This is a genomic window from Luedemannella helvata (genome assembly GCF_039528415.1).
GTDB lineage: Bacteria > Actinomycetota > Actinomycetes > Mycobacteriales > Micromonosporaceae > Luedemannella > Luedemannella helvata.
Window position 1 is genome coordinate 4,525 of sequence record NZ_BAAALS010000025.1, and the last position, 55,370, is coordinate 59,894.

Below are 55,370 nucleotides of genomic sequence, written 5' to 3' on the forward strand. Positions count from 1 at the left end.
GGGCATGCGCCGTAACGCACAGCGGCGGGTGGGCATGCGCCGTAACGCACAGCGGCGGGTGGGCATGCGCCGTAACGCACAGCGGCCGCCGCCCCGTCGGGCAGCGGCCGCTGTACTGCTACCGATGACTCAGGAGTCGCCGCCGGTTTCGCCCACCGGGGCGGCCGTCACGTCGTCGATCGCGTACTTGCGGAAGGCGTCCGACGGCGCGGACGCCGGCACCTCGCCGCGCCGCGCGAGTTCGCGCAGCGTGGCCACCACGATGGTCTCCGCGTCCACGTGGAAGTGGCGGCGCAGCGCGTGGCGGGTGTCGGACAGGCCGAAGCCGTCCGTGCCGAGCGACACGTAGTCGCCGGGCACCCAGCGCGAGATGAGGTCCGGGACGGCCCGCATGAAGTCGCTGACGGCGACGACCGGGCCCTCCGTGCCGCCCAGCGCCTGTGTCACGTACGGCTGGCGCGGCTCCGCGTCGGGGTGCATGAGGTTCCACTCCTCGACCTCGACGGCGTCGCGGCGAAGCTCCGTCCAGGAGGTGGCGGACCAGACGTCGGCGGCCACGCCCCAGTCGGTGGCGAGCAGGTCCTGCGCCTTGAGCGCCCACTGCATGCCCGTGCCGGCGGCGAGGATCTGCGCCCGGGGCACACCGGCGTGAGCGGCGGACGGCTCGATCGCCGGCGCCGGAGCGTACCGGTAAAGGCCCTTCAACAAACCCTGCACGTCCACGTTCTCCGGCTCGACCGGCTGGTGGATCGGCTCGTTGTAGACGGTCAGGTAGTAGAAGATGTTCTCCGGGTTCTCGCCGAACATGCGCCTGAGCGCGTCCTCGACGATGTGCGAGATCTCGAAGCCGAACGCCGGGTCGTACGCGACGACGGCCGGGTTCGTAGCCGCGATGAGCAGCGAGTGCCCGTCCTCGTGCTGCAGGCCCTCGCCGTTGAGCGTGGTGCGCCCGGCGGTGGCGCCCAGCAGGAAGCCGCGCGCCATCTGGTCGGCGGCGGCCCACAGCGCGTCCGCGGTGCGCTGGAAGCCGAACATCGAGTAGAAGATGTAGACCGGGATCATCGGCTCGCCGTGCGTGGCGTAGCTGGAGCCCACCGCGGTGAACGACGCGACCGAGCCGGCCTCGTCGATGCCCTCGTGCAGGATCTGGCCGGTCGTCGCCTCCCGGTAGGACAGGAACAGCTCCCGGTCGACCGGCGTGTAGTTCTGCCCGTGCGGCGAGTAGATCTTCGCGGTCGGGAACAGCGAGTCCATGCCGAAGGTGCGGGCCTCGTCCGGGATGATCGGCACCCAACGCTTGCCGATCTCCTTGTCCTTCATGAGGTCCTTGAGCAGGCGCACGAACGCCATCGTCGTGGCGACCTTCTGCTTGCCGGAGCCCTTCTTGAGCTCGGCGTAGGCCTTGTGCTCGGGAAGGTTCAGCGGGATCGTCGTCGTGCGCCGCGACGGGATCGACCCGCCGAGCGACGCGCGCCGCTCCTTCAGGTACGCCATCTCCTCGTCGGACGGCTTGAGGTACGGCGGCTGGTAGGGGTCGGCCTCGAGTACCTCGTCGGGTACGTCCAGGTAGAGCCGGTCGCGGAACGACTTGAGGTCGGCCAGCGTCAGCTTCTTCATCTGGTGGGTCGCGTTGCGGCCCTCGAAGCTGGAGCCGAGCGTCCAGCCCTTGATGGTCTTGGCGAGGATGACGGTCGGCTGGCCGGTGTGCTCCGTGGCCGCCTTGTACGCCGCGTACAGCTTGCGGTAGTCGTGGCCGCCGCGCTTGAGGCCCCAGATCTCGTCGTCGGTCATGTGCTCGACGAGCTTGCGGGTGCGCTGGTCGCGGCCGAAGAAGTGCTCCCGCACGTACGCGCCGGACTCGGCCTTGTACGTCTGGTAGTCACCGTCGGGCGTGGTGTTCATGAGGTTGACCAGCGCGCCGTCGGTGTCGGCGGCGAGCAGCGGGTCCCACTCGCGGCCCCAGACAACCTTGATCACGTTCCAGCCGGCGCCGCGGAAGAAGGCCTCCAGCTCCTGGATGACCTTGCCGTTGCCGCGTACCGGACCGTCGAGGCGCTGCAGGTTGCAGTTGATCACGAAGGTGAGGTTGTCCAGCTCCTCGCGGGCTGCCAGGCTCAGGCCGGCGATCGACTCCGGCTCGTCCATCTCGCCGTCGCCGAGGAACGCCCACACGTGCTGCTGGCTGGTGTCCTTGATGCCCCGGTGGTGCAGGTAGCGGTTGAACCGGGCCTGGTAGACGGCGTTGATGCCGCCGAGGCCCATGGAGACCGTCGGGAACTCCCAGAAGTCCGGCATGAGCCGCGGGTGCGGGTACGACGGCAGGCCGCCCCCCAGGCCGGCGTGCGACAGCTCCTGGCGGAACCCGTCGAGCTGATGGTCGGACAGGCGGCCCTCCACGAACGCTCGCGCGTACATGCCGGGGGACGCGTGCCCCTGGAAGAAGACGTGGTCGCCGCCGCCCGGGTGGTCCTTGCCCCGGAAGAAGTGGTTGAAGCCCACCTCGTAGAGGCTCGCCGAGCTGGCGAAGGTGGAAATGTGCCCGCCCACGCCGATGCCCGGCCGCTGCGCGCGGTGCACCATCATGGCGGCGTTCCACCGGATGTAGGCGCGGATGCGCCGCTCCACGTTCTCGTCGCCGGGGAACCAGGGTTCGCGCTCCGGCGGGATCGTGTTGATGTAGTCGGTGGTGGTGAGCGGCGGCACGCCAACCTGGCGCTCGCGGGCGCGTTCCAGCAGGCGCAGCATGATGTACCGGGCGCGTTTCGCCCCAGCCGCGTCGATCACGCCGTCGAGCGAATCGATCCACTCCGAGGTCTCCTCGGGATCGATGTCCGGCAGCTGGCTCGGCAGGCCATCGCTGATCACCGGTCGCTTGCGTTCGGTGGCCACAGGCGTTCCTTCGTCGTATGTCCCCGCCGGTTCGTGGCCGACGGTGGGCGTGGTGTGGGGAGGACCCTCTACTGCCATCCTGCCCCCTCGACGTATCCATCGTCACGCCGACGGGCCCGCAACGCGACGACGAACACATGTACCGTTCGGTAACTTAAAACCAGGTCCGCGACATTGCGGCCCGTGGCAGACTCCCGGTCCGTGGAGATGACAATTCTGACGGTACGCACGGGAAGCGCGCCCTGCGTGGTCGACCTCACGGCCGAAGTGGCCGGGTTTGTCCGAGATCTCGGCGACGGTCTGGTCAACGTCTTCGTCCCGCACGCCACGGCCGGCGTGGCCATCCTGGAAACCGGCGCCGGCTCGGACGACGACCTGCTCACCGCCATCGATGACCTGCTGCCGACCGACAACCGCTGGCGCCACCGGCACGGCTCCCCGGGGCACGGCCGCGACCACGTCCTGCCGGCGTTCATCCCGCCCCACGCGACCCTGCCCGTTATCGGCGGCCGCATCGCGCTGGGCACGTGGCAGTCGATCTGCCTCGTCGACCCCAACGGCGACAACCCCACCCGCCAGGTCCGGCTCTCCTTCGTCGCCGGCTGACGCACTTGCCATATGCGTACTTTTGGCTAGGGAGCCAAGACGCAGAGTGGCATCCGGGTGCCCTCGTCGGTCATTCTGGGGTGTGACCACCCCCCAGGAGCTCGACGAGCATTTCCGTGCCTCCGTGAGCGCGCTCGCCGCCCCGTCCGCCAGCGCCGACCCCGCCGCGCCCGTCCGGCCGGACGCCGCGCTCACCGGTACGGCCGCTCTGGAGCTGTTCGACGCTCAGCTGGCCAGCCGGCACCTCGACCTGGCCGCCCGCTGGCTGCGCAGTTTCAACGAGGGGTTCTACACGATCGGTTCGTCCGGTCACGAGGGCAACGCGGCCGTCGCGGCGGCCGTGGCCCCGACCGACCCGGCGCTGCTGCACTACCGCTCGGGCGCGTTCTACTGCGCCCGCGCGGCCCAGGTGCCGGGCGGCCCGGACCCGGTCCGCGACGTGCTGCGCGGCATCGTCGCGTCGGCCGCCGAGCCGATCGCGGGCGGCCGGCACAAGGTCTTCGGCCACCCCGACCTGGCGGTCATCCCGACCACCTCGACGGTCGCGTCCCACCTGCCGCGCGCGATCGGCCTGGCCTACGCGATCGAGCAGCGCGACCTGCGCCACGCGCGCCGGCCGGGCGTCGGCCCGATCCCGCCGGGCGCCGCGACCCAGCGGGTGACCGCGGCGGCCGGGTACCCCGACGACGCCATCGTGGTCTGCTCCTTCGGCGACGCGTCGATCAACCACGCGAGCGCCCAGGCCGCGTTCAACACCGCGGGCTGGTCCACCCACTCGGACCACCGCCTGCCGGTGTTGTTCGTCTGCGAGGACAACGGGCTCGGCATCAGCGTCCGCTCGCCGGCGGGCTGGGTCGAGGCGGTCCTGCGCAGCCGTCCCGGCATCCGATACTTCGGCGCGGACGGTTGCGACGTGGTCGCCGCCCACGAGGTGGCCGTCGAGGCGGCCGCGTGGGTGCGCGCCGAGCGCAAGCCGGCCCTCCTGCACCTGTCGGTGGTCCGGCTCATGGGGCACGCGGGCGCCGACGCTGAGGTCGCGTACCGCCCGGCCGCCGAGATCGCGGCCGACCTCGACCGCGACCCGCTCGTGGCGACCGCCTCCCTGCTCGTGCACGCCGGGGTGATCAGCGCGGCCGACGTGCTCGCCCGCTACGACGAGGTCGGCTGGCGGGTGCGCCGGGTCGCCGAGGAGGTCATCGCCGAGCCGAAGCTGGCCACCGCCGCGGAGGTGGTGGCGCCGCTCGCGCCCCGCAAGCCCGTACGGGTGGCCCGCGCGGTCGGCGACGCGGCGGCCGCCGCGACCGGCCCGGCGCTCGGTGCCCGGTCGGCGGCGTTCGGCGGCAAGCTGCCCGAGGACGGCGGCCCGCTGACGCTCGCGCAGACCATCAACGCGGCGCTGACGGACGCCCTCGTGGCCAACCCGGGCGCGGTGCTCTTCGGTGAGGACGTGGCCGCCAAGGGCGGCGTCTACGGCGTGACGAAGGGCCTGCGGGGCCGGTTCGGCACCGGCCGGGTCTTCGACACGCTCCTCGACGAGACGTCGATCCTGGGCCTCGCACTCGGCGCGGGCAGCGGCGGGCTGCTGCCCGTACCGGAGATCCAGTACCTGGCCTACCTGCACAACGCCGAGGACCAGCTGCGCGGCGAGGCCGCCACGATGCAGTTCTTCTCCCAGGGGGCCTACAAGAACCCCATGGTCGTACGGGTCGCCGGGCTCGCCTACCAGCAGGGTTTCGGCGGGCACTTCCACAACGACAACTCCGTGGCCGTGCTGCGCGACATCCCGGGCCTCGTCGTCGGCGTGCCGGCCAGCGCGGCCGAGGCCGCCCCCATGCTGCGTACCTGCTTCGCGGCGGCCGAATCGGAGGGCGCCGTGTGCGTCCTCGTGGAGCCGATCGCGCTCTACCACACCCGCGACCTGTACGCCGAGGGCGACAACGCCTGGCTGCACCCGTACGCCCCGCCGGCCGACTGGGCGCGCGACCACGCCCCGATCGGCCGCGCCCGGGTGTACCACGCGGGTGAACACCTCACGATCCTCACCTTCGGCAACGGCGTACGGATGTCGCTGCGCGCGGCCGCCCGCCTGGCCGCCGAGGGCGTCGGCGTACGCGTCGTCGACCTGCGCTGGCTGTCCCCGCTGCCCGTGGCCGACATCGTCCGCGAGTCCCGCGCCACCGGCCGGGTCCTCATCGTCGACGAGACCCGCCGCAGCGGCGGCGTCGGCGAGGGCGTCCTCGCGGCGCTCGTCGACGCCGGCTACCAGGGCTCGGCGCGCCGCGTGTCGGCGGTCGACTCGTTTATTCCATTGGGCGCGGCGGCCCACCATCTGCTGGTCTCCGAGGAGGCCGTCATGGCGGGCGCCCGTGACCTGCTGCAACGCTGAGCGCCACCCGGGTGGTTTCCGCATGCCCCGAGGGACGTACCCCGTCCGAAGGCCGTATCTTCACAAGTAATCGGTGTGCCACTTGCGCACGGCGCCCCGGTTGTGTGGACTACCCGCAATGGTGCGGGCGCATCTAGCGTCAGTGAGGACGAGGAGGCATCGACGGTGAGCGCGACCGCGGGTCAGGCCGACGGCGTCAAGAGCCTGCCGGATCGGCTCGGCATCGAGTCGGGCATGGTCGTTATGGAGATCGGCTACGACGACGACGTTGACGAGGATCTTCGTGACGCCCTGATGGACCGGGTCGGCGACCTGGTCGACGAGGACACCGACGAGGTGGTCGACGCGGTGCTGCTGTGGTGGCGCGACGGCGACGGCGACCTGGTCGACATGCTGGTCGACGCCCTGACCCCGCTGGCGGACAGCGGCGTCGTGTGGCTGCTGACCCCCAAGGCGGGCCGGACCGGCCACGTCGAGCCGAGCGAGATCACCGAGTCGGCGCCGACCGCAGGCCTGCAGCAGACCTCCACGCTGAGCGTCGGCCGCGACTGGAGCGGCGCTCGCCTCGTCACCCCGAGGGGCGCCAAGCAGCGCCGCTAACCCCTCCGGGTCCCCGAGAACCCCTTCCGTGCGATGCTCGCAGACGAGCTGATCTCACGGAGGTGTTCGCATGCCGCTCGAGGTGGGGGCCGAAGCGCCCGATTTCGTCCTCAAAGACCAGAACAACCAGGAAGTACGCCTGTCAGACCTGCGCGGCAAGAACGTCCTGCTGGTGTTCTACCCGCTGGCTTTCACCGGAACGTGCCAGGGCGAGCTGTGCTCGGTCCGGGACAACGTCGGCGACTTCGCCAACGAGACGACCCAGGTGCTCACGGTGAGCGTCGACTCCCCGTACGCCCACAAGGTCTGGGCCGACCAACAGGGGTACGACTTCCCCCTGTTGTCCGACTTCTGGCCGCACGGCGGCGTGGCGCGCGAGTACGGCGTGTTCAACGAGGACCGCGGCTTCGCCAACCGGGGCACGTTCATCATCGACCGCGGAGGCATCATCCGCTTCGCCGAGATGAACCTCCCCGGCGAAGCCCGCGACCAGGACGCCTGGCGCAAGACCCTGGCGGACCTCGCCTAGCTTCGGGAAACGGCGGGGATGGACGGTACGGCGGCCATCCCCGCCGTATCCGCGGGCATGAAGACCGCGATCCGCAGCGGCGAACGCCCACCCAGCGGCCCTCCCGGTCTCCGGACCGCCATCCCGCCCGTGCGGCTATTGATTTCCGGCCGGCGAGCGCCGCACGGTACTCTGTCGACTCGAACGCCCGTCGGGCGTGTCGGGCGCGTAGCTCAGCGGGAGAGCATCCGCCTTACAAGCGGAGGGTCGCAGGTTCGAACCCTGCCGCGCCCACCAGCGTGAGAACCCGCAGAAACACCCCTGACCAGCTGGAATGCCGGCCAGGGGTGTTCGCGTTTTCTAGATCAAATCACCTTTCATGATCGAGATGTAGCAACGCGTGTGGCAGCGACCCCCTACGACAGCCGCTCGTCGAGCTTTCGGAGGGCGGCTCGCTTCTCGTCCAGGGAGGCGTGCGCGTAGATCTTCATCGTCACGCCGATGTCCGAGTGGCCGACGATGTCCCGCACGATGTGCGGCGGCACGCCCAGGTCGAGCAGCAGGGTCACGCAACTGTGCCGGAGGTCGTGGAACCGGGTGGCCTCGGCGCCGATCGCCACGCGTAGCGGGTACCAGCTCCGGCGGAGGTTGCCCGGCTCGACCGGTGTGCCAACGGCGGTGGTGAACACGTGGCCGGTGTCTTGCCACTTCTCGCCAGCGGCGTTCGCCTCGGCTCGCTGCCGCTCCTGGTGTGCCTTGAGCGTGGCCACGCACAGACCGATCAGCGGCACCGTGCGGCTGGACGCGCGGCTCTTTGGCGACCCGGCCTGAAGCTCACCACCGATCCGCTGGAGTGTCCGACTGATCGTGAGCGCTTCGACCTCGAAGTTGATGTCCTCCCACCTGAGGCCGAGCAGCTCGCCGCGCCGCAGGCCGAGGTAGAGCGCCAGGACGTAGAGCGCGGAAAGCCGGTCGTCATGTGCTGCCTTGAGCAGGAGTCGGGCCTGGTCAACCGTGAGGCCACGGTTCACCTCGTAGGTGGGGGAGGTGACCCGTACGAGCTTGGCGACGTTTCGCTGTAGCAGCTCCTCCCGCACGGCGGCCTGCAAGGCGTTGCGCAGCACGGAGTGGACCTGCTGGACCAGTCGTCGGGACGGGACCGACTTGCAGCACTGGCCGACCGCACAGCAGCGCCGCTGGTCGGCCGCCCGCCGCGCGTCCGTCTTGTGCTGGCAGCACAGGCAGGCGTTCTCCAGGCGCTTGATGAAGGTGCGTACGTCGACGGCTGTGAGGCGGTTGAGCCGCTTCTTGCCCAGCGCGGGCACGAGGTGGACGCGCACCACCACCTCGTAGGCCTGGGCGGTCCTCGGCTTGCGGGACGGCTTGACGATGTTCTCGATCCAGTAGTCCAGGAACCGCTCGACGGTCCAGACGGTCGCCTCGGCTGGGATGCCCTGGTGCGAGCGGGCCTGCATGGCGATCAGCTTCTCGTTCGCCTCGGCCTCGGACTTGCCGAAGACGGGCCGGCGCTTCATGGTGCCGTCGGCTTGGAGGACGTAGGCGGCCCCCACCCACCGTGGCGCCGCTCGTGACGCCGCGAAGCTCGCTGACTGGCCGAGCTACCTAAGTTCGATCGACGTCGACTTCCGGCTGGCAGAGCCTTATGTCTTGATCGACAATTGCGCCTCAGGACTTCCGCTCCAGCGGCAGGCGCGGGACCTAATCGCGTCGATCGTGAGACGGGAACCCGCGTGAGGCGCGCTGTCGCCCTCTACGGTCCACCGGCCAGCGGCAAGGACACCGTGACGGCCGAGTTGCTCAAGCTGGACGATCGATTCGTGCTGTACCAGCGGTTGAAGGTCGGCGCGGGGCGGTCGGCGGGCTATCGGCTCGTATCGCCTGAGCGGTTCCGTGAGCTGGAAGAGGCCGGCGAGATCCTGTACCGCAACGAGCGATATGGCAACGTCTACGGCATCGACCGCCAGACGCTCGACGCGCTTACTGTCGCAGGTTGTATTCCCGTGGTTCACATCGGTCAAGCCGCTGGTTTGGCCGCCATGGATGGATTCCCAGCGAGGTGGCTCCGCGTGCTGCTGTGGTGTGAACGAGTCACCACAGAGCGACGCTCAGCAGCCCGAGGGGACGGCGACACGGCCATGAGGCTTGCTGTCTGGGAAGAAACGAAACAGGATCTAGATTTACACCCTGACATCCTATTTGACGTAAAAATACAGACCGATCAAGTAGCTGCGATTGACGCAGCGCAGACGATCCACCACGCAGCGGCTGGTGCAACCTCAGGGGACTTCAAATTTGGAACAAAAGGCTGAGTGACGAAGGTTTGCGCGGTGGCCCTGATCAGGCGATGATACGCAACATGCCCGCATGGCTAACAAGCATCCTTGTCGCGATTGCGACGACGCTTGCCACACAACTGCTTGTCGGCCCTCGCTTGGAAGCACGAAATCGCCGAATACAAGCTGCCCATCAGATCCGGGACAAGTTTCTTGACAATCTGTTACTGGTCATGACAGCTGGGGAGCAAGTTCGGGTACTCGACTTGCCGGGATCAGCGGCTTCGCCCGCCCAGCACATGCGTGCGGTACTCGGTTCTGAAAAGAAGCGTTGGCTTGGAAACCTAGACGATGCGACTCAAGTTCTTGTGGATATCGCCCCGCAGCTTGCCCTGACCTACCCAGGCATTCGACTTCCGGCTAGGATGGCACGACAGTACGGATCCTCATTTAACGCCAACCCGTCATTGGGCAGTACGGCAATTGAGTATGCCGTTGCCGTACGACTCGTGTGGTTAAGCAATCTTCCTTTAGCGCGCCGACTGGAATTGGTTACGGCGTTGAGCGGCACGATAAAGGAGATACTTTACGCGCGTCCGTCCAGGCGCGCGTTTCGGTTTGTTTCAAATTTGGCGGAAGTCAATCATTTGATTGCCGAGGCGATCGAATCGGTGGCTAAATCTGACTCGGTCGCTGGAGAGGACGGAGATTGACCATCGCGCGACCTCAGCACGAAGAGGATCTGCCGTTCTATTCTCGGTTTGGGCCGTGTCTAGTCGCCCTCGAAACAGCGGACGTGGCTGGAAACATTGCCATCGGAACAGCATTCCATTTGGGAGATGGGATACTGGTTACCGCTCGGCACGTTGTTGAAAATCGAACGATCACTGCGGCCGTGTCACACCGTTACGCCAAGCTCTCGTTAGAGTCTATTGAGGTAATCCTCAGTGGCGCACCGGATATCGATCTAGCGTTGCTGAAGACTGATTTCTCACTCGAACACTACATGAGCGATCGGTTAACAATTCATTTAGGTGTAAACACAGTCGCACGCAAGATTGATCACATTGAAATTGGCGGCCACCTCGACGATTGGATTAACGACAGCCTCGTCTTGATGCCAGTTGTGTTAATGGGGTTTCCCCCTATTCCCACATCAAGCGAACCGGTCTTGGTTGCCGCAAGGGGAGAAGTTAACGCGATAATTGATTCGTATCTCGGGCCACAGCATCCGCTATTTGTAATATCACCAATATCCAGGGGCGGATTTAGTGGCGGCCCCGTGCTGACGGATAGCGGCTGGCTTCTGGGCGTGATGGTACAGTCGCTTGTAACCGATCACGCGCCGCCTGAACTTGGCTTCGGTGTCGCGCTGACCATAGAACCGTTGCTTAGTTTGCTGCACGCCAATGACCTCTACCCGGGCTCGAATGCCGAGCTGATGAGGGAGCTTGGATTCGGTCCGGAGGAGTACGAAGCGCCGTCTTGACCCTGGCTGGCGGTTATCGCATGCCATGGTCGATGTACGGCGATTTCCTTGCCAAGCCGCTTGTCAAGCATCCAAGCCACGCGAAAATCCGTTGCGTTTCCCGGTTGGGGTCATTAGCGTCTGTTCGACGCGGGTGGCGGTTAGGCCCGTTTGGGGCCAGCGTCTCTCATAGCTGGGCTATCGCCAAGAAGTCATTTAAGAGGTGTCGGCAATGCCCGATCAGCACATATACGTCGTCGTGTTCAGGTGCATATCCTCCGCAAGATTTCTTCCGGAGCAAGGGCAAGAGTTCTTTTTTGACGTACCGGACTGTGATGATCGAGTCCGATTCCGTATGTCAACAAACTGGGTTAATACTGGGCACGGAGCGCCTACGCCGCGTGAGCTGATCATTGAGGCGCGAGGTCCAGCGCCTTCTATTGAGTTCGCCATGGCGAAAGGCACCGCGATTGCGCGATTCTTGGCGAGTGTCCTAGCATTCGTTGCTAACGTCCCTGTTGGACAGCCAGAGGTTCATGTCGCTTTCGATATCACAGAGGGCCTGGAGAACCGCGAATTCGTAGAAGTATTTTTGGCAGACCAGCATGGTTTACCAACCGAAGGCCGCCGGGTCGACCCAGGCGAGTATCGGGCGGTGTTCGTTGGAGCAAACGCTGTGTTGAGTTCGCGTCTCCCTCGGGCGCTTCAGCAATATGATATCGCCCTTCGGTATTGGTATTACGGAGGCGAGTGGCTTTCGCTTGCTCACCTGTACATGGCAGTAGAGACGCTTGGGCCCGCGATAATTGCACGACATTGCTCGGATAAAGGATTCGATCAATTCCAGTTGGCCGAGAGCGTGGGCATCGACGTAAAAAAGAAGGACTGGAAACGCGAGCTAAGTTACTGGTCTCGGAGAAGTGGCATATTCGACGATGACAACGAAACGTACGGTGCTGCCCGTCATGCCAGCGACGGAATCGAGCATGGGATTTACGAGCTGACGGAGGTTCACGCCAACGCTCTTGCGGCTGCTGACAAGACGTGGGGTTACGTTCGACGAGCGCTGCTATGGTTGTGCAACGTAAGCGAGGATGACTACCCCCAACTTTACTCACGGCTACCACGCGATGTTCGTTCGTTTCGAAAGATTGTGCGTGGCCTGTTTGTCGGTGATGGCTCGAACCCTGCGCCTGCTGGTGCTGACTATCCCTACCTTGAGTGGACGTCATCAATCAAGACAGCAACGCGGGATTCGGACGACTTTAGGTACAGTTTCGTAGAGAATTTTAAAGTTCACTGCTCAACGCGGTATGCTTTCCGGGGAACCGGTCTGGAAATTCGCGGGCGGAATGAGCCCGGCTCGGAGCCGATCCGGCTCGACCCCGTTATTGAAATTAACGTTGGCCCGGCGGCCAGATCGAAAAAGGATGAGCTTCTTTCGTTATTGAAAGACGTGGGTGATTTTGCAAGTCAGGCTGCTGAACCGTCTAGGTCGTTGGGTATGAAGTCGTCAAGGATGCATGTTTTCGACGTCTTCACCAATCAAGTTGCCTTGACTGAAGCCATCGCTGCGCTTCTGATGGTCGGTCGCGTGGCGGAGGCGATGATGCTGACCCACAAGACCCTAATCGGAACGTGCCGCTTGGAATTGATGGGGGTAGACGTTACCCGCACGGACGTTATGGCGATCGATCTTCGGATAGCATCGCTTGAGCGCCAGAAGCTGGTATTCGACGATGACCGGATCACTTCGGCGCTCGACGTTGAGATACAGCGTCTTCGGTCCGTGGCTGCGACACTTCCGCCTTTGGTAAGTGGCGGGCCGGCGTGCGTGGAAGAAACCGAGTATTACAACGGCCACAAAGTTGACATCCTCTTCGCAGGCGAGGTGGGCCAAGGCGAAGACCTCGCCGCGAGATTGAGGTTAGTGCCTGACGAAGCGTTCGGTCGTGTCGTGAGAACGATTGTGGAAGACGAAGATAATATGACGGCGATTGCGTGTTCCGCCGCCACTGCCTTGCTCAGCTCGACAAAGTTCTTCACGGCAGCCATGGAATGGCCATTCGATGTAGAGGTTGTTTCACGCCTCGAAGCGAGGATCGCCGCACTCGGAGATGCCGCCGCTGCGGCAGAGGCAGAGGGACCGGCTCCTGCGGCCGAGCCAGGCGTCCTGGCCGGAGAAGGCGGCGCGGAAGAGTGAACAGGGGGCCGGTACGGGGCGCACCAGCAGCAGTGTCCTTCGGTGCACTGGTAGCAGCGCGTGTAGCAACGGCGTCGTACGACGCCGGGCACCGGTAGCCGGTGGTGCGCCACACCGCAGTGCGTAGGGCTGGCGTGTTGGCGGTGGGCCGCACCTTACAAGCGGAGGGTCGCAGGTTCGAACCCTGCCGCGCCCACCAAAGAACGTGACCAAGCCCTCGACCTGCGGGTTTGCGGCTCGTACGGCGGCCTGGACGCCATTTGCATAGATATATGGCTATAGAACCTGGTCGAGCGCCTAGTAGCCAAGGTCAAATGTGGCGCTGGCTGGCACCAAAGGCTGAGTCGTGCCGCGGATCGATTCGGCGATGATCTCCGTGCGGAGATGAAGCCGCCGAACTCCGAACTCGGTCAGCCACAGCGGCCGCGGTCGCGCGGCGCGGGAGACCGACCGCCGAAGACGACAACCGGCTTGTTGGGGAGGGGCGGGAAGTTGTTGGCGGTCGGGGTCGGGTTGACCTTCGAGTTGGTTGAGGCCTGACGATGGTCAGGTGACTGACCCGGACCGGATGTCGATCGGCGCGTTCGCCAGGCTCGTCGGGCTGACCGCGAGCGCTTTGCGGTTCTACGACGACGTAGGTCTGCTCCACCCCGACGAGGTCGATCCACTGACGGGCTATCGGCTCTACGCCGAATCGCAGGTGACGCGTGCCGTCCAGTTGCGCGAGTTACGCACGATCGGGATGCCGCTGCTCACCATCGGGAAGTTCTTCACCGCGGACGCTGAGGAGGCAGCGCGGCTGATCGATGAGCACGTCATCAACGTGACCGCACAGGCCTCTGATGTTCAACGGGCGGCGGCGGAGCTCAAAGCATCCCTCGGCCGGGAGCCTCGCCTCACGATCTGCGGGCTTGCAGGCCCAGTCCTCGCAGCCGCCGTCGACCAGGTTCTGGCCACCACAGTCTTCGACCCCGACATACCGGTCCTGAGCGGTGTGCGTCTGGAAGCGGACTCCGAATCCGTGGCGTTGACTGCGACCGACCGGTACCGACTCGCTACGCGAACCCTGGTCCCGATCGATCCCTCCGCCGGGACCTGGGCCGGCACCATCGCCGGTGACGACATGCGGGCCCTCACCTACCGGGTGCGACGCAGCCCCACCGTAACGATCGAGGCGGGCGAGCGGACCCTGGGCGTGCGACTGGCGAACGGCACCGTGATCCACTGCCGTCTGCTGACTGAGGTGTTCCCCGACTACCGACTCCTACTCGGCTCGCTCCGGCCAGTGACCCACCGCGTCACGATCGGTAAGCAGCACGTCGTGAGAGAGCTCGAACAGCGAGCGCCAGAAATGTTCGGCCTGCAGATATCCGATGGCCGACCGAGTTTGGTTCTCCCCAGTAGCGACGAAGTCACGCTTGCAGGGTCAGCGACAGGCCCTGACCTGACGCTCTGGTTCGAGCTGACCACGTTGTATCCGGCCCTGAGCCATGCGATCGGCAATGACGTGATGCTCGACCTGCGTGGGCCTGACCAGCCCGCCACTGTCCGGTCCGCCGACGACGGCGACCTCACCACACTCGTCATGCCCCGCGTGACCCCTGAACCGTAACCCCAAGAACACGTGGCGCTGTGGGAGCGCATCGCCGCAACACCCAATGACGACAGGAAGGACGGACTCACTTCCATGACCACACCATCCGCCACCCCCGATCCCACCATGGAAGCCATTGGGACGGCAGTCGGCCGAGGACATGCAGGCGACATCGACGCAGCTCGTCGCGACCTGCTAGTCATCTGGGAACAGATCGGGGCGGCGGGCGACCCGTTCCACCGTTGCACGCTGGCGCACTACCTGGCTGACCTCTACGACGACCCCGCGGAAGCGCTCGTCTGGGACGTCCGCGCCCTCGACGCCGCCGATGCCCTCACCGACGAGCGAGCCCAACAGCACCACGCCAGCCTCCACGTGGCTGGCTTCTACCCGAGCCTCTACCTCAACCTTGCCGACAACTTCCGTCGCCTGGGTTCGTTCCAGGCGGCCGGCGAGCAGATAGACAAAGCCGAGCAACACACTTCCGCGCTGCCGGACGGGCCGTACGGCGACACCATCCGCACGGCCATCCGTGATGTGAACCAGGCCATCACGAACCGGGACACCACGCGTCGCGCATCTGCGCACGGTCCAGCCCAATGAAACACAAGGAAGCCGAGCTGGTCGCCGCGGTTGGTCACCAATCATTTCGCCCTTCTGGGCGGTCGCAATCGTGACCGTGGGGCTCTGAGCCGCGGAAATGCGGTTCGTTTCCGTTATGTCGGGCCCACATTCTGGCCACCACTTGCGACTGTGCCAGCGTTGGTTCGGGAAGAGCCGGCGTGGGTTCGTACGCGGACGCTGACACGTCCCCAGCCTGACAACGGTCTGTAGATTTCGCGATGCGGGTGCGGCAGTACGTCTACTTCGCGTTGGCTTTTGAGCGGGTCTCGGCCGCCGCGATCACGGCGGAGGTCGGACTTGAGCCGGAAGAGGTGGGCGTTCGGGATTCTCGCCTCCCATACCGCCCCGTTCCCCGGTCGCATTCCTGGAAGGTCGTCTGCCGTGACGAGAGCCTGTTTCAGCACGAGCAGATCGAGCACGTGATCGACCGGGTCGAACGGTACGCCGACCGGATCGCGGCCCTCACGTCCCGGCTCGTCAACGGTGAGCCGTCGTGTCTGCCGGGCTCCAGATCGTCAGGGAGAACACGCCCGAGGTCAACGGTGAGGAACCCCGGAACCGAACCTGCTGGGCTGGAGTCTGGAGCAGCGGACGCTAGCCCTTCTCGCGCGGACGGGTGCGTTCGTGGACGTTGACGAGTACCACCTCGAACCTTCGTAGACGGGCCCTAGCGATCGGACTAGAATTCGGACCATGGCGCAGACCCTCAATGTGACAGACGCGAAGGCTCGACTGTCCGAGCTTGTCGCGGCCGTTGCCACCACGCATGACCACGTCGAGATCACCCGCAACGGTGAGCCGGCGGCCGTTCTGGTGTCGATGGAGGAGATCCGGGCGCTGAGGGAAACCGTGGCCATCCTGTCCGACGCGGCGGCGATCGCGGACATCCGCGAGGCCGAGGAGGATATCGCGGCCGGGCGTCTCGTGGATGCGAGTGATCTGGCGGATGTGATGCGGGCTCGGCGTCAGGGTGCTGCGTGACCGCACCCGAGCGGTGGGTCGTGAAGCTCACCGGTCCGGCGCGTCGAGCGTTGGAAAGCGGGTTGCCTGAGGCGGTCGCGTGGGCGGCGTACACGTTTGTCACGCAGCGACTGCCGATCAATCCGCACCGCCTCGGCGGAGAGCTGACCGGGCCGTACGAAGGGATGCGGTCGGCTCACCTGGGGACGTACCGCGTGGTCTACCGGATCGAGGAAGACACGCGGACGGTGCACGTTCTGTCGATCCGACTCCGTGGTGATGTCTATGGCGTCCGCTGAGGCGGTTCGTGCAGCAACGCGTGCTAGTGGCACGGCGTGACCAGCCGCCGGACCCCCGTTGGCCGATCGACGCGGGCGATCGCTCCGTGATGCGATGTGGGCGGTGAGTATTCCGAGAGACTCGGTCTTTGAGATGCGGCTTTCCAAACCCAGACAAGGCTGGTTATTAAGGTTGCTCCCAGCAACGTGACGTCGCTCTCGCCATTTACGCCCGTAGGAGTATTAGATGCAGATGGCGTCTAGGCAATCCATTTGGTCAGGGTTTCGGGCGGGAGTGATCGTCCATCTCGGGGCAGTTCTGGTGTGCATTTTCCTCGCCCGGGTCGGCTTGGATGGCTGCGACGTCGCCGATTCTTTTGGCCTTGTGATCGCCTTGGCCCTCTTGATTGAGTTGCTAGGAATGTCGCTCGTCATCGTATTCTTTGTTCGAACGAAGGTCTTTGTCAGATATAAGCTGACAGGGTTGGTCTTGAGCTGCCTACTCGTCCCTGCGGTATTTGCTACTGCGATCTTGTATTGGCAAACTCTTCCAGAGGGCTGTCCAGTTTGATCGCGAAGTCTTGTCGGTCGGCCTTTGACTTGGCGGGATTTGTGGCAGCGGCGGGAACCGCCCCTCGTGGTGGTTGCCGCCGCTGCCTCCGGTCCGGTGCGTTGCTAGACGGGCGTGCGGGACCATTGCTGGTTGGCGCCTGTGTTGCAGGTGTACTGCTTGAGGATCACGCCGTCCGCGGTCGACGCGGCCGGTACGTCCACGCATTTGTTGCTGTGCCGTGCCCGGAGCTGGACGTAGCTGCCGTTGGCGACCAGCTGGAACTGCTGGTTGGTGCCGCTGCCGCAGGTGTACTGGATGAGGTCGGCGCCGTCGGCGGTGGACGCGCTCACCACGTCGAGGCACTTTCCGCTGTGCCGGCTGATGATGCGCCAGTAGCCGCTGCCGGCGTCCTGGAACTGCCATTGCTGCCACGCGTTGCCGTTGTAGGTGTACTGGCCGACGCGCGCGCCGTTGTCCAGGTTGGGCTGCTGGACGTCCATGGCCTTGCCGCTGTGGCGCACGGTGAGCCGGTAGTACGTTCCCGCCGGGGGAGTGGTTGTCGTGCCGCCGCTGACGTTGTCGCCCCAGGCGTACCGGATCCGCTCAGCGCCGGAGGCGTTGCGGATGGTGAGGTTGAGGTCGGTGCCGCTGCCGCTCAGGGCGTACATCGAGTACCAGTCGTAGCCGATGGTGCCGGGCTTGCCGCCGAGGGCGGGCCAGTAGGTGCCGCCCATCTGGTTGTCCCGCATGACCTGGGCCATGGCGCGGATGTGCCGCACGAAGTTGTCCGTGCTGTTCGGGTCGCCGTAGTTGAGGCCGGTGGACATGGGGCCGCCGAACTCGGTCGCGACCGCGCGGGAGGCGCAGTTGCCCAGCCGCGTCTGGATGTGGCTGCGGAAGGCGTCGTAGGTCATCGCGCTGTAGAAGAACGCGTAGTGGTGGAAGGACAGCAGCGTGGCGTTGAAGCGGCTGTCGTTGCAGATGTCGCGCAGGTCCTGGCTGAAGCCGGTGCCGCCGATGAGGACCCGGCCGGGTACGGCCGAGTAGTGGTAGCTGAGCCAGTTGGCCGCGACGTCGCGCCACTCCGCCGAGCTGTAGCCGTGCGGTTCGTTCATCGGCTCGAAGTACACGTTGGTGTTGGCGCCGTAGGTGTTGGTGACGCTGGACCACATCGTGTTCCAGGCGGCGAGGTTGGTGATCCGGCCGCCGGAGGCGGCGCCGTCCTCCCAGTAGGCCAGGATGACCTTGAAGCCGCGGGCGGTGGCGGCGTCGATGGCGCCCCGGTAGGCGTTCCACCAGGTCGTGTTCGCGACCGTGTGGGTGTTGATGGGCAGCCGGACGGTGTTGACGCCCATGGTGGCGGCCATGTCGTCGTAGAGGGCGTTGGCCTTGGCCCGCACGGTGGCGTTGCTGTCGGACTGGCTCAGGCCTTGCGGGACGAGCAGGCCGGTGCTGAAGTTGTCGCCCAGCACGGCCCAGTTCATGCCCCGAAACTGGCTGGTGGCCGCGCTGGCCGGGGCCGCGCTGACGATCGCGGCGACCGGAATCAGCGTCAACGCGACGAGGACGCCGAGGAGAGCGCGCCAGTGGAAGGTCGATGCCCTACTGGTGGTCGGGGCCGACCGGGGGCCCTGGTGGGTCGTCAAGGCTTCGTCCTTCCTCACGGGATCCGCCGCAATGTTTCGGCAACATCTTGGTAATCCGATATGGAGGGTCGCGCCATCATTCGAACCAACTCGGTCACAAACGGGCACAGCCGAACAGTTCGGTGAGGGGCGACTCCGTACCCGGTATTAAACCGGACAAAAGATATGAAAAGTCAACCCATATAGATCTTGTAAGGCCGTACCCGGACAAAGAGGAGCCGTCGTGCCGGCCTGCACCTGGGCGCGACCCCCTCAGCGCTTCCGCTGCCCAGCTCCGCCCGGATCGCGGCGTTTTGCCGGTCCTGTTCGGGGTACGAGCAACGGCTGCACGGGACGGTGAGGTGACAGGCCATGCGACCCGACACGAGCGTGCCCATCGACGTGGCCGGCGTCGTGCTCGACGCCGACATCGTGGTGCCGGAGCACGCGCGCGGCGCCGTGCTGTTCGCGCACGGCAGCGGCAGTTCGCGCCACAGCCCCCGCAACCGGATGGTGGCCGGGCGGCTCGCGGACGCGGGCTTCGCCACCGTACTGGTCGACCTGCTCACCGGCCGCGAGGAGGAGATCGACCGGGTGAGCGCCGGGCTCCGGTTCGACATCGCCCTGCTCGCCGGCCGGCTCGTCGGCATCGTGGACTGGCTGGGCCGGCAGGCGCCGACCGGCGCCCTGCCGGTCGGACTGTTCGGCGCGAGCACCGGGAGCGCGGCCGCGCTCGTCGCCGCGGCGCAGCGGGCCGACACCGTCGGCGCGGTGGTGTCGCGCAGCGGCCGGCCCGATCTCGCGGGCGACGCGCTGTCCCGGGTACGGGCGCCGACGCTGCTGGTCGTGGGCGGGGACGACCCGGTCGTGGTGGACCTGAACGAGCGGGCCGCGCGGCTGATCGCCGCGCCGTGCGAGGTGCGGATCGTGCCCCACGCGAGTCACCTGTTCAGCGAGCCGGGGACCCTGGAGCAGGTCGCCGACCGCGCGACCGACTGGTTCGACCGGCACCTGTCACCGCGCTCCTAGCGAAAACATGTCTACAGTGGAGCAATGGATGAGCTGCGCCGGGCCGCGGATCTTGCCGCCGATCACCTCCGTACGGTCGGCGAGCGGCCCGTGTGGCAGCCGGTGCCGGACGACGCGCGCGCGTGGCTGACGGATCAGCCGCTGCCGCGCGCCGGCCGGCCGCTCGACGACCTGCTCACGGACATCCGCGACCACGTCCTGCCGTACCCGATGGGCAACGGGCACCCGAGGTTCTTCGGGTGGGTCAACTCGCCGCCGTCGACCGCCGGTATCGCGTCCGCGGTGCTCGCGGCCGCGCTCAACCCCAGCTGCGCGGGGGGAGACCATGCGGGGGTACTCCTGGAGCACACGGCCGTACGGTGGCTGGCGCAGCTCATCGGGTACCCGGGCGACGGGCTGCTGACCAGCGGCGCGTCGATGGCGACCGTGATCGCCCTCGCGGCGGCGCGACAGGCCGGCGCCCGGCGCGACGGCTGGGACCCGCGCGAGGACGGGCTGTGGGGCCGCCCGCCGATGGTCGTCTACGTCTCCGCCGAAGGGCACAGCTGCCTGCGCAAGGCGGTCGAGCTGCTCGGCTTCGGCACGCGCGGGCTGCGGGTGATCCCGGTCGACGCCGGGTTCCGCATGGATGTCGCCGCGCTGGGCGCCGCCATCGCGGACGACCTCCGCAACGGCCTGCGGCCGCTGTGCGTGGCGGCGAGCGCGGGGACCGTCAACACCGGCGCGATCGACCCGCTCCCCGCGATCGCGGACCTCGCCGACGAGTACGGGCTGTGGCTGCACGTCGACGGCGCCTACGGCGCGCTGGGGGCGGTCGTCGAGCCGGCCGCGTTCGCCGGCCTGGCGCGAGCCGACTCCCTGGTGCTCGACCCGCACAAGTGGCTCGGCGTGCCGGTGGACTGCGGGTGCGTGCTGCTGCGCGATCCGGTCACCGCCCGCGACGCGTTCAGCCTCGTCCCGGCGTACCTGCGCGACGAGGCGGCCGGCGACTTCGGCTGGTTCTCCGAGTACGGGCCGGAGCAGACCCGCCCGCTGCGGGCCCTCAAGACGTGGGCCACGATCGCGCACCTGGGCTCCGACGGCGTCGCGCGGCTGGTGGCCGGCACCTCGGCGCGGGCCCGCGAGCTGGCCGACCTCGTCGACGCGGCCGACGACCTGGAGCGGCTGGCGCCCGTGACGACCTCCGTGGTGGCCTTCCGCTACCGGCACGGGGCCGACCCGGACGCGGTGAACCGGGCGATCCCCGCGGCCGTGCAGCGGCGCGGGCGGGCGTTCCTCACGGGGACCCGGCTCGGCGACGTGGAGGCGCTGCGCGCCTGCGTGCTCAGTCCGGCCACGACGGCGGGCGATCTGCGCGTACTCCTGGAGGAGGTCCGTGTCGCGGCGGGTGAGGCGGGGTGACGCATCTGGTTGTCGATCTCGGCGGGGTGCTGTTCCGGTTCGATCACCTCCGGCGCCTCGACGTGCTGGCCGGGCTGTTCGGGCTGCCGGCGGCGCGGGTGGACGAGCTGCTGTGGGCGTCGGGCTTCAACGCGGACTGCGACGCGGGGCGGTACGGGTCGGCGGACCTCGTGCGTGCGCGCATCCGGGCGACGGTGGGGTTCGCGGGCACCGACGAGGAGCTCGACGACGCGTGGTGCGCGGCCTACGCGCCGAACGCCGGCGTGCTCGACGCGCTGACGGCGCGGTGCGACGCGCGCACGCTGTCGGTGTTCACCAACAACGGGCCGCTGGAGGAGGCCGCGCTGCCCCGGCTGTACCCGGCGGTGTTCGCGCCGTTCGACCACCTGTTCTTCACGTGGCGGCTCGGCTGCCGCAAGCCCGACCCGGCGGCGTTCTCGGCGGTGGCGCGGGCGCTGGGCCCTGACAGTACGGAGATCCTTTTCGTGGACGACAGCGCGGTCAACGTGGCCGCGGCCCGGGCGGTGGGCTGGCGGGCAGCCCGGTTCGGCCCCGACGGGCTAGAGTGCACATAGACAAACGTCTACTCCTACCGTCCCGAGGAGTCGCGTCATGAGGGTGTCCCGTGCGCTGTCCGTCCTGACCGCCTCGGCCGTTGCCGCCGGGATCCTAATCGCCGTCGCCTCCCCCGCCTCCGCCGCGGCCGGCTGCCGCGTCGACTACGCCGTCAACCAGTGGCCCGGCGGCTTCACCGCCGACGTGACGGTCCATAACCTCGGCGCCCCGATCGACGGGTGGACGCTGGCGTGGGACTTCACGGCCGGGCAGGTGATCTCCCAGGGCTGGAACGGCGTGTTCGCCCGCGCCGGTCAGCGGGTCACGGTCACGAACGCGTCGTGGAACGCGCGGATCGCCACCAACGCCACCGTGAGCCTGGGCTTCCTGGCCAGTTGGCAGGGGAGCAATCCGAAACCGGCATCCTTCGCCCTCAATGGGACGGTGTGCACCGGCACGGTGGTGACGAGCGCGGCGCCGACGAGCGCCGGCCCGACGTCCGCCGGCCCGACGAGTGCCGGCCCGACGAGCGCCGGTCCGACGTCCGCTGGGCCGACGTCTGCCAGGCCGACGAGTGCCGGTCCGACAAGTGCCGGTCCGACAAGTGCCGGTCCGACAAGTGCCGGGCCGACGTCGGGCGGGCCGTCGGATCCGCCGCTGGACAACCCGTTCCTCGGCGCGGCCGGCTATCTCAACCCCGACCATGTCGCGCGGGTCAACGCCGCCGCGGACGCGGCGGGCGGCACGCTCGGCGGCGCGATGCGTGAGGTGGCCCGCCATCCCACGGCCGTCTGGCTGGACACCATCGCCTCCATCACGGCCGGGCGCGGCCTGCGCGGTCACCTCGATGCCGCCCTGGCCCAGCAGCAGGCCGCCGGGCGCCCGGTCGTCGTCACGCTCGTGCTGCAGAACCTGCCCAACCGCTCCTGCAGCAGCCGGATCCTGCCCGGCGAGCTGACGGTCGCGGGCGACGGACTCCAGCGCTACAAGAGTGAGTACATCGACCCGATCGCGGCGGTCCTCGCGGACCCGCGCTACGCGAGCCTGCGCGTGGCGGTGATCGTGGAGCCGGACTCGCTGCATCACCTGCTCTACACGGTGCAGGCGCCGGCGTGCGCCGAGGTGCGGCAGTCGGGCGCGTACGTCCTTGGGGTGCAGTACGCGCTGAACAAGCTGCACCCGATCGCGAACGTCTACCCGTACCTGGACGCGTCCAACTCGGGCGTCATCGGCTGGGAGAACAACTTCGTGCCGATGGCCCAGCTGTACGCGTCGATCGTGAGCGGCACGGCGGGCGGGATGTCGAGCGTCGCCGGCTTCGCGGTCAACACGGCCAGCTACGTTCCGGTCGAGGAGACGGTGCTGACCGACCCGAACCAGCTGATCAACGGGCAGCCGGTGCGCTCGGCGCGCTTCTACGACTGGAACCCGATGTTCGACGAGTCCGACCTCATCGCCGCGCTCTACCCGCGGCTGGTGTCCCTCGGCTTCCCGTCGTCGATCGGATTCGTCATCGACACGTCGCGCAACGGCTGGAACGGCAATCCCGCGATCCCGCCACAGATCCCGACGGACGTGGACCAGTGGGTGAACTGGGCGCGCATCGACCGGCGCCTGGATCGTACGAACTGGTGCAACCAGGTCGGTGCGGGGCTGGGCGCCCGGCCGGTGGCCGCGCCCCGACCGAACGTCGACGCGTACCTGTGGGTGAAGGTGCCGGGGGAGTCCGACGGCGTGAGCGATCCGACGTTGCCCGAGGCGCGGCTGATGGACCCGATGTGCGAGCCGGGGCATCTCGGCCCGAGCGGGCAGGAGAGCGGGGCCATGCGGAACGCGCCGCCGCGCGGGGCCTGGTTCCCGGCGGCGTTCACCGGGCTCGTGGAGCGCGCCTACCCGCCACTCATCGCCCGATAGCGAACGCTCTAGCTCCTATTGGAGCTAGAGCGTACCGTTGTGAACATGAGTGTTCGCACGCGCCGCCCGGCCGCGTCGCTGCTCGACATCGCCGTCGAGGTGCTCGTGGCCGACCCGTCGGCCTCGCTGGCCGAGGTCGCCGAGGCGGCCGGCATCGGGCGAACGACGCTGCACAAGCACTACGCGACGCGTGACGACCTGCTGCGCGCCGTGGGCCACCGGTCGCTTCAGGCGTGGGACGCCGCCATCGACGCGGCCGAACGCGCGGCGGGCGACGACGACGGCGGGCTGCTCGCGCTCGCCGAGGCGATGGTGCCCGTCGGCGCGCACCTGGCGTTCCTGTGGCGCAACCCGCTGTTCGACCACGACGACGAGATCGGGCCCCTGTGGGGCGCGGTCGAGAAGAAGGCGCTCGCCGTGCTGCGGCGGGCGCGCGAGCGGGGCGTGCTGCGGCAGCACGTGCCCGACTTCTGGTCGCTCCAGACGTTCTATTCGCTGGTGTACGTCGCGGCCGAGTCCGTCCAATCAGGACACCTCGCGCCCCGCGACGCCCCCGGCCTCGCGGTGGACACGTTCCTGCGCGGGCTGGGCCCACCCTGACCTGGGGGAGGTCACCGTGAGCAAGGCCGGACAGTTCCTGGCGTTCACCGCCGGGCTCTACAGGGAGCGCCTGGCGTTCGCGTACTCGGGGTACGTGCGCCGCGATCCCACCGCGCTGCTGGGGCTGCGGCCCGGCCGCGACGACCCGTACGCCATCTATGAGCGCATGCGCCACCAGGGCGACCTCGTGCCGACCTGGTTGGGCAACTGGTCGACGACCAGCCACCGGATCTGCGACGCCGTGCTGCGCGACCGGCGCTTCGGCGTGCGGCCCGAAGGCGAGCCGATGCCGCCGTCCGAGGGCGTCAACCTGTCGTTCCTGGAGATGAACCCACCCGACCACACCCGGCTGCGGCGGCTGGCCCAGCCGGCGTTCAGCCCCCGGCAGGTCGCCGGCTACGGCCCGCGCATCGAGCGCACCGTGGCCGGCCTGCTCGACCGGGCGCCGGCGGAGTTCGACCTCGTGTCGGCGTACGCGGCACCGCTGCCGATCGCCGTCATCACCGACCTGCTCGGCGTGCCCGACGCCCGGACGGACCAGTTCGCCCGCTACGGCACCGTCATCGGCGGGGCCATCGACGGCATCCGGTCGCTGCCGCACGCGCTGCGCCTGCAGGCGGCGCGCGGCGAGCTGGACGCGCTGTTCCGGGACCTGTTCGCGCTGCGTCGCGCCGAGCCGGCCGACGACATCGTGAGCCGGATCGTGGCCGCCGAGGGCGACCAGGTGCGCCCCGACGAGATGCTGCCGATGTGCATCCTCCTGCTGGTCGCCGGATTCGAGACGACCGTGAACCTGATCGGCAACGCCGTCAACGCGCTCCTCGACCACCCCGACCAGTGGAAGAAGCTGTGCGCGGACCCGGAGACGATGGCGGAGAAGGCCATCGAGGAGACCCTGCGCTTCGACCCGCCCGTGCAACGCACCTACCGCGTCGCGCTCGAGCCGCTGGAACTGGAGGGCACGCCGGTCCGCAAGGGACAGTACGTCGCGACGTACATCGGCGGCGCCAACCGTGACCCGCGGGCGTGGGCCGACCCGGGCCGGTTCGACATCGAGCGCGAGCAGACCGCCGACCACCTCGCGTTCTCCAGCGGCATCCACTACTGCGTGGGGCAGCCGCTGGCCCGCCTGGAGGCCGTCATCGCGCTGCGCGCCCTGGCGCAACGCCGTCCCGACCTGCGCCGCGCGGGCCGCATCCGCCGGCGCGCCTCCACGACGATCCGTGGGCCGCTGCGACTGCCGGTCCGCGGCGCGGGCCGCCCGCGCTGACGCCGGCCGGTGAGCCGCGGGGCACGTCACGCGTCCAGGGCGTACTCCAGGTAGCGGGCCGCGGACCGGCGGACGGCTCGCGCGCCGTCCGCGCCGACGACGCGGCCCCACCAGGCGCCGTAGACCCGCTCGTACGGGAAGGGGTCGAGGAGGGTGAGGGCGCGGCGGACCGTGCGTGGGCGTTCCGGGATGAGGTTGGGGTAGCTGTACATGAAGCTGACGTAGCGTCGGTCGGGCACGACCTGCAGGATGTCGCCGGAGAACAGGGCGCCGCGCCCGCCGGCCGCGTCGCGTGCGTGCAGCACCTGACCGCCGTCGAAGTGCACGCCCGCGTTGATGAGGGTGACGCCGTCGAGGATCTCGCGGGTGTCGCCCTCCCACAGCGTCACGGCGTCGTCGGGGCGCGCGACCCACTGCCGGTCGGCCGCGTGCAGGTAGATCGGCGCGTCGAAGGCGCGTGACCACTCCACCATCGTGCCGTAGTAGTGCGGGTGGCTGATCGCGATCGCGGCGACGCCGCCGAGCTCGCGGATGTGGGCCACCATGGCGTCGTCGAGGTAGGTGACCATGTCCCACAGCACGTTGCCGGCGGGCGTACGCACGAGCAGCGCCCGCTGGCCGATGGCGGTGGGCGGCTCGGCGCCGATCCCGACGGCGTCCTCGCCCTCAGGTTCGATGCGGCCCCGGCGCCCGCTGGCGCGCAGGTCGGCCAGCGTCGTCCACTGCTGGCCGGCCCAGTTGACGTACTGGCGCTCGTCTTCGCAGATCGGGCAGTTGCCGCGCGGCGCTCCGTACTGGACGCCGCACGTGACACAGATGGGCAGGTTGTTCGGCATAGTCCGATTCTCCAATGCCGGACTCTGAGGGAAAGTCGCCACCCCGGCGATGTTTCCCGACCGGTTGTCCCCCGGGCTGCGGTCTGGACAGCCGATCGATGTGGACCGGTGAGGTTCCCCCATGCCTTTTCGTGGATTCCATTGCACAACACGAAGCAGTTACGCTTGCGCGCCGTAGTTATGGCGTGACACAGCAGCGCTGGGTGTGGGACAGGGATTGTTCGTTGAGTGATGGCGCAACCACATCGGCGCCGGCCGGGCCCGTACGGGTGATGAGCGCGCGGGTCGGCGCGTTGCTGCACGTCGGTGAGCTGGTCGTCGGTGCGCCGCTCGCCGCGCTGTCCGCGATCGAGCCGGTGGACCGGACGCTGCTCGCCGTCGCCATCGCCGGCTTCGCGGCATGGGTCGCGGTGCACGCGCCGATCGTGTGGCGGCGGGGGCTCATCGCGCCGATGGTGATCGGTGACATCGTGGTCACGGTCGCGCTGTGCCTGATCAATTCGTACATCTCGCCGGCGGAGCGGGTGGACGAGGGGTCCGGCTGGGTCGCGACCATCGCGTCGATGGCCATCATCGGCGTCGCCATGGCGTGGCCGGCGCGCGCCGCCATCCCGGCCGGCCTCGTGATCATCGCTGCGTTCCAGGCCGGGTTCCTCATCGGGGGCCTGGCCGGCAAGGGCGTCAACCACACCGCGATCATGTGCGTCCAGCTGGTCAGCGCGGTCGTCGTCATGCGCGTGCTGCGTCGCGTCGACGCCGCCGAGACGGCCGCCGTGGCGGCCGAGCGCCGCAGCCGGCAGGCCGCCGAGCTGCAGGCCGCCCACCGCGCCGACGAGATCTCCCAGCTGCGGGCCCTGCACGACACCGCGCTCACCACACTCACCCTCGTCGGGACGGGCGTGGCCGCCGCCCGGTCGCGGGCGCTCAGCGAGCGGGCCTCCGCCGACCTCATGGTGATCGAGCACCTTGCCGCCGCGTACCGCGAGCACAGCGAGGAGCGGTGGGTGCGCCTCGACGGCCCGCTCGAGCGCCTCGCCGCCGACCCGCCGTTCGGCCTCACGGTCGAGCACGACCTGGTGCCCTGCCACGTGCCCAAGCGGGTGGCGGAGTCGCTCGTGTCCAGCGCCGCCGAGGCGCTGCGCAACGTGGCCCGACACGCGGGCGTGTCAGCGGCCCACCTGGCCCTGCGCACGGACGGCGGCCGGGTGCGGTTGGACGTGACCGACCACGGCCGGGGCTTCGACCCGGCCGCCGCGCCGGAGCACCGGTTCGGCATCCGGCAGTCCATCGTCGGGCGCATGGCGTCCGTCGGCGGGGTGGCGGAGGTGCACTCCGCGCCGGGCGCCGGCACCCGCTGGTGCCTGCACTGGCCGGCGGAACGGGTAGCCCCATGAGCGGCCGTCAGCGAGCCCATCGTCAGCTCAGGCTCCAGCCATGACCGCACCGGGGTACGGGTCCGGGTACGCCCGGGGAACGGCGCTGGCCGCGATCGTCGTGGCGTGCATCTGGCACGTCCTGAACAACCTGACCGGCACCCTGATCTACCGCGCCGACTACCGCACCCCGTGGCCGCAGCTGCCGGCCGTGCTGGTGCCGCTGGCCGCCTGGGTCGTCGTCGCGGTGGTGACCGCGGTCGCGGCCCTGAGCCTGTTGCGCCGGCCCCACGACACGCCCGTGCTGCTGCCGCCGAGCGCCTTCGCCCTGGCCGGCGTGGCGCTGATGCTGGCCGCGACCGTCGTCGTCGCCTCCTCGTCGTACCCCACGACAACGTTCGTGTCGGCCAACTGGGCCTGGACCGCGTTCGGCTGGTCGGCGATGCTGCTGCTGTGGCGCGCGCCGCTGGGCTGGCTGCTCGGCGCGCAGGCGGCCAACGCCGTGGCCGTCGTCATCGCCCTCGTGGCCACCCGGCCGGTCGACCGGGTGGACGCGGCGCGTGTGGTGCTCACGCTCTACGGCGCCACGGCACTCCAGCTGGGGCTGTTCGCGGGCTGCCGGTTCATGCAGCGGCTCGCGGCCCGCGTGGGCTCCGCGCAGACCGCCCGGGTGGAGATCGAGACCCGCAAGCTGGTGGCGCAGCAGATCCACGAGGCGCGCCAGGAGCGCTACCGCCAGGTCGGGCACTCCCTTGTGGAGCTGCTCGGCGGGTTGGCCGACGGCAGCAGCGACCCGGGCGACCCGGAGGTGCGGCGGCGCTCGGCGGTCGCGGCGTCGCGACTGCGCCGCCTGATCGCCGAGCGCGACGAGGCGGACAGCCCGCTGCTGCACGAGCTGCGCGCGTGTGCCGACATCGGGGAGCGGCGAGGTCTGCAGGTCGGCCTGGAGGTCGTCGGGGAGTTGCCCGACATGCCGGTCGCGGTGCGCCGGGCGCTCACGGAGGCGCCCATTCATCTGCTCGCGGTCGCGGCCACGCACTGCCGCATCACCATCATCGCCGGTCCGGGCGAGGTCGAGGTGAGTGCGGTGGCCGACGTCGCGGACGGTACGGAGATCGACGAGACTGCAGGGACGGGTTCGGGCGCGAGTACGGGGGTCGCGGTGGTGTGGAGCCGGGACGAGGAGGCGGTGTGGGTACGGACAACGTGGTACGCGCGGTGACGGTGGCCGTGGTCGACGACCACGAGGTGGTGCTGGCGGGGGTACGGGCATGGGTCGACGCGGACCCGCAACGACGCCTGCAACTGGTCGGTCACGGCGTGCGCGTCGACTCGGTGCTGGCCGGGCCGGGACGGCGGGCGGACGTGCTCGTGCTGGACCTGGGCATCTTCGGTGAGTCGATGATGTCGCGCATCGGCGTGCTGGCCGAGGAGCGGCGCGTCGTCGCCTTCTCCGCCCAGACGTCGGACGCGACGATCCGGGCGGTGCTCGACGCGGGCGCGACCGCGTACCTGACCAAGCACGAGGGGGCCGAACACTTCATCGAGGTGGTCGCCGCCGCCGCGCAGGACCGCCCCTACGTGACGCCGTCGGTGGCGCGGGCGTTGCTCGCCGACGCGAGCCCGACCCGGCCGGTGCTGTCGGCGCAGGAGCAGCGGGCCCTGAAGCTGTGGTTCCAGCACCCCAAGAAGCACACGGTCGCGCGGGACATGGGCCTGTCCGTGGAGACGGTCGACCAGTACATCAGCCGGGCGCGGGTGAAGTACGCGACCGTCGGTCGGCCCGCCCCCAACAAGGCGGCCATGGTGGCTCGCGCTATCGAGGACGGGCTGATCCGACCGGAGGACGTTCGCTGACGGTTGCTCAGTACCAGCCGTTGGCCTGCCAGAACGCCCAGGCCTGCGACGGCGAGCCGTACACGGACCTGATGTAGCCCAGGCCCCAGCGGATCTGGGTCTCCGGGTTGGTCGCCCAGTCGGAGCCGGCGCTGGCCATCTTGTTGCCGGGCAGTGACTGCGGGATGCCGTACGCGCCGGAGCTGGGGTTCTCGGCGCGGTGGTTCCAGTTGCTCTCCTTCGTCCACATGGGAACGAGGGCGCTCATCTCGCTGGTGGAGAAGCCGTACTTCGGCAGCAGCCGGCACGCGGTGCGCTGGTTGCCACGGTAGGACTGGCAGGCGGCCGGCACGCTCGCGGCGGCCTTGCGCGCGGCGGCGGCCCTACGCGCGGCGGCTGCGGCGGCGGCCTTGCGGGCGGCTTCGGCCCTACGGGCGGCCTCGGCCCTACGCGCGGCGGCGGCCTTCCTCGCCGCGGCGGCCTTCCTGGCGGCGGCTGCCTTGGCCTCGGCCGCCTTCTTCGCGGCGGCCGCGCGCTTGGCGGCGGCGACCCGCTTGGCCTCGGCCGCCTTCTTCGCGACGGCCGACCGAGCGGCGAGGACCTCCGCGTGGTCGCTGAGCAGCGCCCGCGCGTCGCCCCGGGAGGCCCGGGTTTCCGTGCGGTTGTCGGCGGCGGTCTGGTGCGCCGCTGCCGGCTGGTCGTCGCGCAGCGTCATGCCGGTCGCACCCGCGGCGAGGACCACGAGACTGAATGCGCTGACCGCGGCCCGCGGCGTGAGCAGGCGGCGTCCATCGCGTCGGTGAGCGGCCAAGAGTCGCTCCCTTTCGGTCGGGGGGCTGAGCGCCGGGGGATGACGCACAGATCCCCGACCTTGCCCGTGGCCGGCCGGATAGGCCAAGCGAACGGCCGACAATCGTGAACCATGTCACACCGAATAGGTGAAACCACGCTTTAACCGCTCGAAACACGCCGTTCGTGTCACGGTCGGTTGCTTCGGTGACGCTGGGGACGCACGATCTGCGCATGAGGAAGGCGGGGGACGCGACGAGCACGCGGGCGGGCGGGTCCGCCGTTCATCGCACGTACTCCGTGGTTGTCTTCATCGTGCTGGCGTCGTTGGACAACGTCGCCATCGGCCTCGTGCCCCCGCTGTACCGGCCGATCGCGGCCGACCTCGGCGTGTCCGAAAAGGTCGTCGGCGCGGTCACCGCCGCCAGTTTCCTGGTCACCGCCGTCGCGGCCGTGTGCTGGGCGTACCTGGGCGACCGCACGCGCCGCAAGCCGCTGCTCATGGTCGGCACGGTGATCTGGTCGCTCGGCGCGGCCGGCACGGGCCTCGCCGATCACTACGCGGGCTTTCTCGCCGCCCAGCTGGTCGCGTCGGTCGGCCTCGGCGCCGTCGCGTCCGTCGGCTTCTCCGTCGTGAGCGACCTGATCTCGCCGCGCCGGCGCGGCCTCGTGATGAGCTTCTGGGGACTGTCGCAGGGCGTCGGCACGCTCGCGGGCACGCTGCTGGCCGGCGCGTTGGGCGCCACCAACTGGCGCGAACCGTTCGGCGTGCTCGCCATCGTCGGCGTGATCGCCGCAACCGCGTACCTGTTCACCTACGACACGCGGCGCGGCCAGAGCGAACCCGCGCTGGCGCCGGTGTTCGCCGCCGGCGAGGAGTACGACTACCGCATCTCGCGCGCGGACCTGCCGGCGATCCTGGACCGGCGCACCAACCGCTGGCTGATCCTGCAGGGCCTCACCGCGCAGGTCGTGTTCGGCTCGCTCGTCTGGCTGCCGCTGCTGTTCCAGGCCCGCGCGCTGGACGCCGGTTACCCCGAGCCGACCGCGATCCGCGTCGGCGCCATCTTCGCCACGGTCTTCCAGCTCGGCGGCGCGCTGTCGATCATCGGGGGCATCGTGGGCGACCGGCTGCAACGGCGTACGCCCCGGGGCCGCGCGCTGGTCGCGGCCGTGGGCATCCTCGCGGGCATCCCGTTCTATGTGGGCCTGTTCTTCGTGCCCGTGCACCTGGACGTCGCCGCGGACGCCTCGACGGGTGAGATTCTGGGGTACGCCGTGCGGTCGTTGTTCACGGACCCGACCATGGCGCTCGCGTTCCTGGCCGCCGTGACCGCGCTCGCGCTGACCTCGGCGAACTCGCCCAACTGGTTCTCGCTCATCGCGGACGTGAACCCGCCCGAACACCGGGGCACGGTCTACAGCCTGGGAAACCTCGTCAACGGCGTGGGTCGCGCGGTCGGCAACAGCATGTACGGGGTGGTGCTGGGCCTGTTCGGCGGACCGGCCGGCGGCGCGCACGCGTACGCCTCCGGGCTCGCCGCCTTCCAGGTGTTCTTCGTGCCGACCGGCGTCATGTACTACCTGGCTTCACGCACCGCGCCGGCCGACATCGCGAGCGTCAACGAGACGCTGGACGCGCGGGCACGGTCCACGTTGGAGTCCCACTTACCGCAGCGTAACGGTGACGCCGCACTGGCCGATCGGCCGGTCGACGGGTCATAGACGCCCGACCTACCGTTTGGGTGTGCCGGCCGCCGGACCCTCTCCCCGCCCGCTCCGCCCGACGTCAGGCAGCGGGGCGCAGCGCCCACGCGGGCGCGGTGGTCGCGGGTGCCGGGCGGGCCGCCGGCAGCGCGCCGACGATCGCGTGCTGCACGGCGTAGGTCCAGGGCAGCCGCCAGCCGACCGACTCCGGGGAGACCTCCCAGTGCACCCGGCCGAGCGGCGTGTAGGTCGGCGGCGCGGGCACCCACGAGCCGGAGCCGTGCAGCACCATGTCGAGCCGCTTGGCGAGTTCCGGGCGCAGCGCGTCGCCGGGCGCGACGAAGAACATCCAGTGCCCGTTCGGGTTGACCGCGACCGGGCCCGGCGGCGCCGCGTCCCGGGCGGCGGCGCCCAGCGCGGCGGGCACCTCGATGACGTCGAAGGCGGTACCGGTGGCGAACAGCACCGAGAACGCCGCCGCCGACCACCACTGTTCCAGTTCGTCCCGCTCATAGGACACCTCGCCGGGCGTCCCGTTCACGGCCGGGTGGCAGGCGACCGTGGGGCACATCGGGCCGCAGCTGTAGCGGCCCCGGTCCAGGAAGGCTCCCGGTAGCACGGGCCACTCGTGGTCGGCGTAGCGCAGCGCGGCGCGCCGCAGCAGGGAGCGGCGGACGGCCTGCGGGGCCGGCCATAGTCGGCGGGTGGGCGGGGCTGCGACGGTCGCTCGCGACATGGGGTCTCCTGTGTAACAACTCGGATACGGCGGTCCACGACCGTCACCTGACGGGCCGGCGGTCGTTCACTCGGGCAGATCCCGAATTGCAAGTTGCATAAGAAGTTACGAGCGACCGGCCGCGTAGTTGCCACACAAACTGTGCGACCCGCTCCAAATCCCCCCAGCTTCCGCGCGCACCTCCGATACCCGCGAACCGGAGAGGAACGACGACATGGACGATCTGCCCATCGGGCGCCGGGTGGCGTACTGGCGCAGCCGGCGCCGCATCTCCCAGCAGGTTTTCGCCGACCGCCTCGGCAAGTCCAAGAGCTGGGTCGACAAGGTCGAGCGCGGCGTGCGCCGGCTCGACAAGTACTCGGTGATCTACGAGATCGCCGACGTGCTGCAGATCGACATGCAGCTGCTCACCGGCCGCGACCCGGCCCGCCGGCCCGAGGACGTCAACTGCGTCGACCAGGTCGAGGTCGAGGAGATCCGGGCGGCGCTGGAACGCTACGACCAGATCAGCGCGTTCTTCGACACGCCCGTGGAGCCCGCTCCGCTGCCGGAGGTCACCAAGTCGGTCGTGCACGCCTGGTCGACCCTGCAACACGCCAAGTACGGCGTGCTGGCCCGGTCGCTGCCCAAGCTGCTGCGCGACTGCCAGGCGCTCGCGTCCATGCACACCGGCGAGAACGGCCAGCAGGCCGCCGTGCTGCTGTCGCAGGTGTACCAGGTGGCCTCGTCGACGCTGCGCAAGCTCGGCGAGCACGACCTGGCGTGGCTGGCCGCCGACCGGGGCCTGGCCAGCGCGCAGCGCTCCGGCGAGGCGCTGCTGGTCGGCGTGGCCACCACCCGGGTCGCCCTGTCGCTCATCGCGCTCGGGCGCTTCCGCGCCGCTCTGGAGATCAACGTCAACCTGGCCAACCGCCTCGCGCCCGCGGGCGACCAGGCCAACGACCCCCGCCACCTGTCCGTCTACGGGCAGCTACTGCTGCAGGGCACGATGGCGGCGGCGCGGATGGGCGACTCGGCCACCTCCCGTGACCTGCTCACGGCGGCGACCGACGCGGCCGCGAAGATGGGCGGCGACGCCAACCACTACTGGACCTGCTTCGGCCCGACGAACGTCGAGCTGCACCGGGCGGCAGCGGCCGTGGAGATGGGTGACGGCGGCCGGGCCGTGGAGACCCACGAGGCGCTCAACCCGGACAACTTCGCGGCCATGCTGCCGGAGCGACGCGCCCACCACCTGCTTGACACGGCGCGGGCTTTCACGCAGGTTGGCGACGTGGCCAAGGCGAGTGAGCTGTTGATCGAAGCGGACCGGCTGGCCCCGTCGGAGATCCGCTGCCGGCCGCTGGCGCACGAGGTCATCTCGGACGTGCTCCGTCGCACCCGTGGCACGCCGCCCGCCGCCATCACGGAGCTGGCCGGCCTGCTGAGCGTGCGCGCATGAGCGTCCTGTACGCCATCGTGACCGGGTCGCCCGTCGCCGCGCGGGTGGGAGTGCTCGTCGAGGCCGCCCAGGCGGCCGGCTGGCGGGTGTGCGTCGTGGCCAGCCCGGACGCCCGCAAGTTCCTCGACGTGCCGGCGGTGGCGGCGTTGACCGGGTTCCCGGTGCGGAGCACGTTCAAGAACCCCGGCGAGCCCGACCTCCTGCCGCCCGCCGACGCCATCATCGTGGCGCCGGCGACGGCGAACACGGTGGCGAAGTGGGCGGTCGGCATCGCCGACACGCTGCCACTCGGCCTGATCATCGAGGGGCAGGGCAAGGGGCTGCCGGTCGTGGCGGTGCCGTTCACGAACGACGCCATGGCCGCCCACCCCGCGTTCCGCCAGGCCGTGGCGACGCTGCGCGGTTGGGGTGTCACCGTCCTGTTCGGCGACGACGTGATCCCGCTCAGCCCGCCGGGCGCGGGGGAGGACCCGACCGACCGGTTCCCGTGGAAGCTCGCACTCGAGGCGCTGCCGCCACCGGCGGCGGCCGGCTGACGCGGCGGCGCACGCTGGTAGCGTCCCCAGGCATGATGGTCGACGCGGCGGGCACGACCGTCGCTGACGTGGTGGCGGCGCTCGCGGGGTGGTACCCGCCCGACTGGGCGGAGGACTGGGACCGGGTGGGCCTGGTCGTCGGCGACCCCGCGGCGCCGGTGACCACGGCACTGCTGGTCGTGGACTGCGTACCCGAGACCGTCGACGAGGCGGTCGAGGTCGGCGCCGACCTGATCATCGCGCATCACCCGTTGCTGCTGCGCGGGGTGCACAGCGTGGCGGCCACGACGTACAAGGGCACGATCGTGCACCGGCTCATCCGGGCCGACATCGCCCTGCTCGTCGCGCACACCAACGCCGACACGGCCAACCCCGGCGTCTCGGACGCCCTCGCCGCGCGGTTCCGGCTCACCGACCTGCGCCCGCTGGTCGCGGACGGCCCGAACGTGCCGGGCGTGGGTACGGGCCGGGTGGGCGAGCTGCCGCAGCCGCTGACGCTCGCCGAACTCGCCGACCTCGCGGCCCGGCGGCTGCCGGCCACACCGTCCGGGGTACGCGCCGCCGGTGACCGGGACCGCCTGGTGAGTACGCTCGCGGTCTGCGGCGGGGCGGGCGACCCGTTCCTGGCGGCGGCCGCCGCCAGCGGCGCGGACGCGTACCTGACGTCCGACCTGCGCCACCACGTGGCGAGCGAGCACCTCGCGGCCGGCGGCCCGGCCCTGCTCGACGCCGCCCACTGGGCCATCGAGCGCCCCTGGCTGGACCTGCTGGCGGGGCAGCTGGCCGACGCGCTGCCGATCGGTACGGTCATCAGCGACATCGTCACCGACCCCTGGACGCTGCACGTGCCCGCGCCACAATAGACAAGCCCACCACAGCAAAGGAGCCGCGCCTGTGAAGGCCGACCCGGACGCCCAACGCCGACTGCTGGACCTGCAGGCGATCGACACGTCGCTCGCCCAGCTGGCCCACCGGCGGCGTAGCCTGCCCGAACACGCCGAGCTGGACGCGCTCGCGAGAAAGATCGTGGGCCTGGACGACGAGCGGGTGAAGGCCCAGGTGGGCGTCGACGACCTCGACCGGGACATCGCCCGGCTGGAGCGCGACATCGACCAGGTGCGCGCCCGCGCCGACAAGGACCGCGCCCGCCTCGACGCCGGCACCGGCCCGGCGCGCGAGCTGGAGGCGCTGCAGCACGAGCTGGCCACGCTGACCCGCCGCCAGACCGAGCTGGAGGACGCGGAGCTTGAGCTGATGGAGCAGCGGGAGTCGGCCGACGCCGCCCTCGCCGAGGTCACCCAGCGGCTCACGGCCACGCGCGACGAGCGCGACGAGACGGAGCGCCGCCGCGACGCCGCCCTCGCCGAGATCGACAAGGAGTCCGAGTGGAAGGCCGCCTCGCGGACCCCGCTCGTCGGCGACCTGCCGGCCGACCTGGTCGCCCTCTACGAGAAGATCCGCGAGTCGACCGGTATCGGGGCCGCGCTGCTGCGGGCCGGCCGCTGCGGCGGCTGCCGCCTGGAGCTGTCCGGCTCGGAGCGGGCCCGGGTCAAGGGCACCGCGGCCGACGAGGTGGTGCGCTGCGACGAGTGCGGGCGCATCCTCGTGCGTACGGAGGAGTCCGGGCTGTGAGGCGGCCGTGGCGCGCCGGCTGAAGGTCATCGTCGAGGCGGACGGGGGAGCCCGCGGCAACCCGGGCCCGGCCGGCTACGGCGCGGTGGTGCGCGAGGCCGCGACCGGCGAGGTCCTCGTGGAGCGCGCGGCGGCGATCGGCCAGGCCACCAACAACGTCGCCGAGTACTCCGGGCTGATCGCGGGCCTGCGGGCGGCAGCCGACCTGGGCGCGGTCGACGTCGAGGTACGGATGGACTCGAAGCTGGTCGTCGAGCAGATGGCCGGCCGCTGGAAGATCGCCAACCCGACCCTGCGGGTGCTCGCCGCGCAGGCGGCGGCCCTGGTGAAGCAGTTCGACACCGTGCGCTTCGTGTGGATTCCCCGCGCGGAGAACGCGGCCGCCGACGCGCTCGCCAACGCCGCCATGGACGGGCGGATCCCCGACGACGCGCGCGAGGTGGGCGAGCTGATCAGCGCCACCGGGCCGCAGGTGTCATGGGCGCCGCCCGCCGACGCGAGTTCGGCGACCCGGCTCATCCTCGTCCGCCACGGCGAGACGGCGCTGACGGCGCAGCGGCGCTACTCGGGGCGCGGCGAGGTGCCCCTGTCGGCGACCGGCCGCGACCAGGCCCGGGCCGCGGCCAACCGGGTGGCCGAACTCGCCCCCACGGTCGACACCGTGATCACGTCGCCGCTGGGTCGGTGCCAGGAGACGGCCGGGTTCATCGCGGCGGCCACCGGGCGCGCCCCGGTCGTGATCGAGCGGGACCTCATCGAGTGCGACTTCGGCGAGTGGGAGGGCCTGACCTTCTCCGAGGTCCGCGAGCGGTGGCCGGACGAGATGTCCGCCTGGCTGGCCGACCCCTCCATCGCGCCGCCGGGCGGCGAGTCGTTCCGCGATGTCGCCACGCGGGTGCGCCGCGCCGCGTCGGCGATCTTCGTCAACTACCCGGGCCGCACGGTCGTGCTGGTCAGCCACGTCACGCCGATCAAGCTGATCCTGCGCGACGCGCTCGCGGCCACGGACGCCTTCCTGCACCGGCTCTTCCTGGACGCCGCCGGCATCTCCCTGATCGACCGGTGGCCCGACGGCGGCATCGCGGTCCGCAGCGTCAACGAGACCGCCCACCTGGCGCAGCTGCGCCCCACGGAGTGACACCGCCTCGCGGGGTTATGGATTGAATACGTCGCTATGCCGGCAAAATAATCCATAATCGCGGGGTGGCTCGCCGTGGTTGGTACTGGCTGCTGCTGGTGCCCGTCGTCGTACCGCTGCTGCCGTTCCTGTACAACGCCGACGAGCCGCGCCTGTTCGGGTTCCCGCGGTTCTACTGGCTACAGCTCGCGTTCATCCCGCTCAGCGTCGTGGTGACGCTCATCGTGTACCGGCGCACGCGCACGCCCGCCGACGAGCCGGGCGGTGAGTGACCCATGGGCACGCACACCACCGAGATCATCATCGCGGTGGCGGTGTTCGGTCTGGTCAGCGTCATGGGGTTCGTGGCCTCGCGCTGGCGGCGGCCCACGACCCTGCGGCACCTCGACGAGTGGGGCCTGGGCGGGCGCAACTTCGGCGCGTGGATCACCTGGTTCCTGGTCGGCGGCGACCTCTACACGGCGTACACGTTCGTGGCCGTGCCCGCGCTGCTGTTCGGGGCCGGGGCCATGGGCTTCTTCGCCGTGCCGTACACGATCATCGTGTACCCCCTGGTGTTCCTGTTCCTGAGCCGGCTGTGGACGGTGGCGCACGAGGGCGGGCACGTCACTCCCGCCGACGTGGTCCGGGCCCGGTCCGGCTCCGCGACGCTCGCCCTGCTGGTCGCGATCACGGGCATCGTGGCGACCATGCCGTACATCGCGTTGCAGCTCGTGGGCATCGAGGCCGTGCTCAAGGCGATGAACGTGCCCGGCAGCTGGCCGCTGATCGCGGCGTTCGCGGTGCTGGCCGCCTACACGTACCAGTCCGGGCTGCGGGCGCCCGCGCTGATCGCGTTCGTCAAGGACCTGCTGATCTACGTGATCATCATCGTGGCGGTGCTGTGGATCCCCGCGAAGCTGGGCGGCTGGGGCGCCATCTTCGGCGCGGCGGAGGAGAAGTTCGCCGCGACCGGCGCGACCCTGCTCAACGCGGGCAACCAGTGGCAGTACGTCACCCTCGCGCTGGGTTCGGCGCTCGCGCTGTTCCTGTATCCGCACAGCATCACCGGCGTCCTCGCGTCGCGCAGTCGCGACGTGGTGCGCCGCAACATGGCCGCGCTTCCGGCGTACTCCCTGCTTCTGGGTCTTGTCGCCCTGCTGGGATACATGGCGATCGCCGCGGGCGTCACACCCGTCGTCACGGACGGCAAGCCGGACGCGAACACGGTCGTCCCGGTCCTGTTCGACCGGATGTTCCCGGACTGGCTGGCGGGGGTGGCCTTCGCCGCGATCGGCATCGGGGCGCTGGTGCCGGCGGCGATCATGTCGATCGCGGCGGCCAACCTCTTCACCAGGAACATCTTCAAGGAGTACCTGAAGCGCGACGCGACGCCGGCGCAGGAGGCCACCGTCAGCAAGGTCGCCTCGCTGGTGGTCAAGTTCGGGGCGGTCGCGGTCATCCTGCTCGTCGACCCGCAGTTCTCCATCGACCTGCAGCTCATCGGCGGAGTGATCATCCTGCAGACGCTGCCGGCCGTGGGCCTGGCCCTCTTCAGCCGGTGGTGGCACCGGTGGGGCCTGGTCGCCGGCTGGGTGACCGGCATGGCGCTGGGCACGTGGCTGCTCTACCAGATCCCCAACCCGGCGATCGGGCACAAGCACTTCGGCGGGTCCGCGTTCCCGGTGAAGAACTGGTTCGATCCGGGCGTGCTGGGCCTGGCGCCCAACACGGCCGTCTACGTCGGGTTCCTCGCGGTCATCGCGAACATCGTGGTGGCGGCGCTGGTGACCGTCGCCGCCCGCTCAGCCGGCGGGCATGCTCAGCGGGTGCGGACGTAGTCGTCCAGCGTCTCGTTGAGCTTCGTCAGCAGGCGGGCGAGCTGCCTGCGGTCGTCGTGCGGCCACCCGGCGAGGAGCTGGCGGTACAGGTCCTCCCGGGCGGCCCGCACGCCGTGCATGCGGCGCAGCCCGACCGCGGTCGGCTCCACGATCGTCACCCGGCCGTCGGCGGCGTCGCGGCGGCGGTGCACCAGGCCGTCGCGCTCCATCGCGGTCACCTGCCGGGTGACCGTCGACCCGTCCAGGCCGAGCGCCTCGGCGACGGCCGTGACCGACTGCGCGCCGGACTCGTGGAGGCGGCGCAGGATCAGGTACGCGGCCCGGTCCAGGGTGCGGTGCGGGGCGCTGCCGGAACGCCGGGTGGCCTCCGCGCGGCGCATGAGGACCGCGATCTCGGTCTCGATCGTCCCGATCGGGTCCGCTCCGTTCGGTTCGCGTGTTCCCGCAGTATCCATAGCAGGATCTTGGTGGTTACCCGTTTCAGGAGCAACTCCGGGAAGGCTTCGTTTCGCGCTCAACCTTTGGATCTTGGCGCGACCCTTGGATCTTGCCGCGAGCTTTGGATCTTGGTACGAAGCGCCGGCCATCGGCGGTCTTCCGTGCCAAGATCTACTAGCGGAACGCGCGCCAGAAGAGGATCAGCCCCACGGTCGTGCCGAAGGCGACGATCAGCGCGCGCAGCACCCGCGGGGAAAGGCGCCGGCCGACCCGGGCGCCCGCGTACCCGCCCAGCAGCGTGGCCGGCATGAGGACCGCGACGGAGCCCCAGTTCACCGGGCTGCCGACCGTACTGCCGAAGAGGCCGAACTCGACGGCCGTGACCAGGCCCACGACCAGCGACAAGGTGTTCTTGAGGGCGTTGATCCTGGTGAGGTTCTCGTCGATGACCAGGCCCAGCACCGCGACCAGGATGATGCCCAGGGCGGCGCCGAAGTAGCCGCCGTAGATCGCGCCCAGGCCCACCATCGTGTGCAGCGCGGCGGTGCGCCGCCCCCTCCGCAGGTCGCGGGGGTGGCCCACCAGGCCGCGCAGCCGCTGCTGGAACGCCAGGACGAGGACCGCGCCGAGCACCAGGAACGGCACGATCCGGTCGAACGCCGCCGGCGGGGTGACCATGAGCAGCGCGCCCCCGGCCGCCGTGCCCACGGCGGTCGTCAGCACCAGCCCCTTGGTGTTGATCCGGATCGCCCGGTGATCCTCGCGGGTGCCGAACGCCGCCGCGAGGTAACCGGCGCTGACGGACACCGAGTTCGTCATGTTCGCGACAACGCTGCCCAAACCGGTCGTGAGCAGCGCGGGATAGCTGATCAGCGACCCCCCGCCGGCCAACGCGTTCACCGCCCCGGCGGCAACACCGGCGGCGACGAGCATCAGTGCGTCGTTGAGATCCATCTCGACGTAGCATGGCAGGCGCGACGGACGAGTCGGCCGGGCGGTCGCGTCGGCGCTGCCCCCGGGCGGCGTCGCCGAGGAACGTCCGGGCTCCACAGGGCAGGGTGGTTGTTAACGGCAACCCGGGGCGACCCGCGGGAAAGTGCCACAGAAAACAGACCGCCAGGCCGTCTCCGGACGGACCTGGTAAGGGTGAAACGGTGGGGTAAGAGCCCACCAGCACCCTGGGTGACCAGGGTGGCTCGGTAAACCCCACCCGGAGCAAGGCCATAAGGGCGTCCCCTCGGGGGCGCCTGCGCAGGCGTTCGAGGGCTGCCCGCCCGAGCCTGCGGGTAGGCCGCTAGAGCCTGTCGGCAACGGCAGGCCGAGATGGATGGCCGCCACCGCGCCCACCCGGCGCGGTACAGAACCCGGCGTACAGGCCGACTCGTCCGTCGCCCTCCTGGTCGAGGGCCGATCAGGCATCTCTACCGGCAACTATCGTTCGTAGTCGATGGTTGTTGTTGATGGACATTGGGCTGCGTCGGACGTCCTGGCCGCGTCCTGGCGTCCCCGGAGACGTCCTGATCTTGTGAGTGCACCATCAGCTTGGGAATGGGACGCGGCCGATGATCTGACCTCGTCGGACGCTGGTGGTGCTGGTACCGAGCGGCCCCGGTTACCCCTGTGTGATCTCGTCCAATGGCACGACGCCGACGCGCTGGGAACGAACCGCCGCCGTAGGCTCTGGCGGTGGAACGACCGCAGAAGGTTATGGCCTACATCGTCCGCGAGGATCGGCTGCTGGTGTTCGTCCATGCTGATGACGAACAGTTCGATCAATCCGGCGTCCAGGTTCCCGCGGGCACCGTTCGTTATGGCGAGCTACCGGAGCAGGCTGTGCTGCGCGAGGCATCCGAGGAAACCGGCCTGCACGGACTACGCATCGAGCGGTACCTCGGGGCAGCGGAGTGGGACATGCGTCCCTATGCCGATGCCGTTCATGTACGGCACTTCTTTCAGCTATCCGTCGAAGGCGCCGAGGTTCCGGAGCGGTGGATCGCTGAGGAACACGGTGATGGCACCAACAAGCCGATCCGCTTCGAGCTGTACTGGCTGCCTCTGGCTCAAGGACACGTCCTCGCCGCCGGCCAATCTTCCCTGCTCGGCAGGCTCTTTGATTGACGGTCTTGGAGCGTCAGTGTGGAAGGGCGCTCCGCCTCGTCCCCTACGTCCGGTATGCCACCTGCCACGTCGTAACGGATGGTCCGCTCGTGCCCGGTGGTGACCGCCAGGGGAGCGCCCTACTGGCCCGTGGATGGCCCGTGACGGCGACTGGCTTGTGTGCACGACTGTCAGCTTGGGAATTGGACCCAGTCGATGATCTGACCACGTCGCGCGCTGGTGGCGGTGGCACGGAGCGGCCTCGGTTACCCCGGTGTGATCTCGTCCAATGGCACGCTAATGGCACGTTCGATCATGGCGGACCGGAGGGGATTCGAACCCCCGGTGGGGGCCGGCACGCCGATTCCCCCACGCGCTCGGTGAGCCTCCGCGCGTGCGCGGCAGGGAGACTCTCCGGTCGCCGCAATAACCCGCCTCTGCCACCGGTCCACATGGAGTGTGCCGGCCTGTGTGGTCGTTTGCATCCGAGTTGCCGTGCCCGCGTCGCGCCCTGGTCCTCGTTGCCGTCCCGTCGCCGTCGACCCACGCGCCGGAAAGCGGGCCGGGCCTGGGTGGGCAAGGTGGAGCTCCCGGCGGAAGAACGACCTTGGTCGCTGCGTCATGCTGCGCTAGTCCGCCTGGGCGTTCCGGTAGCGGCGCCACAGAAGTACGATCCACTCGTTGGAGCCGTCTGGCGGCTCGGACGTGATCGGCGATGTCGGAGCTGTCTCCACACCGCTGGGCGCTGCTCCGCGTCCACAATCCGATCATGGGAGACGGCACCGGCTACGCCAACGAGATGCTCGACCCGCAGGCTTTCGCCGCAGCCAGTGAGGCGTGCGGCTACTTCGGCCTCAATGAACTGGCTGATCTCATCAAGCGGATCGCGGTCATGAACGATGGCGACGAGCTGGAGCGGGCAACCAGGGAGTACGGCAGGCTGGTGCCGTTCGACCAGGTCCTTGGGGACGCGTTCGACCGGCGCTTCGTCGTAGCGCCGGATGACTTCGACCCGGTCGACGCCTGACCGTCCAATAGCGCAACGGCCCGGCGCCCCTGACTCGGCAGGTCCCACTGGTCAATGACGTCGCGACGCGAATCCGCGCGTCCAGCAGGGCCAGCATCCCGTCGTACAGGGTTGGCACGCTCACCTCCCAGTAGGGCGAAGATCGTAACGGCCAGCCGAAAAAGGATCCTGCGGGGCCGATCCGTCCAGCATCATGCGAGCCTAGGCAGAGTCCTGATCCAAGTCGGACGATATCGGTGGTCCCACAACGGGAGTGTCGGCGTGTGACGTGGCGATCCGGTCGAGGAGGAACCGCGCTGTGGCGTCGATGATCTGGTTGAAGTGTCCGCCGTTGCCGGGGTAGTGGAATCCGTGTCCAGCGTGTTCGTACTCGATCAGCGTGCACTCATTGCCGGCGTGCACCATCGAGTCCCGGAATCGGCGTACCGAGTCGATCGGCTCGACGTCGTCGCGGGTGCCGTGGTGGATCTGCGTCGGCGGGTTTCCCGGCCGTACGAACTCGACCAGTGAATACTCGATCAGTCTGTTGGGGGCGATACCAACCTGCTGTTCGAGGCGGCGCTGCGCTTCCGGCTCGACGGAGAGCAGGTCCGATCCCGCCGGATTGAATGCCACCAGCGCCGCGACGCCGGGGTCCGGCGCCGTCATCGCCGCGAGCATCGCGAGATGAGCGCCGGCTGAACTGCCGCCCGAGGCCAGTCGCGCCGTTCGCGGCCCGCGCGACGCGGCCAGCCGGCCGAACTCGTCGACCGCGCGCCGGACGTCGGCGACGCAGTCGTCGATGCTGGTGGCACCACGACCGAGCAGCCGGTACCCGGCTGACACCGCGAGGATCCCGCGGGACGCCAGTGCCCGGCAGTGCGGGGCGAGTCCGTCGGCCGATCCTTCGCGTAGGGCGCCCCCATGGAACAGGACGATGCCGGCACGTGGCGGTGTCCTTTCGACCGGCTCGAAGACCCGCATCGGCAGGTCCGTGCCATCGGCTGCTCGGAACAGCGTCGAGGACTCGCGACAGGCCATCATGGGCTGGGTGACAAGGGCCGGCTCAGCGCGGGGAGAGGAGGCAGAACTCGTTGCCCTCCGGGTCGGCGAAAACCATCCACGTGACGTTGCTTCCGCTGAGGTCGATGTCGGTGGCGCCGAGACTGCGCAGCTTTTCGGCCTCGGCCTCCAGGTCGTCACCCGGGTATGGGCGGATGTCGAGGTGGACGCGGTTCCACCCCGTCTTCGGGTCGGGCGTACGGAGGAATTGCAGGTACGGGCCCACGCCCGCCGCTGAGCGCAGCACCGCGCTGTAGTCGGTGACCTTGTAGACGGGCCAGTCCGTGGCCTGACTCCAGAACCGCAACATGGTCTGCGGATCCACGCAGTCGAGGATGACCGAGGCGATCGGTCCGGTCTCGTCGTAGAGCGAGTCCAGCACGCAGAACTCGTTGCCCTCCGGGTCGGTCATGACCGTCCATGGGACGTCGCCCTGGCCGATGTCGGCGGGGGTCGCGCCGAGCTCCGTCAGGCGCGCGACCAGCTCCGCCTGGTGGGCCGCCGATTTCGTGGCGAGGTCGATATGCACGCGGTTCTTGACCGTCTTGGGTTCGGCGGAGGCGACGAGGTCGATGTAGATGGCGGCCGGGTCGGGATAGACCAGGCCCGGCGGTTCGAGGTTGGTCACGCCGGGCTCCTCGCTGGAGATCTCCCAGCCGAGCGCCTGCGCCCAGAAGGCGCCGAGCGCGGCGTCGTCGCGAGCCTTCATATTGATCTGTACCAGCCGCGTTGCCATATCGACGATGCTAGCGCTGTCGTGATCGTCAAGGTCAGTCGAGACAGAACTCGTTGCCCTCGACGTCCTGCATGACGAGGCACGACTCGTCGGACCCGTCGGCCAGCAGGAGCCGCACACGTGTCGCGCCGAGGGGGATGAGGCGGGCGCATTCGGCCTCGAGCGCGGCCAGGCGCTGCTCGCCGACGAGCCCGGTTCCCACCCGTACATCCAGATGAATTCGATTTTTGACGGCCTTGCCTTCGGGGACGCGCTGGAAGAACAGTCGCGGACCCACCCCCGTGGGGTCGACGCAGGCGAACCGGGCCCCCTGGTCCTCGGGCGGCAGCGAACGCTCATATTCGTCCCAGGAGGCGAACCCCGCCGGCGGTGGGGGTACGACATATCCCAGCACCTCGCACCAGAAGCGGGCGACGCGCTCGGGTTCCGCGCAGTCGAAGGTGATCTGGAACTGCTTGACCGATGCCATCGGCCCACCATAAGGCGCGGCTCCCGGCCACCTTGGCTCCGTCACCCGTGCCGCGACGATCTCGTTACTGGCGTGAGGGGATAGCCGCAGCACAACCGCACCGGAGTCGCCGTGATCCGTGCCGTGAGGGCCGCCTGCGTGATGACGGCCGCCGCCGCGATGGTCGTCGGGCTCACCCCGCCCCCCGCTCGGGCCACGCCGCCCAACGTCCCGACGCACGGCGAGGCGGTGACGCGGCTGGCCGCGCTCACCGTCGCGGCCGAGGGGAGCCCGACCGCGTACGACCGCGGCCTCTTCCCGCACTGGATCACGATCTCGGACTCGTGCAACACGCGCGAGGAGGTGCTCAGGCGCGACGGGACGAACGTCGTGGTCAGCAGCACCTGCGCCGCCATCTCGGGCAGCTGGTACAGCCCGTACGACGGGATGACCTGGACGCTGGCCTCCGATATCGACATCGACCACATGGTGCCGCTCGCGGAGGCGTGGGCGTCCGGCGCGTGGGCGTGGACGACGGCGAAGAGGCGGTCCTACGCCAACGATCTCGGCGGGCCCCAGCTGTGGGCGGTCACGGACAACGTCAACCAGTCCAAGGGCAACAAAGACCCGGCCGAGTGGCAGCCGCCGCTGACGTCGTTCCGGTGCACCTACGCGCGGGCGTGGATCCAGGTGAAGTACGACTACTCCCTGACGATGGACACCGCGGAGAAGGCGGCACTCCAGGACATGCTGACCTCCTGCTGAGCCGGTGGGACAATGGCCCGTATGACGGAGCCGCGGTTCGAGTCGGTGGTGGATCGCCAGATCCGGCTCGCGGCCGAGCGGGGCGAGTTCGACGACCTGCCGGGCGCCGGCAAGCCGCTGCCGAACTGGGGCGGGCAGGACGACGAGCTGTGGTGGATCAAGGATTACCTGCGCCGTGAGGGCCTGACGAGCGAGGCGATGCTGCCCACCTCGCTGCGGCTGGCCCGGGAGGTGGAGCGGCTGCCGGAACGGGTCCGCGCCATGCTGTCGGAGCAGGTGGTGCGCGAGGCGGTGGCCGACCTCAACGAGCGGATCGCCGCGTACGCGCACACGCCGAGCCCGCCGTACGTGGCTGTGAAGCCGGTCGATCCCGATGACGCGGTGGCGCACTGGCGTGCGGCCCACGAGCAACCGCCCGCGCCGCCGGAGGATCCGCCCTCAGCCGCGCAGCGACGCGGCTGGCGCGGCCTGTTGCGGCGGCGCGGCTGACCCGGCGTCCGGCAGGGCCGCGAGCTGGCGGTCGTGCGGCCGGCTGAGCAGCAGCAGCGACGTGATCGCGCCGACGCCGGCGAGGAACATGTCCCACTGGGTGTCCCACTTGTCGCCCTGGGTGGCGAGGAAGTCCTCCGTCGCTGAGCCGCCGATCAGCGATCCCCACCACTCCAGCATCTCGAAGAACGAGCTGAACGCCAGGCAGGCGTACACGACCAGCAACGAATCAGCTCACTGGAGTGTCATAGGTGGGCGTTACTGTGCGGACCGCTGTTTGGTTCTTCACGAGGGAGGATGAAGCTGGTGGGCGGTAGCCGTCGCGGCATGCCAACGCTCTACGGCATCGTGCAGTACTGGAGAGCCAGGCACGGTGAGGTCTTCCCGAACCTGCGAGCGTCCTATATCGGCTGGGGCGAGCCGTTCTGTTTCAGATGTGGCTGGTTGGCGCCGGTGGACGATACCCAGGCGACCCTTGCCGCCGTGTGGAACTTGGCCCGAGGTTGGCTTGACCGAGCGCACTTGCAGGATCTGGCTCTCGGTGGCTCCAACGGGCCGGAAAACCTAGTTTCGCTGTGTCGACAGTGCCACGACATAATGGACCCGTGCGAAAGTAGGGCGGAAGCGATCGCATACGTCAATGACGGGATTCCAGCCGATAGCTGGTGGCAGATGCATACCGATGCCGTCTTCGGCCCTGAGACGGACTTCGACCCTCCCCGCAAGACGAAGATTATGCGGGACACGTACCTCCGGTGGGTTGAGCACATGCGCGTGATGGAAGCTGCCAAGCGTGGTGATCCGCACGCGGTGAAACGGCTAGAGAGCATCCTGGAGCGGGCTAGACGCAGCGCGGAACGCGACGGGCGAAGCTTTGCGGTCACCATCGATGACCTAAGTGGCATTTCTCCGCCTCATCTTGACGAGAGAACACATCAACTCGCTCGGAAATGAGTCAAAGTACGTGGGGTCGCCGCAATCAGGCGTGGCTGCGGTAGGCATCGCGCGTCGTCGGGTGCGGCGTCGTTGTCGTCATGGCAGGCTGGTGGAAGGATCCGCTGGGAGGTGAGTTCGCCGATGAGCGTGGCCGTGCTGGAGCACGACGGTCCGTGGACCGAGGACGACTATTTCGCGCTCGGTGAGACGTCGAACCGGATCGAACTGTTCGATGGGAGTCTGCTGGTGAGCCCGGCACCGACCATGCGTCATCAGCACATCTCCCGCCGGGTGGCCGGCCTGCTCGATCCTGGAGCGGACGCTGTCGACCTTTGGGTCTTTGAGGCCATCAATGTCCGCTTGACGACCGGGCGGATCTTCATCCCGGATCTGGTGGTCACGCCGATCGAGAGCGGAACAGTCGTCGACGCTGCTGACGTGGTGTTGATCGGCGAAGTCGTGTCCCCGGGAAACGCCGGCGCGGACCGGGTACTGAAAATGCAGTTGTACGCTACCGCGCGTATCGAGTGGTATCTGCTCATTGAGCCGGCTGCCGATTCCGTGACGCTGCGGCTGCTTCGCCTGGAGGGCGGCCACTACGTCGAGCATGCCGTCGCCAAAGATGGGCAGACGCTCCAGTCCGAAACGCCCTTTGCCATCAGCATCGACTCGGGCGCCCTGCTGCGCCGCCGATGACGGTGCCGGCATCGGGTTGTTCAGCGATCTGAGCGCGGAGCCGCGGTTCGAGTCGGTGGTGGATCGCCAGATCCGGACTGGGGCGGGCTGGACGATGAACTGTGTTGGATCAAGGATTACCTGCGCCGCGAGGGCCTGACGAGCGAGGCGATGCTGCCCACCTCGCTGCGGCTGGCCCGGGAGGTGGAGCGGCTGCCGGAACGGGTGCGCGCGCACTGGCGCGCGGCCCACGAGCCGCCGGACGATCCGTCCGCCGCGCAGCCGCCCTTAGCCGCGCACCGACGCGGCTGGCGTCGGCTGTTCCACCGGCGCGGCTGACCCGGCGTCTGGCAGGGCCGCGAGCTGGCGGTCGTGCGGCCGGCTGAGCAGCAGCAGCGACGTGATCGCGCCGACGCCGGCGAGGAACATGTCCCACTGGGTGTCCCACTTGTCGCCCTGGGTGGCGAGGAAGTCCTCCGTCGCTGAGCCGCCGATCAGCGATCCCCACCACTCCAGCATCTCGAAGAACGAGCTGAACGCCAGGCAGGCGCACACGACGAGCGGGGCGAGCCAGCGGCTGCCCTTCAGCGGGGACAGCCGGACGAGCAGCTCGCGCACGAGGATCGCGGGCACGAAGCCCTGCACGAAGTGGCCGAGGCGGTCGTACGGGTTGCGGCTCAGGTCGAGCGCGTCGCGCACCCAGTTGCCGAGCGGGGTGCGGGCATAGGTGTACATCCCGCCGTAGATCAGGATCAGCGCGTGCACCGCGAGCAGGCAGCACAGGAGTGTGGTCAGCGGGAACCGGCGCCAGGTGAGCAGGATGAGCGGGATCGCGAGGATCACCCAGAACGTCTCCAGCAGCCAGGTGAGGCGGTCCCCGGTGGCCGCGCCCGTCACGACGAAGGCCACGAGAACAACACCAAGGAGTACGGGCAGGAGAACGCGCCGGGCCGGGCTCATGGCCGCCGATCGTAGCCGCGTGCGGGGCGGGGATACCGTCTGGGCCGTGTCGGACATCCGGACGTGGCCGTCCCTGACCGCGGTCGACCTCGCCGACCTGGTGCGCCGCCGGGAGGTGTCCGCCCTCGAAGCGGTCGACGCCGCGCTGCGCCGGCTCGATGAGGTCGACGGGGCGCTGCGGGCGTTCCGCGACGTGTGGCCCGACGACGCCCGCCGGGCGGCCCGGGCGGTCGACCGGGCGGTGGCCGGTGGCGACCGGCCGGCGCTGGCCGGGGTACCCATCGCGGTCAAGACGTGGGACGGCCTGGATTCGCCGCAGGCCCGGGCGCTCCTGCTGGCCGGCTGCGTGCCGGTGGGCTCGACGGCCGTACCGCGCCGGGAGGTGGACTGGCAGACGTGGGGCCACACCGACCGTGGTCCGACCGCCAACCCCTGGCGGGCCGACCGTTCGCCGGGTGGGTCGTCCGCCGGGTCCGCGGTCGCGGTGGCGGCCGGCGTCGTACCCCTGGCGACCGGAACGGACGGGGCCGGCTCCATCCGCATTCCGGCGGCGTGGTGCGGCGTCATCGGCGTCAAGGCCACCCACCGGTCCGGGCTGCGGGCCGGTGGGCCGCTCGCGCGGTCGGCCGCCGACGCCGGCGCGTACCTGCGCCTCACCGTGGGAAGGCTGTCCGGCGAACGGGGCCGTGCGCCCCTGCGCGCCGCGTGGAGCGCCGACCTGGGCTACGCGGAAACCGAGGCGGACGTGGCCGCGGTCGCGCGGGCGGCGGCGGAGCGGCTCGCCGGGGCCGGGGTCATCACGTGGGTGCCCGAACCGGTGGTGCTGGTCGATCCGGAGCCGGCCTGGCGCGCCGGTGGCGGCGACCCGGAGAACGCGCGGCGGCTCGCGGCGCTCTTCGAGCGTGTCGACGTGCTGTTCACCCCCACGACGCCCGGGGCGCCGCACGGTCATGCCGGACCGGGCCAACAAATGAATGTCAGCCTCACCTGGGCGTTCAACCTCAGTGGCCACCCGGCCGCCAGCCTGCCGGCCGGGCGCGACCGCGTCGGGCTTCCCGTCGGGCTGCACTGCGTGGCGCGGCATGATCGCGAGGGCGACCTGATGCGCATCGCCACCGCACTTCAGTGGCTCGCGCCGTGGCCGTTGCCTCCGCTGAAATACGACGACGCATAATCGCTTCGGATGTGTGAATACACTGCGTGATCGATTAGTTGACACGTAGAAATGGAATGGTTAGATTCTTGAGGAGCGTACGACTTTCAACGATCTTTAGGATCGCTTTGATGGTCATGACATGCCGCGCTTACGGGGATTCACGGGGAAACGGGGACTGGCATCATGATCGATATTCGTAGCGGCTGATCCTGGGCTGGCGCAGGCCGTCGAGTGCCGCGCGCCCTCTTTTTCACATCGATCGACGGTTGCTGGCTGGCTGCCCGTCGATGAAGTTCGCGCGTCCGGCGATGAATTTATGGTCTCTCCGGGCGGGCTGTGACGTTGCCCACAAAAGGGGACACCTATACGGGATAAGTATGCGCTGTTGAATCGACAGCAATCAATGTCTTGCGCCCAATTTAAAGTCCTCATTGGAATGGAGTGACAATGCGCGTTAAGAAAGCTATCGCCGCCCTCGGACTCGTGATCGCCGGTACGGGCGTCGCTGTGCTGCCCGGCAGCCCGGCCGCCGCCGCCACCTGTCCGAACAACAGCTGGAGCGTCAAGGACGGCCGCGTGGGCAACTTCTACAGCGGCACCAACGTCAACATCCGCACCGGCACGGGCACGAACTGCACCTCGGTCGGGCTGGGCCAGCCGAGCCACACCATCCGGCTCGACTGCTACCGGTCCGGCGACGGTGGCTTCTGGTCGCACATCTACGACTACACCACCGCGCGTGGCGGCTGGAGCAAGGACGAGTTCATCCAGGGTCAGGGCACCTACGGCGCCCTGGTCGCCTGCTGACGTCCGACGCCAGCATGACGGCGGTGCCCCCCGATGCTCTCATCACCGGGGGGCACCGTTGTCGAGTATGCCGACCGCCGGGAGCGAGACGGTGACCCGCGTTCCCTGGCCAACGGTGCTGGCGACCTGGATCGTGCCGCCGTGGTCCGTGACGATGCGCCAGGCGATCGCCAGGCCGAGGCCGCTGCCGCCACCGCTGCGCGCGCGGGCGTTGTCGGCCCGCCACAGGCGGTCGAACACGTGCGGCAGGTCCTCCGGGGCGATGCCACGCCCGGTGTCGCGTACCTCGACGATCGCCAGCTGCCCGACCACCCGCGAGTCGATCGCGACCCGACCGCCGGCCGGCGTGGCGGCGATCGCGTTGCGGACAAGGTTGCCGATCACCTGGCGCAGCCGATCCGGATCAGCCTCCACCTCGACCGGGCTGTCCGCGCTCACCGTCAACGACACGCGCGCCGTGTCCGCCACGGCGGCGTGTGCCGTCCGGCACACCTCGACGAGTTCGGCGAGGTCGACCCGGCCACGGTGATAGGCCAACGCGCCCGCCTCGGCCAGCGCGAGGTCCTGCAGATCGTCGACGATGCGTTGCTGCAGGAGCGCCTCGTCGAGCAGCGACGCGAACAGCTCCGGGTCGGGCCGCAGGACGCCGTCGGCGAGCGCCTCCAGATAGCCGCGCAGGTTGGCCAGCGGGGTACGCAGCTCGTGCGCGACATCGGCGATGAGCCGGCGTTGGCGCTCCTCGCTGTCGGCCAGCGAGGCCGCCATCCGGTTGAACTCCTTCGCCAGGCCGGCGATCTCGTCTCGGCCGGTGACCGGCACCCGTTCGGCCAGATCGCCCGAACCGAGCCGCGCGGCGGCCGTCGTCAGCGCGCTGATCGGCCGGACGACCCGGCGGCTGAGCAGCAACGCCGTCAACCCGGCCGCCAGCACGACCGCGCCGGCCGCCACCGCGATCGACGAGCCCGACAGGGCGAACGGTGCCTCGTCCACGGCGCCCAGGTAGAGGCGCAGCGGCGCCGGCGCCAACTCGCCGATGCGCCGATCCAGCAGCTTGGCCAGGCACGTCCGGTCGTCGCGCCGCTCGGTGCATAGCTGGGCGTTCGTGGCGAAGTTGAGCGCGTCGTCCGTCGCCTCGCGGGGCTGCGGCCGGCACGTGCGGGCCCGGTCGCTGTCGCCCAACGCGGCGAACGTGGGCATGCCCGACTCGTCCGTCGTGAGGCGGACGCCGATCCCGGCCCGGGTCAGGCACGCCGCGTAGCGCCAGCCGTCCTCGTACGCGGTCGCGGCCTTGCGGGCCATGCCGTGGCGCAGCTCCGCCGAGGAACCGTCGAGCGTGGGGGTGTCCGGGCGCGGGTCGACCGCGACGGGCGCGCCGTTGACCGGCCGCGCCGTGCCGCCGCGCAGCACGTCCGAGTCGGCCAGCACCGCGCCGGCCTCGGTCACCAGGCGCAGGCGCTGCCCGAGGCGGTCGGAAAGGTCGCCCACGGTGGTCGCCACTCCGTGCCACGTACCGTGCGTGCGCCCGTACGCGGCAAGCTCGTCGACGACCGTCGTGATGTCGCGCTGGGTGGCCGCCACGCTCTCCGTCAGCTCCCGGGTCGCCTGGCGGACGGTCAGCCACGCGGTCGCCGCGGTCGAGATGGCGACCAGGAACACGACCAGGACGAGGACGCGGACGCGGAAGCTCACGGCTCGCCCTCGCCCATCCGGTAGCCCCGGCCGTAGACGGTCTGCACGTACCGCGGGTTGGCCGGGTCCCGCTCCAGCTTGCGGCGCAGGTTCATCACGTGGGCGTCCACCGTGCGCTCCTCGACGTACTGGTCAAAGCCGAACGCGCGGTCGATGATCTGCGCGCGGGTGAACGCCCGGCCGGGCTCGGCCGCCAGGACCTGGAGGATGCCGAACTCGCGGGCCGTCACCGCCACGGGCCGCCCGGCGACGCGCACCTCGAACCGCCCGGTGTCGACGCGCAGCTCGCCGACCGTCAGGACAGCGGCGTCGTCCGGCGGGATCCGCCCGGAGCGCCGCAGCAAGGCGCGCACCCGGGCGGTCAGCTCGCGGGGGGAGTACGGCTTGGTGAGGTAGTCGTCGGCGCCGATGTCGAGACCGAGCAGGAGGTCCTCCTCGGTGGATCGGGCGGTGACCAGAAGGATCGGTACGTCCGACTCGGCCCGCAGGATGCGGCACACGTCGAGCCCGTCCACCAGTGGCATCATGACGTCGAGCACCACCAGATCGGGCCGGTACGCCCGGCAGCGCTCCAGCGCGGCCCGACCGTCGGCGACGAGCTGCACGCTGTGGCCCTCCCGTTCGAGGTAGACGCGCAACAGGTTCGCCTGCTTCGCGTCGTCCTCGGCCACCAGCACCCGTGCCCCCACCGTGAACCCTCCTCGATGCGTCGTGTCCCCACCATAGGAGCGCGCCGGCCGGCCCACGACCCCCGCGTACCGTCGTGGACCGGGAGCCCAACAGTTCTTCATCAGTTCTTCATGGCGGGCTCGTTACGTTGCCGCCTATGCGAATGAGCCAGCTTTTCAGGACCGCGGGGGCCTGCGCGCTCATGGCGATGACGTTCGCTGCCGGCGCCTGCGGCAGCGACCCGAAAGCCCCCGAAGTAGCCAGCGCGGGCGGTACGCCGACCGCTGCCAGGACGTCCGGTGCCTCGGACGTCGTCACCGCGTACGTCGAGGGCGTGCGCGCCTATGTGGCCTGCATGCGGGGCGAGGGAGTCAAGGTCGGCGACCCGGACAGCAAGGGGAAGTTCGAGTTCGAGGGCGACCCCAAGGCGCTCAAGGAAGATCCGACGTTCATCAAGGCGCAGAAGGCGTGCGGCGAGAAGCTGCCGCCCGTCCCCGACGAACTGCGGCAACTGCCGCCGCGTACGGCCGAGGAGATCGAGGCGGCGCGGGAGTACGCGAAGTGCATGCGCGCGAACGGGGCGCCGGACTTCCCGGACCCGCTCGCGGACGGCTACTTCCCGGCGCCGATGTCCAGCGAAGACGAGATCTGGGACCAGAACACGGCCGGCGCGAAACGGGCCATCGTGAAGTGCGCCCCGATCATCGGCGACAAGGTCGACCCGGGCCAGGGCAACGGCTGATGAGCGACGAGCCGCAGTCCGGTGACCGCCGCGCCGACCTGCGCGGCTGGCGGCGCCGCCGGCGCTGCCGGGCCTGGCTCATCGCGGGCGCCGTCGTGGTCGTCGCGGCCGTCGGGGCCGGCGCGGGCATCGGCTTCGGCCGGCCCGGCCGGCCCGCGGCGACCGCCTCGCCGCAGCCGGCGGCCACCGCGACCGTGGCCCGCGAGGACCTCGTCGACTACGTGACCATGACGGGCACGATCGGGTACGGCGAGGGACAGCCGCTCGGCGTCAAGGCGGGCGGCACGGTCACCTGGCTGCCGGCGCCCGGCGCGACCATCCGGCGCGGCCAGCCGGTCACCCGCGTCGACGACAGACCCGTGGTGCTGCTCTACGGCCCGCTGCCGATGTACCGCACGCTCACGGCGGGCACCGAGGGCAACGACGTCAAGCAGTTCGAGCGCAACCTGGCGGCCCTCGGGTACGACGGGTTCGACGTCGACGCCGAGTTCTCGTCGGCGACAGCCGCCGCGGTCCGGCGGTGGCAGCGCGACCTCGGCCTGACCGAGACCGGCTCGGTCGCCGCCGACCGGGTCGTCTACGCGTCGGCGGCACTGCGCGTCGCGGAACGGTTGGTGCGGGTCGGCGCGGAGGCGCCTGACGACGTGCTGACGGTCACCGGCACGACCCGGGTCGTCAGCGCGACCATCGACGCCGACGAGGCGGGCTGGGCCGAGCCGGGCAGGCACGTCGGCGTGCTCGTCGGCGAGCGCGAGGTGCGGGGCACGGTGACGGGGGTGCATGACGGCTCGGGCCAGGGCGGCGAGTCGTCGGCGACCGTCACGATCACCATCGAGGTGTCCGACCAGAAGGCTCTCGCGCAGGCCGATGCCGGGCTGGTCGTCCGGTACGCGGCGCGCACGAAGAAGGCGGTCCTGACCGTTCCCGTCGCCGCGCTGCTGGCCCTGGCGGAGGGTGGCTACGGCCTGGAGGTGATCGACCCGGCGACGACGGCCACCCGGATCGTCGCCGTTCAGGCCGGCATGTTCGCGGGCGGGCGCGTCGAGGTGTCCGGCCCCGACATCGAGGTGGGCACGACCGTACGGATGCCGCGGTGACGGCGGTCGGGGCGGACCACCCGGCGGCGCGCCTCGACGCCGTGTCCAAGGTGTATCCCGGCGGGGTGCCCGCCCTGCGGCAGGTGGACCTCGTCATCGGGCGCGGCGAGCTCGCCGGGATCGTCGGGCCGTCCGGCTCGGGCAAGTCGACGCTGCTCAACCTTCTCGGCACGCTGGACCAGCCGACCACGGGCCGGGTGCGGGTCGACGGCGAGGACGTCGCGGGCCTGTCCGACCGGGCGCTGTCCGCCCTGCGGGCGACCACGATCGGCTTCGTGTTCCAGCAGTTCCACCTGGCGGCGGGCACGCCCGCGCTGGACAACGTGGCCGACGGCCTGCTCTACGCCGGGGTACGCCGTGGCGAGCGGCTGCGCCGGGCCGAGGTGGCGCTGCGCCG

General features: G+C 69.7%; 57 protein-coding genes, 2 tRNA genes and 1 other RNA gene (1 of these 60 running past the window's edge). 44 read left to right on the forward strand and 16 right to left on the reverse strand.

Features of this window, described 5'->3' with window-relative positions:
* Nucleotides 1–129 precede the first annotated feature (129 nt).
* On the reverse strand, nucleotides 130–2,889 hold the full coding sequence (gene aceE / locus ABD191_RS21955; RefSeq protein ID WP_344085218.1) for a pyruvate dehydrogenase (acetyl-transferring), homodimeric type: 2,760 nt from the start codon (nucleotides 2,887–2,889) through the stop codon (nucleotides 130–132).
* Nucleotides 2,890–3,096: 207 nt separating this feature from the next.
* On the opposite strand from aceE, the gene ABD191_RS21960 reads away from it, so the two are divergent.
* From ABD191_RS21960 to ABD191_RS21980, 5 genes are all read left to right on the forward strand, one after another.
* Nucleotides 3,097–3,495 carry a YjbQ family protein gene (locus ABD191_RS21960; RefSeq protein ID WP_425560811.1) on the forward strand — a complete coding sequence of 133 codons (399 nt, stop codon included), beginning with the start codon at nucleotides 3,097–3,099 and terminating at the stop codon, nucleotides 3,493–3,495.
* Between the two features lie 82 nt (nucleotides 3,496–3,577).
* Nucleotides 3,578–5,881: a thiamine pyrophosphate-dependent enzyme gene (locus ABD191_RS21965; protein ID WP_344085223.1), complete on the forward strand. Its 2,304-nt coding sequence runs from the start codon at nucleotides 3,578–3,580 to the stop codon at nucleotides 5,879–5,881.
* Between the two features lie 165 nt (nucleotides 5,882–6,046).
* A complete protein-coding gene (locus ABD191_RS21970; protein WP_344085227.1) occupies nucleotides 6,047–6,481 on the forward strand; it encodes a DUF3052 domain-containing protein in 435 nt (144 codons plus the stop codon).
* 70 nt (nucleotides 6,482–6,551) lie between these two features.
* Entirely contained in the window at nucleotides 6,552–7,010 is a 459-nt protein-coding gene (locus ABD191_RS21975; RefSeq protein ID WP_344085230.1) for a peroxiredoxin, read from the forward strand.
* 201 nt (nucleotides 7,011–7,211) lie between these two features.
* Nucleotides 7,212–7,286: transfer RNA gene (locus ABD191_RS21980), tRNA-Val, on the forward strand.
* A 119-nt stretch (nucleotides 7,287–7,405) separates the two neighbouring features.
* Here ABD191_RS21980 and ABD191_RS21985 read toward each other — a convergent pair.
* Nucleotides 7,406–8,524 (reverse strand): tyrosine-type recombinase/integrase, encoded by a 1,119-nt coding sequence (locus tag ABD191_RS21985; protein ID WP_344085233.1) that lies wholly within the window; start codon nucleotides 8,522–8,524, stop codon nucleotides 7,406–7,408.
* A 267-nt stretch (nucleotides 8,525–8,791) separates the two neighbouring features.
* On the opposite strand from ABD191_RS21985, the gene ABD191_RS21990 reads away from it, so the two are divergent.
* The 9 genes from ABD191_RS21990 (at nucleotide 8,792) to ABD191_RS22025 (ending at nucleotide 16,431) form a co-directional block, all read left to right on the forward strand.
* On the forward strand, nucleotides 8,792–9,319 hold the full coding sequence (locus ABD191_RS21990; RefSeq protein ID WP_344085236.1) for a kinase: 528 nt from the start codon (nucleotides 8,792–8,794) through the stop codon (nucleotides 9,317–9,319).
* Between the two features lie 47 nt (nucleotides 9,320–9,366).
* Nucleotides 9,367–9,996, forward strand: coding sequence for a hypothetical protein (locus tag ABD191_RS21995; protein ID WP_344085239.1), 630 nt, complete (start codon nucleotides 9,367–9,369; stop codon nucleotides 9,994–9,996).
* On the forward strand, nucleotides 9,993–10,772 hold the full coding sequence (locus tag ABD191_RS22000; protein WP_344085242.1) for a S1 family peptidase: 780 nt from the start codon (nucleotides 9,993–9,995) through the stop codon (nucleotides 10,770–10,772). Before ABD191_RS21995 ends, ABD191_RS22000 begins: the two co-directional genes overlap by 4 nt.
* A 430-nt stretch (nucleotides 10,773–11,202) precedes the next feature.
* Nucleotides 11,203–12,954 carry a hypothetical protein gene (locus ABD191_RS22005; protein ID WP_344085245.1) on the forward strand — a complete coding sequence of 584 codons (1,752 nt, stop codon included), beginning with the start codon at nucleotides 11,203–11,205 and terminating at the stop codon, nucleotides 12,952–12,954.
* A gap of 550 nt (nucleotides 12,955–13,504) precedes the next feature.
* Nucleotides 13,505–14,566 (forward strand): DNA polymerase III subunit beta family protein, encoded by a 1,062-nt coding sequence (locus tag ABD191_RS22010; RefSeq protein ID WP_344085248.1) that lies wholly within the window; start codon nucleotides 13,505–13,507, stop codon nucleotides 14,564–14,566.
* A 12-nt stretch (nucleotides 14,567–14,578) separates the two neighbouring features.
* Nucleotides 14,579–15,151 (forward strand): hypothetical protein, encoded by a 573-nt coding sequence (locus ABD191_RS22015; protein ID WP_344085251.1) that lies wholly within the window; start codon nucleotides 14,579–14,581, stop codon nucleotides 15,149–15,151.
* A gap of 239 nt (nucleotides 15,152–15,390) precedes the next feature.
* A complete protein-coding gene (locus tag ABD191_RS29315) occupies nucleotides 15,391–15,807 on the forward strand; it encodes a DUF4279 domain-containing protein (protein WP_425560806.1) in 417 nt (138 codons plus the stop codon).
* Between the two features lie 58 nt (nucleotides 15,808–15,865).
* A complete protein-coding gene (locus ABD191_RS22020) occupies nucleotides 15,866–16,153 on the forward strand; it encodes a type II toxin-antitoxin system Phd/YefM family antitoxin (RefSeq protein ID WP_344085254.1) in 288 nt (95 codons plus the stop codon).
* Nucleotides 16,150–16,431: a type II toxin-antitoxin system RelE family toxin gene (locus ABD191_RS22025; protein WP_344085257.1), complete on the forward strand. Its 282-nt coding sequence runs from the start codon at nucleotides 16,150–16,152 to the stop codon at nucleotides 16,429–16,431. Before ABD191_RS22020 ends, ABD191_RS22025 begins: the two co-directional genes overlap by 4 nt.
* Before the next feature lie 654 nt (nucleotides 16,432–17,085).
* Here ABD191_RS22025 and ABD191_RS22030 read toward each other — a convergent pair.
* Nucleotides 17,086–18,609: an RICIN domain-containing protein gene (locus ABD191_RS22030; RefSeq protein WP_344085260.1), complete on the reverse strand. Its 1,524-nt coding sequence runs from the start codon at nucleotides 18,607–18,609 to the stop codon at nucleotides 17,086–17,088.
* Between the two features lie 351 nt (nucleotides 18,610–18,960).
* On the opposite strand from ABD191_RS22030, the gene ABD191_RS22035 reads away from it, so the two are divergent.
* The 6 genes from ABD191_RS22035 to ABD191_RS22060 are packed head-to-tail and all read left to right on the forward strand — an operon-like array spanning nucleotide 18,961 to nucleotide 25,357.
* Nucleotides 18,961–19,617: a dienelactone hydrolase family protein gene (locus tag ABD191_RS22035; RefSeq protein ID WP_344085263.1), complete on the forward strand. Its 657-nt coding sequence runs from the start codon at nucleotides 18,961–18,963 to the stop codon at nucleotides 19,615–19,617.
* 24 nt (nucleotides 19,618–19,641) lie between these two features.
* Entirely contained in the window at nucleotides 19,642–21,018 is a 1,377-nt protein-coding gene (locus tag ABD191_RS22040) for a pyridoxal phosphate-dependent decarboxylase family protein (RefSeq protein ID WP_344085266.1), read from the forward strand.
* Nucleotides 21,015–21,593: an HAD-IA family hydrolase gene (locus ABD191_RS22045; RefSeq protein WP_344085269.1), complete on the forward strand. Its 579-nt coding sequence runs from the start codon at nucleotides 21,015–21,017 to the stop codon at nucleotides 21,591–21,593. Before ABD191_RS22040 ends, ABD191_RS22045 begins: the two co-directional genes overlap by 4 nt.
* Before the next feature lie 37 nt (nucleotides 21,594–21,630).
* Nucleotides 21,631–23,487: a glycoside hydrolase family 6 protein gene (locus ABD191_RS22050; protein ID WP_344085272.1), complete on the forward strand. Its 1,857-nt coding sequence runs from the start codon at nucleotides 21,631–21,633 to the stop codon at nucleotides 23,485–23,487.
* 45 nt (nucleotides 23,488–23,532) lie between these two features.
* Nucleotides 23,533–24,087 (forward strand): TetR/AcrR family transcriptional regulator, encoded by a 555-nt coding sequence (locus ABD191_RS22055; RefSeq protein WP_344085275.1) that lies wholly within the window; start codon nucleotides 23,533–23,535, stop codon nucleotides 24,085–24,087.
* A 16-nt stretch (nucleotides 24,088–24,103) separates the two neighbouring features.
* A complete protein-coding gene (locus ABD191_RS22060) occupies nucleotides 24,104–25,357 on the forward strand; it encodes a cytochrome P450 (protein ID WP_344085278.1) in 1,254 nt (417 codons plus the stop codon).
* A 26-nt stretch (nucleotides 25,358–25,383) separates the two neighbouring features.
* Here the strand turns inward: ABD191_RS22060 and ABD191_RS22065 are convergent, their stop codons facing one another.
* Nucleotides 25,384–26,193 carry an MBL fold metallo-hydrolase gene (locus ABD191_RS22065; RefSeq protein ID WP_344085281.1) on the reverse strand — a complete coding sequence of 270 codons (810 nt, stop codon included), beginning with the start codon at nucleotides 26,191–26,193 and terminating at the stop codon, nucleotides 25,384–25,386.
* Between the two features lie 224 nt (nucleotides 26,194–26,417).
* Between ABD191_RS22065 and ABD191_RS22070 the strand changes: the two genes are divergently transcribed.
* The 3 genes from ABD191_RS22070 to ABD191_RS22080 are packed head-to-tail and all read left to right on the forward strand — an operon-like array spanning nucleotide 26,418 to nucleotide 29,423.
* A complete protein-coding gene (locus ABD191_RS22070) occupies nucleotides 26,418–27,587 on the forward strand; it encodes a sensor histidine kinase (RefSeq protein ID WP_344085284.1) in 1,170 nt (389 codons plus the stop codon).
* Nucleotides 27,588–27,627: 40 nt separating this feature from the next.
* A complete protein-coding gene (locus ABD191_RS22075; RefSeq protein WP_344085287.1) occupies nucleotides 27,628–28,788 on the forward strand; it encodes a hypothetical protein in 1,161 nt (386 codons plus the stop codon).
* Nucleotides 28,758–29,423, forward strand: a complete 666-nt coding sequence (locus ABD191_RS22080; protein WP_344085290.1) for a response regulator — start codon at nucleotides 28,758–28,760, stop codon at nucleotides 29,421–29,423. The genes ABD191_RS22075 and ABD191_RS22080 overlap by 31 nt, the downstream gene beginning before the upstream one ends.
* Before the next feature lie 7 nt (nucleotides 29,424–29,430).
* Here ABD191_RS22080 and ABD191_RS22085 read toward each other — a convergent pair whose 3' ends face one another.
* Nucleotides 29,431–30,213, reverse strand: a complete 783-nt coding sequence (locus tag ABD191_RS22085; RefSeq protein ID WP_344085293.1) for an aggregation-promoting factor C-terminal-like domain-containing protein — start codon at nucleotides 30,211–30,213, stop codon at nucleotides 29,431–29,433.
* Nucleotides 30,214–30,425: 212 nt separating this feature from the next.
* Here ABD191_RS22085 and ABD191_RS22090 point away from each other — a divergent pair, with 212 nt between their 5' ends.
* Nucleotides 30,426–31,916 (forward strand): MFS transporter, encoded by a 1,491-nt coding sequence (locus tag ABD191_RS22090; RefSeq protein ID WP_344085296.1) that lies wholly within the window; start codon nucleotides 30,426–30,428, stop codon nucleotides 31,914–31,916.
* 64 nt (nucleotides 31,917–31,980) lie between these two features.
* Here the strand turns inward: ABD191_RS22090 and ABD191_RS22095 are convergent, their stop codons facing one another.
* Entirely contained in the window at nucleotides 31,981–32,634 is a 654-nt protein-coding gene (locus ABD191_RS22095; protein WP_344085299.1) for a bifunctional DNA primase/polymerase, read from the reverse strand.
* Between the two features lie 214 nt (nucleotides 32,635–32,848).
* Here ABD191_RS22095 and ABD191_RS22100 point away from each other — a divergent pair, with 214 nt between their 5' ends.
* From ABD191_RS22100 to mctP, 7 genes are all read left to right on the forward strand, one after another.
* Entirely contained in the window at nucleotides 32,849–34,075 is a 1,227-nt protein-coding gene (locus ABD191_RS22100; protein WP_344085302.1) for a helix-turn-helix domain-containing protein, read from the forward strand.
* Nucleotides 34,072–34,611 carry a flavoprotein gene (locus tag ABD191_RS22105; RefSeq protein WP_344085305.1) on the forward strand — a complete coding sequence of 180 codons (540 nt, stop codon included), beginning with the start codon at nucleotides 34,072–34,074 and terminating at the stop codon, nucleotides 34,609–34,611. The genes ABD191_RS22100 and ABD191_RS22105 overlap by 4 nt, the downstream gene beginning before the upstream one ends.
* 32 nt (nucleotides 34,612–34,643) lie before the next feature.
* On the forward strand, nucleotides 34,644–35,474 hold the full coding sequence (locus ABD191_RS22110) for a Nif3-like dinuclear metal center hexameric protein (protein WP_344085308.1): 831 nt from the start codon (nucleotides 34,644–34,646) through the stop codon (nucleotides 35,472–35,474).
* A gap of 31 nt (nucleotides 35,475–35,505) precedes the next feature.
* Entirely contained in the window at nucleotides 35,506–36,243 is a 738-nt protein-coding gene (locus ABD191_RS22115) for a zinc ribbon domain-containing protein (RefSeq protein ID WP_344085311.1), read from the forward strand.
* A gap of 7 nt (nucleotides 36,244–36,250) precedes the next feature.
* The gene (locus ABD191_RS22120) at nucleotides 36,251–37,381 is read left to right on the forward strand and encodes a bifunctional RNase H/acid phosphatase (RefSeq protein WP_344085314.1); all 1,131 of its coding nucleotides are present in this window, start codon (nucleotides 36,251–36,253) and stop codon (nucleotides 37,379–37,381) included.
* A 65-nt stretch (nucleotides 37,382–37,446) separates the two neighbouring features.
* Nucleotides 37,447–37,653, forward strand: a complete 207-nt coding sequence (locus tag ABD191_RS22125) for a DUF3311 domain-containing protein (RefSeq protein ID WP_344085317.1) — start codon at nucleotides 37,447–37,449, stop codon at nucleotides 37,651–37,653.
* Nucleotides 37,654–37,656: 3 nt separating this feature from the next.
* Entirely contained in the window at nucleotides 37,657–39,201 is a 1,545-nt protein-coding gene (gene mctP / locus ABD191_RS22130; RefSeq protein WP_344085320.1) for a monocarboxylate uptake permease MctP, read from the forward strand.
* Here the strand turns inward: mctP and ABD191_RS22135 are convergent.
* Both ABD191_RS22135 and ABD191_RS22140 read right to left on the reverse strand, forming a co-directional pair.
* Nucleotides 39,183–39,656, reverse strand: coding sequence for a MarR family winged helix-turn-helix transcriptional regulator (locus ABD191_RS22135; RefSeq protein WP_344085323.1), 474 nt, complete (start codon nucleotides 39,654–39,656; stop codon nucleotides 39,183–39,185). The two genes, mctP and ABD191_RS22135, sit on opposite strands and share 19 nt — an antisense overlap.
* A gap of 157 nt (nucleotides 39,657–39,813) precedes the next feature.
* Nucleotides 39,814–40,593 carry a sulfite exporter TauE/SafE family protein gene (locus ABD191_RS22140; RefSeq protein ID WP_344085325.1) on the reverse strand — a complete coding sequence of 260 codons (780 nt, stop codon included), beginning with the start codon at nucleotides 40,591–40,593 and terminating at the stop codon, nucleotides 39,814–39,816.
* Between the two features lie 28 nt (nucleotides 40,594–40,621).
* Between ABD191_RS22140 and rnpB the strand changes: the two genes are divergently transcribed.
* Both rnpB and ABD191_RS22150 read left to right on the forward strand, forming a co-directional pair.
* Nucleotides 40,622–41,027, forward strand: an RNA gene (rnpB, locus tag ABD191_RS22145) — RNase P RNA component class A.
* A gap of 298 nt (nucleotides 41,028–41,325) precedes the next feature.
* Complete coding sequence (locus ABD191_RS22150) at nucleotides 41,326–41,757, forward strand: NUDIX hydrolase (protein WP_344085327.1); 432 nt, start codon at nucleotides 41,326–41,328, stop codon at nucleotides 41,755–41,757.
* 295 nt (nucleotides 41,758–42,052) lie between these two features.
* Here ABD191_RS22150 and ABD191_RS22155 read toward each other — a convergent pair.
* Nucleotides 42,053–42,186: transfer RNA gene (locus tag ABD191_RS22155), tRNA-Gly, on the reverse strand.
* Between the two features lie 319 nt (nucleotides 42,187–42,505).
* Between ABD191_RS22155 and ABD191_RS22160 the strand changes: the two genes are divergently transcribed.
* Nucleotides 42,506–42,763 carry a hypothetical protein gene (locus ABD191_RS22160; RefSeq protein WP_344085329.1) on the forward strand — a complete coding sequence of 86 codons (258 nt, stop codon included), beginning with the start codon at nucleotides 42,506–42,508 and terminating at the stop codon, nucleotides 42,761–42,763.
* 201 nt (nucleotides 42,764–42,964) lie between these two features.
* Here the strand turns inward: ABD191_RS22160 and ABD191_RS22165 are convergent, their stop codons facing one another.
* The 3 genes from ABD191_RS22165 to ABD191_RS22175 all read right to left on the reverse strand — a co-directional run bounded on the left by ABD191_RS22165 (nucleotide 42,965) and on the right by ABD191_RS22175 (nucleotide 45,009).
* A complete protein-coding gene (locus ABD191_RS22165) occupies nucleotides 42,965–43,726 on the reverse strand; it encodes an alpha/beta hydrolase (protein WP_344085331.1) in 762 nt (253 codons plus the stop codon).
* Nucleotides 43,727–43,808: 82 nt separating this feature from the next.
* The gene (locus ABD191_RS22170; RefSeq protein ID WP_344085334.1) at nucleotides 43,809–44,540 is read right to left on the reverse strand and encodes a VOC family protein; all 732 of its coding nucleotides are present in this window, start codon (nucleotides 44,538–44,540) and stop codon (nucleotides 43,809–43,811) included.
* A 34-nt stretch (nucleotides 44,541–44,574) separates the two neighbouring features.
* On the reverse strand, nucleotides 44,575–45,009 hold the full coding sequence (locus ABD191_RS22175; protein WP_344085337.1) for a VOC family protein: 435 nt from the start codon (nucleotides 45,007–45,009) through the stop codon (nucleotides 44,575–44,577).
* A 141-nt stretch (nucleotides 45,010–45,150) separates the two neighbouring features.
* Between ABD191_RS22175 and ABD191_RS22180 the strand changes: the two genes are divergently transcribed.
* Nucleotides 45,151–45,753 (forward strand): HNH endonuclease family protein, encoded by a 603-nt coding sequence (locus ABD191_RS22180; protein WP_344085468.1) that lies wholly within the window; start codon nucleotides 45,151–45,153, stop codon nucleotides 45,751–45,753.
* Nucleotides 45,754–45,774: 21 nt separating this feature from the next.
* Nucleotides 45,775–46,242 (forward strand): DnaJ family domain-containing protein, encoded by a 468-nt coding sequence (locus ABD191_RS22185; RefSeq protein WP_344085340.1) that lies wholly within the window; start codon nucleotides 45,775–45,777, stop codon nucleotides 46,240–46,242.
* On the opposite strand, the gene ABD191_RS22190 is transcribed toward ABD191_RS22185, so the two are convergent.
* Complete coding sequence (locus ABD191_RS22190) at nucleotides 46,192–46,458, reverse strand: DUF2238 domain-containing protein (protein ID WP_344085471.1); 267 nt, start codon at nucleotides 46,456–46,458, stop codon at nucleotides 46,192–46,194. The two genes, ABD191_RS22185 and ABD191_RS22190, sit on opposite strands and share 51 nt — an antisense overlap.
* 81 nt (nucleotides 46,459–46,539) lie before the next feature.
* Between ABD191_RS22190 and ABD191_RS22195 the strand changes: the two genes are divergently transcribed.
* The 3 genes from ABD191_RS22195 to ABD191_RS22205 all read left to right on the forward strand — a co-directional run bounded on the left by ABD191_RS22195 (nucleotide 46,540) and on the right by ABD191_RS22205 (nucleotide 48,192).
* Nucleotides 46,540–47,196, forward strand: a complete 657-nt coding sequence (locus ABD191_RS22195) for an HNH endonuclease (RefSeq protein WP_344085343.1) — start codon at nucleotides 46,540–46,542, stop codon at nucleotides 47,194–47,196.
* A gap of 123 nt (nucleotides 47,197–47,319) precedes the next feature.
* On the forward strand, nucleotides 47,320–47,874 hold the full coding sequence (locus ABD191_RS22200; RefSeq protein ID WP_344085346.1) for a Uma2 family endonuclease: 555 nt from the start codon (nucleotides 47,320–47,322) through the stop codon (nucleotides 47,872–47,874).
* 150 nt (nucleotides 47,875–48,024) lie between these two features.
* A complete protein-coding gene (locus tag ABD191_RS22205) occupies nucleotides 48,025–48,192 on the forward strand; it encodes a hypothetical protein (RefSeq protein WP_344085349.1) in 168 nt (55 codons plus the stop codon).
* Here the strand turns inward: ABD191_RS22205 and ABD191_RS22210 are convergent.
* Nucleotides 48,142–48,813, reverse strand: a complete 672-nt coding sequence (locus tag ABD191_RS22210; RefSeq protein WP_344085352.1) for a DUF2238 domain-containing protein — start codon at nucleotides 48,811–48,813, stop codon at nucleotides 48,142–48,144. The genes ABD191_RS22205 and ABD191_RS22210 overlap by 51 nt on opposite strands.
* A gap of 46 nt (nucleotides 48,814–48,859) precedes the next feature.
* Here ABD191_RS22210 and ABD191_RS22215 point away from each other — a divergent pair, with 46 nt between their 5' ends.
* The gene (locus ABD191_RS22215; RefSeq protein WP_344085355.1) at nucleotides 48,860–49,987 is read left to right on the forward strand and encodes an amidase family protein; all 1,128 of its coding nucleotides are present in this window, start codon (nucleotides 48,860–48,862) and stop codon (nucleotides 49,985–49,987) included.
* Nucleotides 49,988–50,416: 429 nt separating this feature from the next.
* Complete coding sequence (locus ABD191_RS22220) at nucleotides 50,417–50,776, forward strand: hypothetical protein (RefSeq protein WP_344085358.1); 360 nt, start codon at nucleotides 50,417–50,419, stop codon at nucleotides 50,774–50,776.
* A gap of 42 nt (nucleotides 50,777–50,818) precedes the next feature.
* Here ABD191_RS22220 and ABD191_RS22225 read toward each other — a convergent pair whose 3' ends face one another.
* Together ABD191_RS22225 and ABD191_RS22230 are read right to left on the reverse strand one after the other, a co-directional pair.
* Entirely contained in the window at nucleotides 50,819–52,465 is a 1,647-nt protein-coding gene (locus ABD191_RS22225) for a sensor histidine kinase (protein ID WP_344085361.1), read from the reverse strand.
* Entirely contained in the window at nucleotides 52,462–53,154 is a 693-nt protein-coding gene (locus ABD191_RS22230) for a response regulator transcription factor (RefSeq protein ID WP_344085364.1), read from the reverse strand. Before ABD191_RS22230 ends, ABD191_RS22225 begins: the two co-directional genes overlap by 4 nt.
* 143 nt (nucleotides 53,155–53,297) lie before the next feature.
* Between ABD191_RS22230 and ABD191_RS22235 the strand changes: the two genes are divergently transcribed.
* The 3 genes in view from ABD191_RS22235 to ABD191_RS22245 are tightly spaced (each overlapping or abutting the next) and all read left to right on the forward strand, a layout consistent with a single transcriptional unit that may run on beyond the window.
* Entirely contained in the window at nucleotides 53,298–53,876 is a 579-nt protein-coding gene (locus ABD191_RS22235) for a hypothetical protein (protein ID WP_344085367.1), read from the forward strand.
* On the forward strand, nucleotides 53,876–54,973 hold the full coding sequence (locus tag ABD191_RS22240) for a peptidoglycan-binding protein (protein WP_344085371.1): 1,098 nt from the start codon (nucleotides 53,876–53,878) through the stop codon (nucleotides 54,971–54,973). Before ABD191_RS22235 ends, ABD191_RS22240 begins: the two co-directional genes overlap by 1 nt.
* Nucleotides 54,970–55,370 carry the 5' portion of an ABC transporter ATP-binding protein gene (locus ABD191_RS22245; RefSeq protein WP_344085374.1) on the forward strand. The gene runs 298 nt beyond the window's last position, so the window shows 401 of its 699 coding nt (coding positions 1–401); its start codon is at nucleotides 54,970–54,972; the stop codon falls past the right edge of the window. The genes ABD191_RS22240 and ABD191_RS22245 overlap by 4 nt, the downstream gene beginning before the upstream one ends.

Excerpts from the sequence above, each read along its gene's own strand:
- ABD191_RS21960 (WP_425560811.1), top strand. The coding sequence starts at position 3,097 with ATGACAATTCTGACGGTACGCACGGGAAGCGCGCCCTGCGTGGTCGAC.
- ABD191_RS21975 (WP_344085230.1), top strand. The coding sequence starts at position 6,552 with ATGCCGCTCGAGGTGGGGGCCGAAGCGCCCGATTTCGTCCTCAAAGAC.
- ABD191_RS21985 (WP_344085233.1), bottom strand. The coding sequence starts at position 8,524 with ATGAAGCGCCGGCCCGTCTTCGGCAAGTCCGAGGCCGAGGCGAACGAG.
- ABD191_RS21995 (WP_344085239.1), top strand. The coding sequence starts at position 9,367 with ATGCCCGCATGGCTAACAAGCATCCTTGTCGCGATTGCGACGACGCTT.
- ABD191_RS22005 (WP_344085245.1), top strand. The coding sequence starts at position 11,203 with ATGGCGAAAGGCACCGCGATTGCGCGATTCTTGGCGAGTGTCCTAGCA.
- ABD191_RS29315 (WP_425560806.1), top strand. The coding sequence starts at position 15,391 with ATGCGGGTGCGGCAGTACGTCTACTTCGCGTTGGCTTTTGAGCGGGTC.
- ABD191_RS22020 (WP_344085254.1), top strand. The coding sequence starts at position 15,866 with ATGGCGCAGACCCTCAATGTGACAGACGCGAAGGCTCGACTGTCCGAG.
- ABD191_RS22035 (WP_344085263.1), top strand. The coding sequence starts at position 18,961 with ATGCGACCCGACACGAGCGTGCCCATCGACGTGGCCGGCGTCGTGCTC.
- ABD191_RS22040 (WP_344085266.1), top strand. The coding sequence starts at position 19,642 with ATGGATGAGCTGCGCCGGGCCGCGGATCTTGCCGCCGATCACCTCCGT.
- ABD191_RS22050 (WP_344085272.1), top strand. The coding sequence starts at position 21,631 with ATGAGGGTGTCCCGTGCGCTGTCCGTCCTGACCGCCTCGGCCGTTGCC.
- ABD191_RS22055 (WP_344085275.1), top strand. The coding sequence starts at position 23,533 with ATGAGTGTTCGCACGCGCCGCCCGGCCGCGTCGCTGCTCGACATCGCC.
- ABD191_RS22065 (WP_344085281.1), bottom strand. The coding sequence starts at position 26,193 with ATGCCGAACAACCTGCCCATCTGTGTCACGTGCGGCGTCCAGTACGGA.
- ABD191_RS22075 (WP_344085287.1), top strand. The coding sequence starts at position 27,628 with ATGACCGCACCGGGGTACGGGTCCGGGTACGCCCGGGGAACGGCGCTG.
- ABD191_RS22090 (WP_344085296.1), top strand. The coding sequence starts at position 30,426 with ATGAGGAAGGCGGGGGACGCGACGAGCACGCGGGCGGGCGGGTCCGCC.
- ABD191_RS22095 (WP_344085299.1), bottom strand. The coding sequence starts at position 32,634 with ATGTCGCGAGCGACCGTCGCAGCCCCGCCCACCCGCCGACTATGGCCG.
- ABD191_RS22100 (WP_344085302.1), top strand. The coding sequence starts at position 32,849 with ATGGACGATCTGCCCATCGGGCGCCGGGTGGCGTACTGGCGCAGCCGG.
- ABD191_RS22105 (WP_344085305.1), top strand. The coding sequence starts at position 34,072 with ATGAGCGTCCTGTACGCCATCGTGACCGGGTCGCCCGTCGCCGCGCGG.
- ABD191_RS22110 (WP_344085308.1), top strand. The coding sequence starts at position 34,644 with ATGATGGTCGACGCGGCGGGCACGACCGTCGCTGACGTGGTGGCGGCG.
- mctP (WP_344085320.1), top strand. The coding sequence starts at position 37,657 with ATGGGCACGCACACCACCGAGATCATCATCGCGGTGGCGGTGTTCGGT.
- ABD191_RS22135 (WP_344085323.1), bottom strand. The coding sequence starts at position 39,656 with ATGGATACTGCGGGAACACGCGAACCGAACGGAGCGGACCCGATCGGG.
- ABD191_RS22140 (WP_344085325.1), bottom strand. The coding sequence starts at position 40,593 with ATGGATCTCAACGACGCACTGATGCTCGTCGCCGCCGGTGTTGCCGCC.
- ABD191_RS22160 (WP_344085329.1), top strand. The coding sequence starts at position 42,506 with ATGGGAGACGGCACCGGCTACGCCAACGAGATGCTCGACCCGCAGGCT.
- ABD191_RS22165 (WP_344085331.1), bottom strand. The coding sequence starts at position 43,726 with ATGCGGGTCTTCGAGCCGGTCGAAAGGACACCGCCACGTGCCGGCATC.
- ABD191_RS22170 (WP_344085334.1), bottom strand. The coding sequence starts at position 44,540 with ATGGCAACGCGGCTGGTACAGATCAATATGAAGGCTCGCGACGACGCC.
- ABD191_RS22175 (WP_344085337.1), bottom strand. The coding sequence starts at position 45,009 with ATGGCATCGGTCAAGCAGTTCCAGATCACCTTCGACTGCGCGGAACCC.
- ABD191_RS22180 (WP_344085468.1), top strand. The coding sequence starts at position 45,151 with ATGACGGCCGCCGCCGCGATGGTCGTCGGGCTCACCCCGCCCCCCGCT.
- ABD191_RS22185 (WP_344085340.1), top strand. The coding sequence starts at position 45,775 with ATGACGGAGCCGCGGTTCGAGTCGGTGGTGGATCGCCAGATCCGGCTC.
- ABD191_RS22195 (WP_344085343.1), top strand. The coding sequence starts at position 46,540 with ATGAAGCTGGTGGGCGGTAGCCGTCGCGGCATGCCAACGCTCTACGGC.
- ABD191_RS22200 (WP_344085346.1), top strand. The coding sequence starts at position 47,320 with ATGAGCGTGGCCGTGCTGGAGCACGACGGTCCGTGGACCGAGGACGAC.
- ABD191_RS22205 (WP_344085349.1), top strand. The coding sequence starts at position 48,025 with ATGCTGCCCACCTCGCTGCGGCTGGCCCGGGAGGTGGAGCGGCTGCCG.
- ABD191_RS22210 (WP_344085352.1), bottom strand. The coding sequence starts at position 48,813 with ATGAGCCCGGCCCGGCGCGTTCTCCTGCCCGTACTCCTTGGTGTTGTT.
- ABD191_RS22220 (WP_344085358.1), top strand. The coding sequence starts at position 50,417 with ATGCGCGTTAAGAAAGCTATCGCCGCCCTCGGACTCGTGATCGCCGGT.
- ABD191_RS22235 (WP_344085367.1), top strand. The coding sequence starts at position 53,298 with ATGAGCCAGCTTTTCAGGACCGCGGGGGCCTGCGCGCTCATGGCGATG.
- ABD191_RS22240 (WP_344085371.1), top strand. The coding sequence starts at position 53,876 with ATGAGCGACGAGCCGCAGTCCGGTGACCGCCGCGCCGACCTGCGCGGC.